Genomic DNA, 57053 nt, shown 5'->3' with positions numbered 1-57053 from the left:
AGCTCCATAGTAGACAGTGCATGGGCCGGAAGCACATGGAATTAAATTCGTGGGGATCCCTCAGACTCTGACCCCAAAATTTTGGGGTCAGAGTACATTTATTTCTATTCAATCTCTGGGGTGGCGTTTGATGTGCTCTCTAGTTGCAAGCTTATTGCCTCAGAAAGCCCGGAATAACGCTTATGCACCCGTTGAACCATGTGGGTAAATGTTGCGTTGTCAGAAATAATTAAGCAGCCGTCTTTAGCACGGGTTAACCCTGTGTACACTAGGCCTCGATGAAATAAATTGGCGGCTTTTTCGCTATCAGGCTTAGGTAAAATAAGCACAACATGATTAAATTCAGAGCCCTGAGATTTATGTATGGTCATGGCATACACGGTTTCAAACTGCGGTACTCTTGATAGCGATATGCTGCGCAACGCTTGTTTTTGCTCTAGCGTATTGTCAGCACTGTCTCCTGCATTTGCCAAAGCTTTCTGACTTGAACCGTTTTGACCTGAAGCTTGGCTATCCTGGTAAAACCACGCATAGAGCTTTCCTTTGCTGTCAGGCCAGATTACACCAACCTCACCGTTTGATAGTCGCTGAGGATGATGATTCTTGACAATCATAATGGGCTGACCTTGATAGAAATGACCTTCCCGCTTTCTGATTTTGTGCTTGATAGCATCGAACACCAAATTATTCAGGCCTTCTACGCCCATTCCGCCTTTGCGGACTGGGGTTAGCCACCTAACCACATTCAGGCGATTAAGCGCTTCTTCGGCACTGCCAGCATCAAAAATAGGCAAAAAGCTTTCTTTGGCCAACTGGTGTAAATCACGGCCGCTCACCTGGTACTCTGGCCATAGGTGAACGCCAGATTGTAGGCGTGATGCAGTCTTTGAAACAAGAGTTGAATCGATATTTGAATTGAGGCCAGCAGTTTCATCATTGTCACTAGCCTTGTCGGTAATAGCGGCAAGTGCACCGCTTGCATCACCCCGCTGTATGGCCGTTGCAACTTTTGCCACCTGCCCCTTGAAGCGCTGAGGTGCTTGCAGAGTTGCTACATAGCTTTTTGCCTGCTCATCAACAGGTAACAGGGGTAAATGCGGGCACAGCGTAGCGATGTGCTGACGCATTAACGATGGCACGCCACCTAAAGAAAACGCGTTGTCATTGCTGTTCAAGCTATTTGTACCATTTGGCACATTCGCATTTTCGTCAAAACTTGCTGCCTCGGTACTAACTAGCTGCTCTAACACATTGCCAAGCTCAACCGCAGGAAGCTGGTCGGCATCACCGATAAAGTAGAGCCGTGCATGGTCTGGCAATGCTCGTACTATACGTGTCATTAGCGCTAAGTCGACCATACTTGCTTCATCGACAATGAGTACATCTGCTGCCAATTGGTTGTGCTGATTGAACTTAGTCGATACACCGTGCTCGCGCAATCCTAGTAATCTATGTAGCGTCACAGCATCGGTAGGCACGTTGTTAAGCACTGTGTCGTCCAACTTGCCGCGAAGCCCGTCTATGCTGTTCATGATAGATTCGGTCATACGCTGTTGCGCTTTACCTGTAGGCGCTGCCAGCACAATTTTTAAGTTTTCATCGCAAGCCTGTAGCGCCAGTAATAAGCGCAATACAGTATAGGTTTTACCTGTTCCTGGCCCACCGTTTATAACGCAAAAGCGCTGCATTAGGCTTTTCGCCACCGCTATTTGCTGCCAATCTTGCCGATCGGTTGTTTCGGTAGGAAAGATTGCTGGCCAAAGTTGCTTTACTTTTTCGCTTGCGTCATCACTTAACGGTGTAAGCGCAGCTCGTTTTACCACATTGCGCGCAACTTCTTGTTCAAACTCATAGTAGCGACGGCTGTACAGCTTGCCGTTGCTGTAGACAAATAGTTGAGCCACCTGCTCGTTAACCAGCGCGCTTTTTATAATTCTAAGTAACGGTGTTAGTTGTGGCACGTCAACACCTGCTTTGGGCGCTTTTTCCTGCTCGGTTTGTTCAACCAGCGTCAGTGAAGCAGCCGCCGCCTTGTTACCACTATACTCATTTGCTTCGACCGCCAAGGCCGCCTCTTGTTCTGCGACTACCTCTTTAAAAAGCGTCGTACCCGCTATGTCTTTAATATAGATACAGCTGTGGCCATTACGCTGCATATACGACAGATATGCCAAGACCCCAGCCCAAATAAACTGTTCTTCTTGTTCCAGTTCATCAATAAAGCCAAATTCTTTTGCGACAAATTTGTCGATAGCTTCGATGCCAAACAAGTTATCAAAAAATGACGGTACAGAGTGTTGATTGCTTTTCATTAATTTCCTTTGCTTTAGCCTCTATGATGTTGACTACTCGTCATCGAAACTAAACTGCTGCTGACCCAAAGACGTTTGTTCCAATGGCTGGTGAGAGCTGCCAGCATTCGAAGAACTATCGCCTTGCTGGGCATCGTCTCTGCTCGCAAATATCCCGTCTAATCGGTTGAGTACAGACGATGGAATATCAGTATAAAATACCCCTTCTCCGCGCTCGTTTTCTGGGTGCATGCCGCGTAAATACAGGTAATACACCCCACCGAAATGCACATCTGGGTCGTAGTTGGGCAGCGTATTCTTTAAATAGCGATGTAGCGCCAAGCAGTAAATTAAGTACTGAAGGTCGTAAAGGTGATGCTGGTTGTTATGAAACAGCGCTGTTGGCGTGTAGCTATCTAGAGTATCGCCAAGCCAGGTTGACTTGTAGTCTGCCACATAAAACTGACCGTCATGCTCAAAAATCAAGTCAATAAACCCGTGCATCATTCCCTGTAATTTTGCAGTAATTAGTTGTGGCGCTGTTTCCACTTCACCACCAATAACGTCAGCCACGTTTTTTCGATGAGTCGCGAGTACTTCACGAAGCTGAGTCCATTGCGTGTCGTTCATTGGAAAATAGAATTCGGCTTCGCGCAGGGTTTGCGCTAAGGGCAAATCACTCATACTTAGCTGCATATTGGGATACAGAGGCGTCTGTAGCGCTTCTTCTAACCATTCATAGAGTAGCGGCGTTCGCTTTTCATCTAACCCGAAGCGGTTAACCAGTTCCTTACCCGTTTCTTCCCAATCGGGCGCACTAAAGTCACTGTGCTCTAGAATATCGTGAAGTAAATTACCTGCGCTCGCACCTTTCTCTAGGGTAAAACGCAGATCATTTTTACTTACCGTACTTTCAACAGCTGCCGAGGAATTGATGTCTGCATCAATTGAGCCCATCTCACCCATGAGGGTGTCGCTTGCATACACTTCCTCATCTCGAATGGTTTGAAGTACGGGCACACTAGGAAGGGTTTGACCCAAGGGCTCTGTTATTGCGCCGGACTCTGCTGCTGTGCCTGTTTCAACGCTTTGGTTAGCACCAACCGTGGTTAAACGGCTCATTGCTGAGAATGAATACAGTCGCCATTCTTCGCTTGCCGTGCCGGTAAATTGCAACGCGGTTAGCTGAGGTAACTCATCTTCTTGTTCAAAGCCATTATACACTTCCTCAAACTCATCACCGTCGATATGGCTGGCATGGGACGCATCTTCATCAGCAACGCGGTTTAACACACTCGACCAATCGTTGTTGCTGCCATCGCCGCCTACACCAAGTGCTCGTGCTAATGCGCTTCTTTCATTGTTAGTCAGCGGTACAACGCCCATGTAACAGCGATGGGCAGCTCGTGTTACCGCCACATAGGCCAGTCGCATGTCTTCCGCTTCACTCTCACTTTGAACGCGAGCTATCGCCTGTGGCGTCTGTCCAAGCTGCATTTGCAAATCTTGTTTTTCTTCGTCGTAATAAGTAAATATTTGCGACGTAGTGTTGCCGTTTTTAGCGGCGTCTCTGTAGCCGGTGGCAAAAGGAACAAACACGATGGGGTACTCTAGCCCTTTCGAGCCGTGCTGAGTAATAAGTCGAATAAGTTGGCTGTCACTTTCAAGGCGCAAAGTAAGCTCTTCATCGCTTTCAGGCTTATGAATTTGCTTATTCAACCAGTCGAGTAGCTGCTCTGGGCGCTGGTGAGTAGTGCTAGCTTTTTCCAGCACTTCGGCTAGGTGTTGATAGTTAGTAAGGGCGCGTTCCACGCTGTCAGCATGAGGTTGATAGCTATCTTGCATTAAATACAGCAGCACACTCATGCACCCTTTTTGCAGCCACATATCGCGCAGCGACAATACCTTGTCGATAGCCGCATCCCACTGCGCGTCATCTTCATGGTACAACAGTTCAATAAGTGATTGGGCACTATAACCCCAAAGCGGTGACGCCAAGCTCGACGCCACTTTACTGGTGTCGTTAGCATGCCAAATACCGTTGAGTAACCGCAGTACATCTTTGGCTTCGGCACTGGCAAATAAGTTACTGCGATCGCTTAAATAAACACATGCCAAGCCTTTTTGCTGCAGTACACTTTTGATAGCGCCAGCTTCGGTCCTGTCTTTCACCAAGATAGCGATATCCTGAGGCTTCACCGGCGCAGTGCCACCATTGGCGGTTTGGAAGTGCGCTTCGTTCAATAAGCGGTAAATCTCCTGCGCAATCCATTGAGCCATTTTGCGGCGCATAATGTGGGCGTTTTCTTTGTCGTCCAAACACATGCTAACGTAGTTCATTGCGCTGCGTTTCGTTACAGCACTTTCCATTACACCGCTCTTCATTACAGCACTTTTCATTACATTGTCTTGTTCGGCAGGATCGATAAGTGGCGTTTTTGCCGCGGCCGCTTTAGGCGTAAATTCGACTGGGTTGTATTTGATGTCAAAGCCAAACACGTCGGTGGGTTTATTTGATGCCACAGGCGCACCATAAAATAACCGATTATAGGCCTTAACCATTCCCTCTACCGAGCGCCAGTTGGTATTCATCACCCAGCGGTAATCTGCCTGCCTACCCGCTTTTAAATAGGTAAAAATATCGCCACCGCGAAAGCGATAAATCGCCTGCTTGGGGTCACCTATCATTAATAACGCACTTTCGTTAGCATTCTCAAGATTAGGATAAACTGCGTCTAAAATCGCGTACTGCTTTGCATCGGTATCTTGAAATTCGTCGATAAGCGCTACGGGAAATTTTTTGCGAAGCTCAGGCACTAGGGTATTGTTCGGCTTCACCACTTCGTCGGCGAGCATGCGAATAAGATCGTCGAAGTCGATAACGCCAAGCTGTTTTTTCTGCTTTTCAACGCGGGATTTGATGAACGAAATAGCTTCAACCACCAGCTTGAATACAGGCACCTTACCAAACGCTTTGTCTTTCTCACTAAATGCTTTTTTAAGCGCCCCTGCAAAATCTTTTATAGGCGTTAAGATCTCTTTTACACCAGATGAATTTCGCGCATATCGGTTACCTTTAACAAAGGCTTCCGCTTCGGGCGGCGGAAGATAATAACTTTGTTCATCCACGCAAGAACGCAACCAAGCTTTAAGTGCAGTCAATTCCTGAGGCCGCTCTTTTTTATGGGCCGGTGTTTTGATGAGCTGTTCTACCAATAGCCCTTCATTATCCTCTACGCTTTGAAGTAGAGACTTCACGTAGGCTAAAGACGTGTGCGGCGCTTCATCTAGCTGCTTTTTACACGCCGCCTCAATATCCTCTTCACTAAGCAATATTGGGGTCAGAGTACTTTTAATGCTGGCGTTAAACTCTCGCAGCAGTTTTTCAGGTGTATGCCAGCCAGACTCTGCCAGTAGCCTAAACTCGTCCTCACTTTTGCTAATTTTTCGAATGAAGTCTTCGGCAGCTTCAAGGTATAAGTCGCTGGTGTCATTGCCCAAATTAAGCGACATAGCAAAGCCGCTGTTAAATGCTAATTGGGTAATAACATGCTGACAAAAGCCGTGAATAGTAAACACCGAGGCTTCATCAAGCTCCAGCTGCGCCGCTTTTAAAAGTGCCAAACTCTCGTCGATATCACAGCTATTAAATAAATACTGATAAACCGGGTCACAGCCACTGTCTATTTCATTGCCGTTATCTTTGGCTTGCTGCCAAATAAGGAGGGCTTCTCTTAGTGTTGCCGCAATACGCCCCTTTATTTCTTCGGTCGCGGCTTTGGTGAAAGTCATCACCAATATTTCTTTGACGGTAAGCTTTTTTTCAAGCAATAGACGCAGATACAAGCGCGTAATATTAAAGGTTTTACCTGTACCAGCGCTGGCCTCAATAAGGTGGCGCCCTTTTAACGGCATAGCGACTACATCGAGTAATTGCGCTTCAGTGCCGCTGTGGTCGTCGGTTTGCGGCTGAGATTGTTCGTCTATAGGGTTATCAGAGGATGTAGGGTTGTAACTCATAGCTTCTCCTCCTGAGACGCATTGTTGACCATGGCGAGCAGCACAAAAGCACTTAAATGCGGTATATCATTCCAACTCACGCCCTGAGGAAACAACCAATTTAAGTAAGGGTTGCTTGCCATATCGGCGCTGAACTGCCCGCTACTTTGCTGCCAGTCGGTTAATGCTCGCTGTAACTCTATCGTGTTAAAAAGTGCAGCGGCTTGATCCACCGCCTGTTTCGCTTTTTCATGTTTTTCATTTGTCGTTTCGCTAGCTACAGCGTTGTCTTTATCAGTGAACGGGCACATCTCGTCAATTGCATGTTGTACTTGGCTAAGTATCGCTTTGTCGGTTTCACTAGTCCCATCCGCACTCTCTAGTAACGCATGCAGAATGTCGGTAATCATCTCAGGCTTTATGCTTTCCACTACAGGCTTAGTGTCTGAATTTCTGGTTCCGGGCATAAAAGTACCGAACAAACTTAAATGAATAGGTGTCGGCGCCGTGTAAACTGCCATATAAAGCTGTTCAATAAACAAAAGTAAACGCACAGCAGTTTCCCGGTCGTAAGCGGGGAAGCGCTGCTTTTTCAAAATGGTTTCGCCCTTTTCCCAGGCACACGAATAGATATCCAGCGGATAGTTGCTGTAGATGGTTTCTTCATCGCTACTTGAAAAAACTAATTGTGAGATGAAGAAACCCAAAGCGCGATGTGCGTCAATCTTGCCTGCACAAAGCTCGACTAGCGCGTCACTGCCTAATAAAGCCGATGAAGTAAAGGTGATGTATTTGCCTTGAAAGTGCGCTTTTTTAGGCTCCGCGTCGTGAGGGCCCATTGCCTGACTTAATGCCAATGCCCCTTCTTTCCACATGTCAACTTCATCTCTGGCAACGGGGTTATTGGGAATATCCCCTCTAAGCGACGCAAAAGTGAGCACTTTTTCGCTATAGGAAAGCGAAGTGACATCATCTTTCTCTGGCGCAACGCGCTCTGCAGACGAAAAGATAGCGTCGAGCACCTGATAACGCAGCAGCGCATTGGTTTCAAACGGCTCGCTGTTCTCGAGTAGCGTAAACGATTGAGACAGATTCACACCAAGGCGTTGTACGGAAAAATACTCCAGCGGATCTTTGAAAGCTCTCGCAATTTGAATACCTGATAAACGAAGCGATTGCGTTGATAGTGCGTCAGATGATGGCGCTAACGTCGCCGTATCCGCATCGTTGGCAGATTCATTATCTGCTTCATCGGTATTTAATTTCGTTTTTTGTAACGCGTCAGCTAACCGTAACCACCCTGTTTCGTAGCTCGGCAAGGTTCCCGTGAACCCCTCTTCACTGAACGGGTGTAGCGGCGCGTTAACGCTGTACTTTGATAAATCCAGTGCGTAGCTGTTTGTTAACATATCCATGAACTCAGCCAATACTAGACTGGGTTGCCGCTCACTGTTATTGGTAACGTCGTTCCCTTGGTAACTTAAATATAAGCTGTCTCTGGTGGAAATAATGGCTTCTAGGAATAAATACCTGTCTTCCAAACGCCGTGAGCGGTCACCAATTTGGCGGCCAGCACCTGCCATTAAATCGAGGCCAAGTGGGCTTGATTTTCTGGGGAATTCACTGTCGTTCAGGCCCAAAATGCACACTTTTTTAAACGGTATGCTTCGCATGGGCAGCATTGAACACACCGTAACCTGACCGGTCATAAAGTGGTTACCAGCATCTGGCGACGAGAATCGATTGAGTAGCAGGTCGCGAACCTGACGAAGGGTGAGTTCGTGTTCATAACCTGCCTCTTCGCACCGTGCAGCAAGATCGGCAGCAACTTTGGCAATAAGATCCCAACTTTGCTGCTGCTCTTTTATCGGCATAAAACACGTATCTCTAAGCGATATTAAGGCTTTAGACCACTGCGCGGCCGTCCTTGGGGCTGTTAATACTTGGGCAAACTCACCCAACAGCGCCACAACGTCAATAAGCTTGCCTAGCGTAAGCGCACTTTGTCCTTCAACGTCGGGAATAGTAAGTAGGTCACTCACAATGACTTCACTATCTGGTGCAAGCATGCCCATAAGTAATCGGCGTATTCCCCACCACCAGCTATAGGTATCGTCTAGATCAACACCTTCTGAAACGGCCGTTTTATGGGCGCTATTAAGACCCCAATGAATATGAGCTTGTTTTAGCCAAACCACCATTTGCTCGATATCATCTTGTGACACTGAGAAACGCTTTTGCACTGAATCTAACTGCAAATAATCCATAATGTCCGACACACCAAAACGGCTATCGGGCAGTTGTAACAGCGCCATAAATGCCGCAATCAACGGCTCTGCATCCATTGGGCTTCTATCTGCAATGGTACACGGAAGCCTAACCTGCCCCCTGCCAGCCAAAGCCTTTGTGCCTACTCTGTGAAATACAGCATCCACAAATGGCGCGTAGTTTTCGATGGCCGGGCACATCACCAGAATATCAGATGGGGTGCGCGTTTTATCTTGAGATAACCAGTGTAACAAGTGGTCGTGTAAAACCTGCACTTCGCGAAGTGCGGAATGGGTACACATGATAGTAACGCTATCGTCTTTTTCTCTTAAATCATGAGCAAGTGGCTTCGGTTGAGCGGCCTGCAAGATATCGTTGTGAATATACTCGAGTAGACCACGAGCATTGTCGCCGCCAGCGTTACCGTTTGTTTCTTCAAAATCCGGTGAATCAAACGCACTAATCTCAAAGGTATCCAGTTCAGTGAGTAAGTTGAATAGCTCTCTGCCCTGTTTACCTAAGTTGCCAAGCAGCGGGTTTGACTGATCTTCTTCCATCCATTTTTTAAGTCCTTCTAACCGCAATAATTTCGCCTGTTCGCTACTGCTTTTCGCTTCACCCCAATAATTAACGCTAGGATTTAAATGAAATATATGAATATCAATGTGCTGCGCGAGGGCGTCAAAAAATGCGATAAGCTGTGGGGCCATAGTATTAATAGCAAACACTATCACACGATCAGGCAACTTGTTCGTTGGCTCGCTTGGTAAATGACCAGCTTCCAACGCATCGAGCGTCATTTGATGCAAACGTGCAGGATGCAACGGCTGCTCTTTGACCAATATGCGCCAAATTTCGCTTTGCCATATCTCCATGTCATCAAATACAGCGCGTTCGTTAGCTTCCCATTTAAACAACCAGTCTGGGCGGTACAACAAGTATTGCTCGTACACGTCGGCCAGAGCGGTAGCAAGCTGAAGGCGCTGTAACCCCTGCTCTTGTTCACTTCCCGCATTTTGCCAATACCGGTTAACTTGTTCGAAGGCTTCTGCGCTCATTAGCGAGCCATCTTGGAGAATATTGTCGATTCGCCATGTCAGTACTTCACGACGATAGGGAGATTGCTTGGGTACTTTGTCCTGTCCAAGTACGGTACGTGCGGTATTCCACATAAAGCGTACTGGTAAAGGGTAATCAATATTCATTGCCACGCCGTGTTCTGTGGCAAGCTGCATGCTGACCCAGTGCTGCATTCCCGGGCTTTCAACCAAGATGGTTTCTGGCGTAAATACGCCCATGGGCTGCTGACGTAAAAGCGTGGTGAGAAGAAAACTTAAGTGTTCTAATTTATTAGAGGGATATAGCGCAAGCAATCGAAAAATCCTTTGTAGAACGTGCTTTTAGATACTGTGCAAAGACTGTACAGGTATCGTCGACCTTATAATTTAGTGTATCGCATTGGGCTCAGTAGTTAAGTTATTTCTCCAAAATTTAGATAAGCAAATGTCTTATGATAATAAAACAAATACTGGGGGCATGGCGAAATCAATACCCGGAGAGTTCTAAGCAAAGTGATAGAGGGATCTGGCGCAGTAAATGAGTACAAAGAAGCGTGTGTGGGCGATTTTCAGACAAAAAAAACCCACACAGACCTCAGGACACGAAAAATCTGTATGGGTAAGGTTTACGGTCTACTCAGTAACAACGTGAATAAGCGTTGCCTGGCACTCATTCACGTTAGCGCTACTGAGCAGCACTGTTAACGATTTATGTTTTGCAGGTTGAATGCCAACTTTTTAAACCTTAAATATCAACAACTTAAACAAAAATAGAAAACATGACCAATAAGTCATAGTTTTACCGTGGTGCAAGTGCACCACAAGCAAGCAGACATTAAAGAAAGCGCTTTACTCTCGCCGTCGTAAATTTAGCAGTTTCTCCCGAAGCGTCATTCAAGTACAATTTCGCCTTTACGAAACGCAACACAATTTCACGGTCAGGAGCAACAATGTTAACCGCGCAACAACTCGCCACTATGCTTTCTCTTCAGGATAAAATGAACGCCAAAGTAAACCCAGACTGGCTGAATGCTGGTTACGGATACTTACGTGCAGCAATGGTAGAGTCAGTTGAAGCAATTGAGCATCACGGCTGGAAATGGTGGAAAGCACAGCAAAAAGACTTGCCACAGCTTCAAATGGAATTGGTGGATATCTGGCACTTTGCACTAAGTGCCTGCATTATTGAATATAAAGGCGATATCGCTGAATCTGCAAAAAGTATTGCTTCTGAACTGGCAAGTGGCAACACCTTAGTGATTTTTGATGGCAAAGACTACGACGCGTCAAATCTGTCGCTTCTTGATAATTTAGAGCTCATGACGGGCCTTTGCGCCGCCAAACGCTTTAGCGTGCCACTATTCATGTTCATCGTAAGCCAGTGTGAAATGTCAGCTGACGAACTGTATCGTCAGTACGTAGGTAAAAATGTACTCAATTTTTTCCGCCAAGATAACGGCTATAAAGAAGGCACTTACGTAAAAGTGTGGGAAGGTCGTGAAGACAACGAGCACCTGGTAGAAGTAATGGATGCCCTAGATTTAACGAAGCCAGAGTTTAGCGACTTAGTGTATGAAGGGTTACGCTCTCGCTACCCTTCTTAAAGCGACCAGTGCGTTTCGTTTAACGCGATTTAGCCTCGCTGTAGTACTTATAGCCCAACACAGTTTCAACGCTTATTGCGTCTCCTTCCGATAACAAAAAGCTCTGTCATAGACAGAGCTTTTTTAATTATTGCCAAAGCAAAGGACTCAACGACGATTTTACGCGTCAACCCAAACTAATTTGTCGCTATAGCTACCTTGGATAATATCAACAAAGCGGTCTTCTAAAACATGACGCTTTACTTTGAGCGTCGGAGTCAGCAAGTCGTTTTCGATGCTCCATTCGTTTTTCATAATGACAACGCGATCCATAACTTGATGGCTTTCCAGTTTTGCGTTGATGGCTTCGAATGTTTTCTTAAGGCTTGCTTCAATGCCCGCTTTGTCTTTTTTCTGCGCTTCTTCACTAAGCACTAGCAAAGCCACAGGTTGAGGCAAATTAGTCCCCGTTACACACACTTGCTCAACAATAGGGTTTTCCATGAATTTTGCTTCAATCGGCGCTGGCGTAACATACTTACCCTTCGCGGTTTTAAAGATGTCTTTTAAACGACCAGTAATTTTAACGTAGCCATCAGCATCAATGACCCCTTTATCGCCAGTGCGCAGATAACCATCCTCAGTAAAGACTTCAGCCGTTTTTTGTGGTTCCAAGTAGTATTCCAGCATATTGCACGGCGACTTAACTTGAATCTCACCTTCTTCTGACGTGCGAATGTCTACGCCGTCGTATGGCTTGCCGATACAGCCGATTTTATCATGACGGAAAGGTACACTGCCGGTGCCATAAGCACTGTTCTCGGTCATTCCCCATCCCTCAGAAATGTAGATACCAATTTTCGCGAACCATTCAATGACTGCTGGTGCAAGTGGCGCCGAACCGCTTGCCCACAAACGTGCGTTATTAATGCCCAAGCCATCGCGAATTTTCTTCGCAACAATTTTGTTCAAAATTGGAATTTTAAGCAGCGTATCCAGTTTCTTCTGCGGCATTTTCGCTAACACGCCCATCTGAAACTTTGTCCATAAACGCGGTACCGAAATAAATAGCGTTGGCTGACAGTGACCTACATCCCGTTGGAAGGTAGTTAAATCTTCTACAAAGTGAATTTTGCCACCACTGTAGTAGCTTGAAAGCTCGACCAGTACACGCTCTGTAATATGCGCAAGTGGTAAGTAGCTCATTGTGCGATCGTTTTGGTTAATACCCAATTGATCTAGCGAGCGACGCGCTGCCCAACAAGCCGTATTGTAACTGTGCACCACCCCTTTAGGCTGACCAGTACTGCCAGACGTATAAATGATTGTCATCAAATCATCCATATCAGGTACAGGCGAGTCTGTTATGGGCGCGATATCCATAAACGCTTTCCATTGCTGCTTAGTAGCAATGTTTGGATAAGGAAAGGCAACCGTTAAATATTCTGAAGGAATAGAGGCAACTTGTTCCGCAGTATTATCTAGTTTTCCAACGAACAATAGCTGTACGTCAGCATGTTTCAATACATACTGGACTGTGTCTGGACCGGCTGTTGAGAAAATAGGTACCGACACGTGACCTGCCATCATAATGCCCAGATCAGCGATAAACCACTCAGCACAGTTTTTTGAAAAGATACCTATACGGCTGCCTTGCGGGAAATCGAATTCACGTAAACGTGCTGCCACTTTTCTGGCTTGTTCGGCGACTTGCTTCCATGTGTAGTCGTGGTATTCACCGTTAATAGGCTGCGTAAGAAATACGTCGTTCCCACGGCTCTGTTCCCAGTGGTACAACATACTTAATGGCGATGTTATTACTTCCGTGGTATTTGCGTTTGCTGTCATGTCTAGCGGCATAAGTCACTCATATGTTGTTATAATGTAGCTCATTTTTACAATGATTTCACAGACTTCTAATAAGCCCTATTTTTTATTGAAAAACAAGCTTTTTAAACAAGCGTTTACATTCTATGCGACGAATAACAAGGCTTTAGAGGCTAAATTTAGTTTTCTTATAGATTTGGCTTTTGAATCTTTATGGTCTTATCTGTTAGAAAAACGCGGTAAATATCGACGTTTTACCACGCTTTAAATAACAGCGGTGCAACTTCCTCGGCGGTACAAGGCTTGGCGTAGAAATAGCCCTGGTGGAAATAACACGCTTTTCCAATCAATTCTTCCGCTTGCGCTTTTGTTTCAACGCCTTCCGCAACACAACTCATATTCAAGTTATTCGCTAACGTAATGGTTGTTGTTACCAGCGCTTCGTTTGCATTACCCGGCGCCATTTCGTTAACGAAGCTCTTGTCGATTTTTAATACCGACAACGGATAACGCTTTAAATAGCTTAAAGACGAGTAACCTGTACCAAAATCGTCAAGGGCTAATACAAAGCCTTCTTTCACAAACCGATTAATCTGTCTTAACGCATTATCACTGTCATCCATCAATACGCCTTCGGTAATCTCGAATCGAAACGCTTCTTTGGGTAGGTTGAACTCATCAAGCAGGGTTAGCACACCAGTTAAGTCGAATTCGGTTTTGAAGTGAAGTGCAGATAGGTTAATAGAAACAAACCCCGTGAAGCCTTGGCTATACCAGGACGACAAATCCTCTGCCGCTCTTCGCATTGCCTGTCGTGTAACTTCTATTATGTACTTCAGTTCTTCAAGTACCGGAATGAACTGATCGGGGAAAAGAGGCTCGTTATCCAGTTTTCCTCGCAGCAGTAACTCAACCCCAATAGTGGTATTGGTTCTGGCATCTATAATTGGCTGGTAGTGATTGAAGAAACAGTCATCTGAATAGGCCCGCTTTACTTTATTTTCAAGCTGTAAACGCGTTTTGGCACGTTCATTCATGTCTCTCGTAAAGTAGGTAAAGCCGCTTAATGCGTCCTTCTTCGCCGTATACATAGCCACATCAGCCTGCTTGATAAGCTCAGCAGGCTCAGAGGCGTCTTCGGGATAAAACGCCACACCAATACTGCACGAAACACGAAGCACTTCCTCTGCTAACGATATAGGCGTTTCTACCGATTCAATGATTTGTGCCACGAATGAGCTCAAGTCGTCACTGACATTAACTTCCTCAACAACAATAACGAATTCATCGCCGCCCAATCGCGCAACGGTGCCCGACTCAGCCACAAGGTTTCGCATTCGGTTGGCTACAATGCGCAGCAGTTTGTCACCGTAATCATGCCCAAGTGAGTCGTTAATGCCTTTAAATCTATCCAAGTCAACAAACATCACCGCCACACGATGCTCATGATGACGGGCAAGCCCAATAGCGTGCTCCAGTCTGTCTAGCAGCAATGTTCTGTTGACCAAGCCTGTTAAGCTGTCGTAGGTCGCGATTTTCAGAAGTTTGCGCTCAGCATTTTTTTGTTCTGTGATGTCGGAAATAACAATCAGGTAATGCTCTGCAGTATTACTTTCCCCACTTACCGCTGTTATATCAATAAGCACGTCGTAGCGCTTGCCATCAGCACCATCGATCACGGCCTCGTCTTTCCAAAAATCCCCTCCCTGCATTTCCGGTAATTTGCCAGACAGGTGTCTATTCAACGTTGGATAACGCAAATAAAGTCGTGCCAACTGCTTGGGTAACGGCTCTTTATTATTAAAGCCGAACACCTGTTCAAAAGCTGGGTTCGCGGCAACTAAACGCTTTTCTTTATCAAAAATTAAAACCCAGTCTCGAGTTTGTCTAAAAGCGTCACTGAATAGCGTTACCTGCTGCTGAGCTTTTTGTAACCTAAACAGTTGGCGTTGACGGGAGAGTAAATATGCTACGAATAAACTCACGATGAGCGCTGCGTAAATAGTATATGCAAGCGGCGAACGCAAAGGCGCATGTGGCATATAAAGCGTAATTTCAGCCGGAAGCACGTTATAGTCGAAACTACCTGGCGTAGGGGCAACAGAAAAAACGTAGTCACCCGGTTCTATATTGGTAAAGGTTATTTTTGCATCGTCAGTCACGCCTTCTGTGACGACGCGATCACCATTCAACAGCTTGTAGTAGTACTTTATTTTTCCTATGCCTGACATCGCTAATGACGAAAAATGGATTGTTAACCCATAATCTTCGTAATCGAGATCGAAATGATGCCCACTTAGGTTTTTAAGCGGCTGATTAAGCACCCTATTGTCTACGGCAACTTCCGTTATAGCAGTTTGCTTACTGAGCAAACTTCTGCCAACTTCCAGGCTTTCCAATTGCGATGCAGAGAAAACCACAGCACCGCTCGTCGAACCGTAGGCCAGTCGACCGTCCTTAAGCTTAAGCGAAGCCCCCTGGTTAAACTCAGAAACACTTAGCTCTCGTCCGTAAATAAAGTTCTTGATTTGGCCGGTAGACGGATTGTAATTGTGTAACCCTTTGTGCGAACTAAACCAGATATTGCCTGCTTCGTCTTTTTGCAGCCCGTAAACAATGTTTGATAATAAAATATTCGATTCGTTTAGGTTGTACAACGGCTCAAATGTGTCTGCGTCTATACCAACCAACCCTACGCCACTGTATGCAAGCCACAGCACACCCATATCGTCGATAACCCACGACGATATAGAGCGATCTCGGCCACGCTGTAGCTCTGAGAATCGATAGACTAATTCATGCTGAAACGTCTCAGGATCGATTAACCACAAACCACCTTCGGTAGCAAAAAATAACCGATCACTGTGGTAATGAGACTGGCCCAAAAAACCCAATGAAAAATTTATGTCAAAAACACGAGGATCCAGCTCTAAAGAAGAAATTTCTTTTTTGTCCACGTCATACTTTAAAAAACCTTCGTTGCCAATAAAGTACAAATCCCCTTTATCTGAAAGCATCATTCCCGCGCCATACGCATCAAATACGGTGTCATCGCCACCTTTTAATACCTCTGGCCGATTAGCCTCCCCTGTTTCCATATCAAACAACCGTATTCCGTTGTACGTATTGAGAAACAATTCGCCACTTTGCGTTGGAACAATTTTGTTTACGGCGCCTTCGCCGATAATCGCTCTTTGACTTTTTGAATACAGATACTTCTCAGACTTTTTTGTCGTGAAATCATAGTGATTAAGCCCGTTTTCTGTACCTATCCATATTTTATTAGGTTCAGTCTCAGCAAACGACCACACCACGTGGCTGGTCAAAACGCTAGGCTCACCTGCTCGTTCATTCTGGATGGCAAAAATATCTGCACTTTTCACACCGAAATACAGTGCACCAGCATAGACTGAACTTAACCAGAGGTTGTCAGATTCATCTTTGGCAATGGCGATAATTTTTTTGTTTGAAATTTCGGTGAAACCGTTATGCGGTTCTAAGATGTGTTCGTATTCCCAACCACCTGCTTTTTTACTCAGCTGATATAGCCCTTTATTAGTGCCCATCCAAAAAGCGTCGTCTTTGTACTGAACCAACGTCCACACGTTTCTGTCAGATAGAACCTGTGTAAAGACATGTTCTTTTTCGCCCTGTACCTGCTTGAGAAAGTCTTGTTTCTGAGCAACAAATACGCCCGAAACCGTTGAAATCCACACCCTGTCCTTATCGTCTAAAAGTAGAAACTTTGCATTGGCGTTATCGAGGTTTTCGGGAATATCACCCAAGTAATCAAGTCGACGTAAAGGCTGCTCTAAATTGTTGATATCTTTGACGTACACACCCGATGTAGTGGCTACCAGTAAGGTGTCTTCAACGGTGATTGCCGCCCGGATGCTTTCGCTGTCACCCAACAGCGGCTCAGGGAGCTTTGCTATTCGCTCAAGGGTTTTAGTTTGCGTGTTAAATTTATGCACTTCTTCTGCCAGTGCAATGATAAGGTGCGTGTCATCTTGCCAATGAAAGGTTTCCGCATGTTGCACAAAACTTTCAAAGTCGTGGTAGTACGTTGGCTCTAATTGCACCACATCTTGAGTGGCCAAATCGAGATAATAAACTCCTCTGCCGTACACGCTAAACCACAACGCTTCAGTACCTTGAAGGGCAAGTCGATAAATGGATGAGTCGATAAGAGAATTGTCTGGACCTGCTATTCGTTTAGTTCTAACTCCATCCCAACGAACCAAACCACCTTCTGTGGCTATCCACACAAAGCCATCTTCGTTTATAACAATGTCGTTGACGATATCTTGCGGAAGGCCATTTTTGGTCGATAAAGACTGAAAGACGGGATTAGACAGTCGCGGTGAGGCCACCGCTTGTAGGCTTACAACTAAAACCAGCAGTAAAAGATAGTTGAAATATCTCATCAAAAATGGGTCGCACGTTTTAAATTTTTATTATAAACCCAAGTGTAACAGAATGTTTTAAACTTGGGCAGCTTCTAAAATGAGGTTTTTAAAAACGTGAAGGACACATCTATCGCATTGATAAATAAAAATTAATTTCCACAAAGCGTACAATATGAACAATTACAAAAAGCGCGCCAGACTAAATACACTTAGGGCTATTTCAATATTTTTATTTTACGCTTGCTGTACAGGAATGCGACCAACTGGAACAACCTGTCTGCGAATGCTTGGCTGTGGCGCTAGCCTGTACAAATCACCGTTCTGCCCTACATAGGTCTTTTTAATACCGCACGCTTTAGCAATATTTGCATGTGCTTGAAGGTGTTGATGCTCCCCGTGAACCGGAATAGCAATGGTAGGTTTTACCCAATGATACATGAGCTTTAATTCTTCTTCACAGGGGTGACCGCTGGCATGAATTGGCAGCGTGCTATCTTCACTGTGAATAACCGTTACTCCCTTTGCCTGCAGCGCTTTACTTAATCGGCCTACACTCTCTTCGTTTCCGGGAATAACTATCGAAGAAAATAGCACAGTATCCCCTTTGTCTAAACTAAGGTGAGGGTGAGTGTCTTTTGCAAAACGCGCCAGCGCGGTATTTTTCTCGCCCTGGCTGCCTGTCGCTACAGCTAAAACTTCATGGGGGGGAAGATAACCTAAATGTTGGGGGTCGGTCACCGGTAAATCGTCTGGCCAAATGCCCTGTTGTTTGGCAATGCCGTACATGTTCATTAACGAACGACCATACAGCGCCATGTAACGCTTAGTTTTCTTGGCGACTTTAGCCAGCGAAATTAGCCGTGCTATATTGCTACCAAAGCAACCTACCACCACTCTCCCCTTCAAGGGCGCGATAGTGCTTAATAGGCCGTCGTAACAATTTCTCTCTGAAATTGAAAAGCCCGGTTTTGTTGCATTGGTAGAGTCTCCAACCATAGCAAGAATATTCTCGTTGCCTAGTCGCTTGTAAAGGCTAACGTCAAACGGTAAACCTGTTATAGGGTTGGCATCAATTTTCCAGTCTGCTGTATGCAATACTGTGCCTACTGGTGTATTGATTTTTAGTGCGAAGGGTTCTGGAAGCGAATGAGTAATGGCAAGCCAGTTAACGCTAAAAGACCCAATTTGCTTAGTATCGCCTGCGTCGACTTCAACAATGGTAATACGGTTAGCCAATTTACTCCTTGCAAGCTTTCGCCTTAACACTTCGGCGGTAAAAGACGTAGTATAAATTGGCTTTTGGAAACGTTCCCAAAGGTAAGGAATTGCGCCTACATGATCTTCATGGGCGTGGGTAATGACAATGCCAGCCAGTGCTTCTTTTTGTTTAGTAATAAATGAAGGGTTTGGAGCCACAACGCGATGCGTAGTGGCTTTGAACGTACTCTGGTTAGACGCTTGGCTGACGTCTTTGTAGGCAGGTGTGAGAGGCTCATCAAAGGAAACACCACAGTCAACCATTAACCATTGACCATCGTGACCATACAAATTGAGGTTCATCCCAATTTCGCCCGTTCCACCTAACGGAAGAAACCACAAATCATCAGCAGATGGGTGCAACAAAACGACTAGTACCTTCTCTCAAAGCATTAAATATTAGTTTGACGTTCAAATCTATGAGCGCAGAGCCATCATTCGTGCAACTCAGCATTAAGTTGGTCTATCACTTCGGCCCACGCAGCGTCTTCAATAATGGCATCTTTCAAAAATGCAGACTGACTTTCATTCCAATAAGGCGCTTCATGAAGATGTTGGCTCTTATTCAGCCCTCGATGTGTTTCAAAAAATTCAGCAATTTCTTCGTCTGAACTTCCTAAACCGAGTTGGCTAAATAGACTATTCATTGTGGGTTGCTCAGTAAACATAACGCCTCCTTGGGTTACTAATTAAAGGCACAATAAGCGCCAGATACGTTGTACCCAACAAGCGTTTTTATGCCCCATTTGCTTACTAGATAATTACCCTTTGCCGTCCCCTTGAGATCACATCTTAAAGGTAGTCAGCAAACTCTTCTGGTGTAATTACCTCTCCTTCTTCAGCAGGTACAGGACATACAATGACCATTAATTCATCTTGTGTCATGCCCGGCACCCACTTGGTCAAAAACTCTTCGGTGCTTAATTCCATCGCTTCACAGTGTGCCCAGTCTTCGGTTGCCCACAACAGTGCTAACTCTGCATCAGGCCAAACCGGAACACCATCTTCTTCATCCGTAGTTAGCATTACGCAGCCGTGCTCATCTTTAAGAATGAAGAGCTTTTCTTCAGCTTTAATTGTTGCAAGGCTTGCTTCTAGTCGTTGAAATGCGTTTTTTTCCAATAAAGGATGTAATTGTGACATAAGTTTCTCTCTTTAATTCTGCGATTCACATACCTTTAAATTAGGCACAGTGGGTAAATTTATTGGCAGCGGTTAACACGCTTTAGACACGCTTTCTATTATCTCTGCTAGACCCACTCGTCTGACTTGCTTCATGCTGTGCACATACACCTTAAACGATACGTTTTCTAACGTTTCAATTCTGGTCACTTTCACACTATCGGGTAACTGGCTCTTAACGTTGGTCGGTAATACGGCAATACCACCTTCGCTCTGTAAATTGTTGAGCGCAAGATTCAACGAATTGGTTCTTAACTTTGCATCGCGAAGTTGAGGGTAAGCAGTAAGCAACCAGTCTCTTGCCTTAGCTCCCCAATCAATAGCCACAAAATCTGATGCATCAATAGTCTCAGACGCTTGTCCAATTCTATATAGCGCCAACTCCTGCTCTAGCAATACATCACTGTTTACTTCTTCAGATTTCAACGGTTCAGTGGAGAAAGATAAGTCTGTCACCCTTTCGTGCAATTGTCGCGACAGTGTATCTAACGTAAGAACTTCAGCCTTTACTGACCAATCGGGAAACGAGTTGTGTAGGTGACTGAGCATCTGAGGCAATAACAGCTCGCTCGCCAGCTGTGTTGCGCCGCAAACAACATATTCAGAGGATTGAACTTGGAGCTCTTGTTTTGCTTCGTTTAGCGTTGCGCATAATTGCCTAGCGTAAGGCAGAAGTTTCTCACCAGATTGAGTGAGCTGTATACTGTTGCGTTGCCTAATAAAAAGCGTGGTATGAAAATACTCTTCAAGTAGCTTTATGCGCGCACTGACTGCAGATTGAGTGAGGTAAAGGTTTTCAGCCGCTTTACCAAAGTGACGAGTTTTTGCCACCTCTATAAAGGTGGTGAGAAAGCGTATATCCATGCTTATTGTACAACCGAATCAAAGTGGGGATAAATTGACACAGATAATACGGTAAGTAAACACAAAAGCACAGAAGCGCACCGCTATAAACGGTACGCTTTATTAAAATTTCACCAACTCGCTAAATTAATACTCTTCTTGGTGCAGGCGACGCTGTTTGTCACGGCGTTGCAGGTCACGCTTCTGCTTTTCCTTTACAGTACTTTGACGTTTGGAACTTGGCTTTTTAGCGTGAAAATCTTCCTCTTCTACCGAGTCCCATTCATCACGCTGGTAACGATAGTCTTTACTCATTGACTTCTCTGGGTTGTTAACACACCTCAATTATTATCTTAAGCGACAAAATAGAAAACGAATTTTAATCATCGTAGCGACAAGAATTTTTGATTATTCTCATCAGTGATTTTCATAGACTTTTAACGTCCAACTCATTTACGCTCGTGTAATAGCGATACCCGTTGCAGGGCCAATAAATAAAAACTTACATTTCAATTTAATTTCAAAAGCTTAGGCGTCTCACACTTGAGGTTATCCCCTCGTACTTTCTGTACACTTTTCTAACGTAACCTAAAATTAACGTGTTAGATTTTATACCGTTAAAAATTTTTTATTGATAAGAAAAAAATCTTTTGTTTTATCTTCGTTTTTAATTATCTTAAAAGTGCGCTGAACAAAACACTACGTTGGGTACAACATGAAAAGTTTAGCTATTCGACAATCTGCAAAACCTTATATTGACCTTCAGAAGTTTCCATACGGTTTTCGTAAATCAGGTGACTTCAGTATTACTGAAGCCGATCTTCTAACCCACTACGGCAAAACACTGCTAGGACTTGAAAGTGGCGAGTTGTCGCCTGAAAGTGATGATGAGAGACATTTCGTCGAATTCGTTACAGGTAAAGTTGAAGCTAGCAATAACCTAGAAAAAGCCTGGGCGAAATACGTCAGATTAGCAAGGGGCAAAAAGCACTTCTACACCCTTCACAGCAGTGCGAGTAACCAGTCAGACTATGATGAAGATTACTCTGATGAAGAATTCGATGTAGCATAACGCTACAGCATTACTAAAAAGCTCGCTCCGGCGAGCTTTTTTGTTATTGAACAAATGATCTCAATCAACTTCAGACAAGAACAAAATGAAGAAACATTAAGGACTGTCTACACTTATTAGTAATACAGAGTGACGTGCAGTGAGTCGTGCATTTCATTCTGAAAAACGAGCCCATGCAAAGGAGGCGCAACGATGATCATTAGTTCAAAACAGCTTACTCACTTTTCTATACATGCCCTTGATGACAAAGTGGGCGGCATCCGCGATATCCTTTTCGACGACGAAACCTTCACTGTTCGCTACTTGGTCGCAGATACCAATACTTGGCTACCGCTTAGCCGTAAAGTGGTGATATCACCTATATCTGTCAAACAGTTAGATGAAGATAGTGAGTCTGTTCATATCAATATGACAGTTGATACATTAAAAAACAGCCCCTCTATTGACGAACATAAGCCTGTGTCACGTGAATACGAAGAAAATCTCTTCAAATACTTTGGTTACGGATACTATTGGATTGGTCCAGGAGCATGGGGAGAGTTCGCACATCCAAATGAACTGGTCGAATTACAACGCGCTGAAGAGTCTGAAACTGAAAACCCGAAAAAAAGTACCAACCACCTAAGAGCAGTGGGCGAAGTTGGTGGATATGAAGTAGCTACAACCACAGATAACGTGGGCCACATTAGTAACTTCGTCATTGATACCGAGAGCTGGAAGATAATCATGCTAGTGGTAGATACTAACAACTGGCTTCCGGGTGGCAAACATCTCGCACTTCTACCTAGCGATATTGAAAGTATCGACTGGGCGGCGCACAGCGTAGTAGTGAATTTAAGTCACGACGAATTGGTTGATAGACCTGAAGTGGAAAGTGAAAAAATTTCTGAAGAAGGCTATGTGCCTATGCTTTGCGAGCAATTGAATAAAACCGGAAATTAATAACCGAAGAATGTCATTGTTGGCGATTTTTAGTTAGGAACTTTACAATGTCCGTTGTTGAAGGCGGACATTGTAGCTTAAGATACGAAAAGAAGATTACTCGCAGAAAAATTCGTACATCAAAGCAATTAAACGCTTGACGCGCTCGTCTGCTAAGCGGTAGTAAATAGTTTGACCTTGCCTTCTTGTGGCCACCATCTTTGATTCTCGCAATAAAGCAAGGTGCTGAGAAATCACTGGCTGCGAGACGCTAACAACTTCGAGAAGTTCGGTTACCGATTTTTCCTCTTTCAGCAACGAACAAAGCACCATAAGGCGTGTTTTATTCGCGAATTGCTTAAGGAAGATCTCGGCTTCCGCAGCGTGTTCCATTATATCATCTGAACCTATTACCATATCCTCGGACATAAGCACTCTCTATCTGTGAAGTATTTCGGCACCAATTTAGCCATTTACTATACTAAAGTATAAGGCATTTTGCCGACCTGCCAATTTATGCGACGAATCGCCGTATTTTACATTGTTTTATTACGCTGACATCAATATATTAGATTTTACTTATTTCAACTAAGTTTAGGCAAAAAGGAAAAATATGCTTATAGACATGAAGACTCGAATAGAAAACATAGACGTGAACTTACGCACTGTATCTGCGGAGCAAGCGGCCAGTGAGTGCCGAAACAATAGCGGTATACTGATTGATGTACGAGAGAGTGCCGAAGTTGCCAATCAGCCCGTACCTTCTGCGCTTCACATACCACGCGGCGTGCTCGAAATGAAGGCACTGGAACAGTTTAAAGATGCTTCAGCGCCACTTTATATTCACTGTGCGTCGGGCGTTCGAGCAAAACTAGCTGCAGAGCAACTTATAAAGATGGGTTATGAGAACGTTTCGGTTGTGACATGCCCTGTACCCACGATAAATCAAGCAAACCAGAAATGACTTCTTAACCACGCGTATGCTATAAGTAGCGTTAATTAAGAGTTTTAAGGCGCTGTATGCTGAAATCTACGTTAGAACAATGGCGAATGTTCAAAGCCGTCGTCGATGCAGGCGGCTTTAATCAAGCTGCTGCTGAAGTTCACAAAAGTCAATCGAGCGTTCACCACGCGGTTCAAAAGCTTGAAAACGCCATTGGAGTGTCATTGTTTGAGAATATTGGACGTAAAGTCCAGCTTTCGCCGCAAGGTGAACTTATGTATCGCCGTGCCTCTTTTTTGCTTAGCGAAGCGCACAAGCTCGAGGCCGTTGCCAATAGCCTTAAATCTGGCACAGAAACAACTTTACGCATAGCGGTGGATATTATTTTCCCGTCTGAATTGCTTTATAACGTGCTAGCGAAAGTTTCTGCTGAGTTCCCGCTCCTTCGTATCGAGATAGAAGAAACTGTACTCAGTGGCGCAAATTCACTTTTGAGCAATGGTAAAGTTGATTTAGGCATCTCTCCTTTCGCGTTTTCTAGTGGCTTTAGCGAAGACTTGTGCGAAATTGAATTTGCAGCTGTCGCTCACGCCGACCATCCATTGCACCAATTGGATAGAACGCTCACACTGGAAGACTTAAAAGCGTATCGTCAAATTGTGGTAAGGGATTCATCCGCGGAACGAAAAGCTGATGTGGGCTGGTTAGGTGCAGAGCAACGCTGGACCGTAAGCCACGTTAGAACGTCATTAGATATTATTGCTCAGGGGTTGGGTTTTGCGTGGCTGCCTATAGCAATAATTAAAGATGAGCTAGAAGACGGTACACTCGTTCCCCTTCCCCTCGATAATAATGCAGCGTTGCGTAAGGCGCTCCTTTATTTGTCTTTCGAAGACGGCGATACGTTGGGACCAGCTGCCCGTGCTTTTATTGGGGAGCTACGATATCAAACAATGAACCTTCCATCGTCAGATTTTATGCTCGACTCGTGTACTGAGTAGTTAGATCATCAACTTAGCGCGACTGCAAGGCGTTCAAACCCAAGTATAAAGCCAAATAGCGATAATGAATCACCAAATAACGCCACAGCACCGTCGTCTGTGGCCATGCCTATTGCCATAATCAAAACAGCAAAAGCGGGAATAAGCCCCATAAAGGGAATAAGCTCGAGTGGAATCATTACAAGTCCGCAACCCGCACAGCATAATGCGATGAATGATCTGAACACAGGCTGGCGCATGAAAAAACACCGAGGAACTAAAAAGCGGTCTACGCGTACTGCATACGGTTTAACCTTTTCGACAATGTAGCGAAGCTGATCGGCGTCACAGTTTAGTTGCTTCACTCTTTGCGGTAACCAAGGATGCCTACGACCGAGTAAAATTTGCAACGCGATGAGTAAAATCGTCCCACCCGCTAAAGATGGGATCCCAGGGATGGCCCCGATCGGTGTGCAAGCGATAAAAGATGGCAGCGCCAACATTGGTCCAAAGCCTCTTTTCTTCATCACATCCCAAAACTCGGCAAACTCGAACGTATCTTGTCTTGCTCGCGGCTGCATTTTCCCCAACAACTCGTACAAGGTCATTGATCTTACAGCTGTTTTTCCCACACCTTCAATTCCTTTGATATCACATTACCTGCGAAAGTCGCGCTAATCAGACGGGCTTCTCGCCTAATTAATATACATTTCTTGCACCTAGTCGATTAACCATAATGAAATTGCAAGCAACTTTAGACAGTTAAATCGTGCGAAAAATATGCCATCGATTGCATGTGACGGTGTGTTAAAGACAGGAATACTTTTTGCAAATGCTCCTGATAAGTAAAATAAAATCACCTAATAAACAAAGACAGATATAGACATTCTGTACTTTAGTGCGATGTGTACCGCTGATCGCAAAGAGTTGATAAATTAGAAGAAGGTAGCGCAACCGACTATCCCTGGCATCTAAGCAAATGTTCAAGGTTTCCGGGTTGCTTGAAGCGTTTAGATATTTTCCGATGCGCTTACGCCTTATCAATTTAAAGCAGCGTATAAATAAACTTTAAATATGCGCTTTAGCATTCCGTTGTTAATAGCGTATGATAAAACTATAACATTGATTCTATTCCATATTTTTCTGAATAGGAAACGAAAGAAGAGAGGGACATCCACGTGCTTACCGTACTTTTAGTTGATGACGACGCCGAGTTCACAGAAGTAGCTTGTACTATCATCGAGTTTCTTGGCCACGAAGTACTTACCGCTGCCACACTCAAAGAAGCCCGCGATTGGTTAGAAAAAGAAACCTTTGACCATGTACTGCTTGATTTCATGCTACCCGATGGAAGCGGCGCGCACTTGTTCAATGAATTAGATGCACTTCCTAAGCGCCCTCGCGTTACGCTGATAACGGGTCACCCTTCTGTGAAAAGCGTGATAAAGGGTCTGTGTGGCCCCACGGTCGACTACCTCGTTAAGCCAATTCAACGGGAGGAAATAGAGGCCGTATTAAGTCAAAAGCCAAAAGAAAAAGCACCTGCACAAGAAAAAATAGAGAGACATTTTGACTTGCTGATTGGTGAATCGCCAATTATGAAAGAGCTCTACAAGCTAATTTCTAGAGTGAGCAAAACTAGCGCAAACGTAATGCTGCTTGGTGAAAGTGGTGTAGGTAAAGAAGTGGTGGCTGCCGCAATTCATCGCGCTTCAGAAAGTGAAGGTCCTTATATTGCAACCAACTGTGGTGCATTCTCGAAAGAACTAATAGGTAGCGAACTTTTCGGTCACGAAAAAGGAGCATTTACCGGCGCTGTAGGACGTAAAGAAGGTGTCTTCGAACAAGCTGAGGGCGGCACGCTCTTTTTGGACGAAATCACAGAAATGCCCATTGATATGCAGCCCAACTTACTCCGCGTTTTAGAAAACAAGGTTGTTATTCGTGTGGGCGGAACGAAGACCATCCCGGTGAGCTGCCGCGTTGTATCTGCCACGAACCGAACAATGGAAGAGATTGCGCAAAGCAAAGTACTGCGCGAAGACATCTACTTCAGACTTGCGGTGTTCCCAATCACCATTCCTCCGCTACGTGAAAGAAAGGAAGATATTCCATTACTAGCAAAAACCTTTATTGCTGAATTCAATAAAGATAATGGCTCGCAATTTAAGTGGGAAGATAATCAACTCGATACGTTACAAGCCTACGACTGGCCCGGTAACGTGCGTGAACTAAGACACTTTGTGCATCGCGCTGCCATTATGAGCGACCCTGAAAAGAGTGAGATTGAATTACCAAAAACCATTGAGTCACCTTTCGCTCAAAAACAGAGCACGACACCGGCACTTCAAGCCGGTAGAACCATTGAAGACGTGGAAAAAGAGCTAATTTATGCCACGTTGGAAAAAGTGAATGGCAATAAGACCACCGCAGCAGAAATGCTGGGAATTAGTACAAAAACGCTTTACAACCGTCTTCATGCATATGGCGACTTAAGTAAAGACGACTAAGTAAGAGGTATTCGGCATGACTAGCGAAGAATTTTCTCGACTAAGTGTTTATGTGCATGATGCACGCAAACCATTAAACAGAATATCAATGCAAGCTGAGCTAGTAAAAATGGCATTAAACGGTGACGTTGCACCTGAAAAGGCATTAGTGGCGTTGGACAAAATAATAAGCAGTGCTAAAGACTGCAGCCATACTCTTGCTGAAATGACATCAGAGTTAAGTGGCAATGTTTCGGATTAAGTAAATGATTACTAAAGTATTGTCTTCACTATACAGTTGGATAATTTTAGTTGTTCTGGTCATTATTGTAATAACTGCTAATTCATTTTACGTAGTTAGTACATTGAATGACCTTTCTGCTCTGGAAGCGCGGCTGTTCACTACGAACCGTGTTATCAATGCAGTTAACCGCCTTCACGTTGCTGTACTTCGCGTGGAGTCTGGTCAGCGCGGCTATATGCTAACTGGCGATGAAGAATATCTTACCGACTACACCGAAACGTTAAGCGTAATCGGCGAATTAATGGATGAGGTAGAAGTAAGCTCCTTCTCTTCAGATATTAACGACCAGTCCATCCGCATCGAAGAACTTTTGTCTTTAACAAAAGCAAAAATCAATGAAGTCATTGAAATAGTTGAGCTGTATAAAGAAGGGAAAGAGCAACAAGCTGTCATTTTAGTGAATAGCGATAAGGGTATAAAACTCTACAAACAGTTTGAAACCTTATTTAGAGAAATCGACGGTTCAGAACGAGATATGCAAGGCACGCATTTGGCCAACTTAATGAGCCTAAGGAGGGACTCCGTTAATACGCTGATCATTTCCTCTGCAACGACTCTGCTACTGATTATTACGGTATTTTTATTGCTCAAAATAAATTCCCGTGAGCATGAGAAGTATCAAGCTGACCTAGAGTCTGTTAACGAAGATCTAGAATCTCGGATAGCAGATAGAACACAAGAGTTAAGTGTTTATTCAGACGAGTTAGCACGAAGTAATAGAGAGTTGGAAGATTTTGCCTTTGTGGCGTCACACGATCTTCAAGAACCATTAAGAAAAATTCGGGCATTTGGTAACCGCTTAGAATCGGGTTACAACGATGTGATAGACGAACGGGGCAAAGATTATCTTGCGCGCATGCTCAATGCAGCAGAGCGGATGTCCATGCTTATTTCAGACCTTCTCGCCTTTTCTCGCGTTTCCACACGAGGTAAAGAGTTTGACGACGTTAATCTAGGCACCGTAGTGGATAGCATCATGGGCGATTTAGAAATCGCTATCGATGAAAAGTCTGCGCAAATAAATGTTAGCGATATGCCCACTATTCGCGGTGACAAATCGCAATTAGAGCAGCTGTTTTTAAACTTAGTGTCTAACGCACTGAAATTTCAGAGCGAGGGCGTGAGACCTGAAGTAACGATATCTGCAAGGGACGCGACGGAAGAAGAAACGAAAGACATTCTGCTTGCTGAAGAATACGACTGGACAAAAATAACCGTATCAGACAACGGTATAGGGTTCGAACAATCGTTTGCTGAAAAAATATTCGCCCCTTTCCAACGCCTTCACGGTAGAAGTGAATACCAAGGTACGGGTATTGGGCTTGCCGTTTGTCGTCGTATTGTAGAACGGCACAACGGTCAAATAACCGCAGTTAGTTCTCCCGGAGAAGGGGCAACGTTCTCAATAATAATACCCAAAAATAGTGAACCGTTTGGTTCTAACAACAATAATGGAGAAACACACAATGACGCGTAAACAAACTCAGCCTATCAATATACTTATGGCGGACGATGACGAAGACGACCGCTTACTTACGGTTGACGCGCTCAATGAAAGCCGCGTTCTAAACAATCTGTTTTGTGTCGAAGATGGCGTTGAATTATTAGAATTTCTTCGTCATGAAGGTAAATATACAGATCCTGCATCGGCACCGCGACCTAGTCTTATTCTACTAGATTTAAACATGCCAAGAAAAGACGGTAGAGAGGCGCTGCAAGAACTGAAAAACGACCCCAAGCTTCGCAGTATCCCGGTGGTAATTCTCACCACCTCTAAAGAAGAGGAAGATATGCTTCGCGGTTATGATCTAGGTTGCGCATCTTACATTACAAAACCAGTGAACTTTGAAGGATTGGTTGAACTAATGCGCGCGCTCGGACGTTACTGGATAGAGTTCGTAGAATTACCACACGAGTAAACAAATAAGGGTTAGTTGAATTTTTGACAACCCAAACATGTTACTCAATAAAGTTTCAAAAATGCCCTATCGGTAAACGAGGTACTAGATGTCAGAGGTAATAAAAATTTTATTGGTAGAGGATGATGAAGATGATTACTTCTTAACCTCTGACTATCTAGCACAGTGCGAGTCACCTACGTTTGAGTTGACGTGGGTGACGAATAGCTTAGACGCAGTGGAAGCATTAAAGACACAAAGTTTCGACCTGTGTTTGTTAGATTACTTACTGGGTGCAGAGAACGCGATTGATGTATTGGGTGTTTTAAAATCTAACCAGTTCAATTTACCCGTGGTGATACTTACCGGACAGTCGGATGCTACCGTCGATGAAATGGTCATGCGAGCAGGTGCCGCAGACTATTTGCAAAAATCTGAAATTGAATCACCGCGGTTTATGCGCACGATTAGATACGCCATGGTTCGCCGTGACATAGAGAACGAGCGAATTGAGCGGAACAAAGTAGAGCAAAAGAACAAGGCCAAAGATAAGTTCCTTGCGCATTTAGGGCATGAGCTGCGCACCCCCCTCACCTCTATTCTTGGCTACACCGAACTGCTTATAGACGATGCGAGAAACAGCCCTTTTCAACAAGAGTTATCTATTATCCACTCTAATGGCAAGCACCTGTTAAGCCTACTCAATGATTTGCTAGACATGTCGCGGATAATGGCAGAGAAACTTGAACTCAACATTAAGGAAGTGAACTTAAGCGCGTTTTTGACGGACATTCACTCATTAATGCGTTTGAATGCCAAAGACAAAGGACTAAGCCTTAACGTTGTTTCAAAAACAAAAATACCAGAGTTTATACACACAGATCCTACCCGCCTGCGTCAGGTATTGTTGAACCTTATTTCGAATGCCGTGAAATTTACCGACAAGGGCAGTATCACGCTTACCATCTCTCTCGACGAGCCGTCAGAAAAAGATTCGAGTCAAACACTGCTGCGATTTTCTGTAGATGATACAGGTATCGGCATGCCGCCTGATAAGCTCAGCAATATTTTTCAGCCTTTCGAACAAATAGAAGATGTAATGCGCGCCAATCATGGCGGAGCAGGACTTGGACTTGCCATTTGCAAAGAGCTTGTCACTAAACTGGGCGGCGACATTGATGTTAAGTCTCGTTTAGGAGAAGGCAGCACATTTACATTTGATATAAACCCTGGCGATGTTTCTGAACAGCCTCGTATAGATCTTGAATTAGGCCAAATTCAACCTGTCGAGTCTAGTAGCATCAATTTAAACGTGACTGGACGCGTATTAATTGTTGATGACTTGCGAGAAATTCGACGTCTAACCGGCCACCTTGTGAGTCAATCTCAAGCTGACATTAGCTACGCTGAAAATGGCGTAAAAGCACTGGAAGCCGTGTTGCAGGCGGATGAACACAACCAGCCCTTCGACCTCGTTTTAATGGATATTCATATGCCAGTGATGAATGGCATAGAAGCCCTACATGCGATTAGACGACATGGGCAGGATATCCCAGTGATAGCCGTCACAGCAGCAAGCCGCAAAGGCTTAAGAGAATCGTTAATTCGCGAAGGGTTTAACGACGTAATTGGAAAACCGATTGACCGGTTTGCACTGGCTAACTTGCTTTCGCAATACCTCCCGCCAGGTAATCACGTAACATTTACCAACGTGGAGGCACAAGTTGCAGACATGCCAATAGACAAGCCGCACGCTCCAGAGGACGAAACCGCTTATCGAGGACTTGCAGATAATGGGCAAGCAGAGAAGAAAATCCAGTCTACTGATTCAAAAGGTAATTCAGATCAGCCTGCCAATAAGCATATACTTGTGATTGAAGACGATGAGGATGCGGCGGAGCTACTACAATTGTTTCTTTCCCACTTAGGTCATACGGTCACTACTCAGTACAGCGGTGCTGAAGCATTACAGGCTGCAGAAAATCAACGTTTCGATCACATTCTTATGGATCTTACCCTTCCCGATTATAACGGTTACGACTTAGCGAGTGAGCTCAAGAAAAAGCTACCAGATGCCATCCTTACTATTGTAAGCGGCCACGAAGCGGACTCCGAAACGATGACAACTATAGGGATCAACAGTGCACTGCTCAAACCTGTCACTAAAGACGATTTAGCTTCGGTAGTGGGCTGAAGAGTTAATTATTTCGCTGCCAACCTGTACCGAATGTCGGAGGTTGAGCAGCGCATCATCAAGAGCAAGAAAATATTACAGACGTAAGACACAACAGTGTGTGAGACTTGCACATAAGCACCTCACGCAACAATAGTAAAATAAAAATAAATCATATAAAACAGTAAGATAATAATTTGGTATATCAGTTGCAGCTACCTATATGAACCTAAAATATTAAGGAGAGTATTATGGCTACACAAGCTTCAGTTAAATCGCAAACAGCTAAACATAACGATACAAACAGCGTGGCTGAGCCGAGTCACCCAGTAACGGATCAACTGAAAGATTCTCTTCATGCGTCAGTCGACAAGTTAGCAGACAGTGCTGGCATTGCGGAGGAAAACATTCGTCGCACTGCTACATCGTCTGCAGAGAACATGTCAGCGAGAAAGCGTCTGGCGCAGCAGAAATGGCAGGCGTCAAACGTACGTAAATATGCCATTGAAAACCCAGTAGCGACAGCGGGTATCGCATTCGCAGCAGGAATGTTAGTGACGTCACTTTTACGTAAGAAGTAACTCGATGACTGTACCTGATTTTCGAAGAGCAAAGTACAATCTGTGCACAGAAAATCCTTTTCGCCTGACGCCGCCCGCGGCGCAGGCGAATCATAATGTTAAAAGCAACGGTGACAATGCTAACGCTGCATCAGCAGCCTCTGAACACTCTACGCAACACAAGTCGACGCAACAGAATTACCCCGACCCATCGTTTTCGGATATCTTCTCGGCATTCTCTGAAGCATTTACCCAGCGAAAAGCGCAGGGTTTAGCGTTTTTAGAGCTCACTAACAGTGAATTGATGCTCATTAAAAAGAGTTTCTTTGTTACAGTCTTTGCATGCTTAGCGGCATTTGCGGTGGGCACTGTATGTTGGCTCATTTTAAACATCGCTATTGGCGCTATACTTCATAGTGTGGGCGTTAGCTATGTGGTAGTTCCACTCCTGTTGTTGGTGTTTAACAGTGTTGCGGCCTTTTGTTTATTTAAACTTGCACAAAATTCATTTAATTACTTGAGCTTTAGCAGACTCATTCAAACGTGGCGACGGGTTTTCGGATAGTGAAAATGCTTACCATTGCGTAAAAAGCCACCGCCAATAGTGAGGAAAAGCGATGAACATTTTTTTAAAATCGAATATGAAAGATATAGCACAGAAAGAGCATGCTTATTTTTCGCAAAAACATCATGCAGATGTTGCACTTACACAAGCAAAGAGGCAATGTAAACTGATGATGGGAAAGCCTGAAACGTTGCTTGGCATCGCAACCCTTGGCGCATACAAGGGTGCGGTAGATGCAAAACCCAAAGCAAAACGCAATCAAGCCCTAATGGCAATAAGTAGGACTGCGTTATTGTCGCTATTTCAATGATCACAGTACTAAGGAATATGTGAGATGAACAACAAAAAAAGTATGAAGAAAAGTCGTTTGATGCTTGCCTGCGTTAGTGCGGCGTTTAGCCTTGCAATAGTAGGTTGTTCATCGACCCCTGTAGCAGCCCCAACCCCCTATAAGTCAGCGAGTACCAAAGCTGCCTATGGCCATTCAAGCGAAAAAATCTCTGAGAACGAATACAAGGTTCTTTTTAAGGCAACAGACAAGACTCCTGCTGATAAAGTACAGCAATATGCTCTTTACAGAGCAGCGGAAATTGCACAAAAACAAGGTTTTACTTATTTGGCCATCGTTAAAACCAACGTGGATAAAAAGCCCGTTATTGCGCGAGAAGTGATGGCGAACAAGGAAGAGCCCGTGGCATTTCAAACAGACAGGCAGTGCACTATGTCAGGCTGCGATGAAGTGGCACAGCCTATGGCCGTCCCAAGCTCAAGCGACGTTGTGAAAACTCAAATTAACGACATCTACTTTACTATTGATGTAATGATGGCGAATGATAAAACGCGTCTAGGTAAAAATGCTTTTACTGTCTTAGAGGTACTATCAGAGCCTCTGGAGCCAAAAAATGGCAACTAGCTGAGCGTTTTGCCGCTCACTAATGCTCTGAAACATCAGTTTTAATAGAAATGCTTTTCAGGCCCTAGTTGCAGTTACTGAAAAGCATCGCTCAAACACATAAGCAAAACCGTAATGTGTTTTAAAGCCAACAACCTGTGCACTAGTCTTCATTACTTTTCTGTTGTGGCTAACAGACCACTGGCTAACTGCATTCTTCACTTTTCTACAAACTTGGGCGGTGTCATATTCGTTTCCTCTTGAAAGAGTCGATGACACTGCTGCTATCACAGCCCTTTTCTCTAATTTAAAGCCTCTAATCTATAGCCTTTAGTCTATAGACTCTAATTTATAGCTGTTATCCATTCTTCTGAAGTGCTTCTTGCATTTTTAATGACCCGTTAATCTTCTATTAATGTTGTACAAAAGTCTCCGTCATCATAGCTAGCTATCATTAAACCCATAAACTGCAGAGCAGATTTATAAACCTCTAGCAACAACGTTGTAGCGGTACTGCTCTAAGCAATTGAATCAGGTAATAGCACATATTTATTTTGCAAATGACTAAGGAGTCAGGCGATGAGAAAGCTAAGCACGTTAATGACAAAAACTACCCTTGTAGCAGCTACAGTAATGTTGGTGACTGGTTGCAGTGCAGTGGCAAAACCGCAGATGGAGCATTCAGCTAGTTCGAATGTTCCGGCGTTAAAAGCTAAAGCACTCGACAACGCATTACTTTATTCCGACGAATGTATTACTGAGCGAGAAGTGGTAACGGCACAAAAGATGTGGGGTGACGGCATAGTGCGAATTGGTGCAGTATTTAGCAATGATGGTGATTACTCTGGCGAAGCCGCAGATTTCATCCAAGCTATGTATGGTTACGATTTAAGCAGCGTACTGTTTAAACCAACGCTTGCAGCTAACGACCAGTTCCGTTCAAGCTTCGATGCTGCGCTTTCATACTTTGTTGGTGGTAATGACGCTTACGAAGAGGACAAAGGCTTTGCTATAAAGCCATACACAAATGTGAAATTCGATAATGTGGGTATTATCAACAACAGCTGTCGCATGGCCGTGGCGATGGGCAACTACTTCTTTACCGATACAAAAGGTGGCGAAACGAAGGTGGAATACACTTTTGCCTATGTCAAAGATAGTGACGGCGACCTGCGTATTGTTGCTCACCAATCTTCGTTACCTTACAACCCAAACGGTAACTAAATAGGCCATTGCCCCTCCATTCTTAGGAAGTGTGAGGGGCGAAACACTCTCCCTTTGCAGGCAAGGCGGCCCTTCCCTTTCGCTTTGCCTCTTTTTTATTTTCAACGAGAAAAACTATGTGCGCAAAACGCATTGTGGCACGTTGAGATGGGATATTTACATAATCATATTGCGTCGCCAGGCGCCAATTCAGACGCCACAACAAACCACAACCTTGCTGTCACGTTCCTCCGAAGCTGGTAAGAATCAAAGAATAACCCCAGCCAAAGGCCCTTAACACACAAAGAGTAAAGTTGGGTGACTAGGGCCTTACTCAATCATGTAAAAAATGCATTCGTACGTGTAATCGTGACGTTAATTGCCTGCAGATACGGCCTGACAACCAGAGAAAAATTAAATTATATCAATATATTTCAATAACTTAAAAAACAGGCACAAAGATAGCATTAGTTAAAGTGAAAGTAACGGAAGCAATACGAGGATTTAGTTATGTTAGGTTGGGCAATCACATTTTTTATCATCGCCATTATTGCAGCAGTTTTTGGTTTTGGAGGCATCGCAGGTGCAGCAACAGGTATCGCACAGTTTCTTTTCTTTGTGTTTATCGCGTTGCTCGTAATCTCACTTATCGCAAATGCGTTACGTGGTAGAGCACCAAGAGCCTAAGAGTTAGAAGTATTTTAATAGGAAAAAGGAGTAAGGATATGTTTTCATTTAAAAACTTATCAAAGGTACTAGTAGCATCAGCATTTGCACTATCACTAGCAGCTTGCGGTGACGGTGAAGCGGAAGACGCAGGCGAAGAGCTAGACGAAATTGTTACCGATGCAGGTAATGCCGTTGAAGACGCTTGTGAAGATGTGAAAGAAGGCGTAGACGCTGAAGATAAAGACTGTTAATCACGTTTTTATCAAAAAAGGGCCAGACAATTGTCTGGCCCTTTTTGTATTTACAGTCGACGTGGTTTGACCTAACTGGTTAGTTAAGACACTTCTTCACCACCTAACTCACGAGCAAGATCGTCTAGTGTAGATAGCGTCGAATCAAATTCACCTACGCCGTAACGGTATTTTACACTCACGTGATGATCCGTACGCCCGAACTTCACTCTTAACCCTTCTGCGTCAATATGCTTCACGGTATTCAAAAAGCGATAGGCAGACATTTCTGTTTCAAATTGAAACTCAACACTGTTTTCCATTTAGGCTTTCCGTTTAAGCAACAATTTCAGGATGAGTATCAATAACTGAAACAACTCGTTGCAGCAAATGGTTATCTTCTTCGCTTATCGAGTCGTATGATAACCAGTCAGCAAGAATGTCGGGAGCTGTTGCCGCTTCGCCTTGTTCCAACTTAGATGTCATCATTTGTAGCTGTACGCTAGAGCGTATAGATGCGTCTGCATCTGGGCTTGGCATACCAGTTGCGACTTCTAATGCTACCGTTAACCATTGTCTATCGTGCTGAGTTGTTTTATTTCCAGTTGACTGACCCAATACGCTTGACCAACGCTTCCCTAACGTTTCCGCTAGAGATTGCTCATCACCACTTCCCTCACCTACACTTAGCTGTAGTAAAGAAATCAGAGCCTGAGCTCGCGCCAATCGGGCTTGAGATTGTGCATTTTTCGCTTGCGCCGCGCGCTTACTTTCAAGTGAATCAATCTTTTTATCTACTTTCGTACGTTGCGCTTTAGGCAAGTCGGTTAACTGAGCGCGAACGTCGCTTATTGATTGACTGAACGTTGCATCATCGCTGTTGATGTCAACAGCTTCCACTTGCTTGAGTAGCGAATCTACTAACGCGTTAAATGCATTATTCTGTACTTTCCGCTCGGCTTTTAAACGTTCAAATACGGTGTCATTGGCAGCCTTAAATTCTGCCCACAACTTACTCTCTTCACGTTTACCTGCATGGCCTACCTGCTTCCATTGGCTTTGCAATTGCTGAGCCTTGTCGGCAGCGCCAGCGACATCTTCTTCCATAGCAAGTTGACAAGCTTGGGTGACTAACGCACGCTTTTGGGCTTGGTTGTCACTTTGCCATTGATTTACTTTAGCCTGAATGGGCGATGATACCGCCTTCCATTCTTGCTTCAGCTGTTCATAAATTTCACGTTCAACCTGACCTGCAGCGTGCCACTGTTTAGACACTCTATCGAAAACTTTCACTAACTCGGCTTCCGGCATGTTAATGTCCATTGCCTTAACCGTAGCGATAATCGACATGCGCTGTTCACGCGCAGCAGCCCGCTGTGCATCTAACTTCGCGTAATGCGCTCTACAAGGCTCGAAGGCCTTTTCAAGTGCATCATCGAATTGCTGCTGTAACAACGCGTCATCACTACTTTCTTCACTCGTTGACGATGACGGTGTTAGTGATAACCATTGCTTACGCAGATACTTAATGGCCTCACTTCTTTGCTTAATATTTTCTGCATCAGCGCTGGCTAACGCTTTTGCTTCTTCTACAAGAGCGGGTTTGCGCGGCGCAGCAAGGTAATCCTGCCATCCTTCTAAGCGCGACACATCACCAGCGGTCTTTTCAAAACGCTTCTCTACATACTTTTTCGCTGAACCAGGAAGCGCAGCATAACTTTCCTGAAGCTTTGCAAATTTTGAAATAGCAACGCGGAATTTACCCTGAGCAATTAAGTTATCGATAACGCTAATGTGCTTTCTAATGTGTTTTACTTGCTCATTTTCTTTGGATTTTTGAGCACGCTCTTTGGCATTTACAGTGCTTGTCGCTGCGTTGAAACGTTTAGACAACGCCTTAGGAATGGCATCGATTTCGCGACTAAGCGCTTTATACGCTTGACGTGCTTCGTCAAACTCCGCTTTAAGAGCCACTACACTACTGCTTTGTAATGCGTCGCCACCATTTACCTGACTCAAATCCTCAGTCGATGCGCTAGCTTCTTCAACGCTCACATCACGGGTATCTTTACCCGACTCGCTATCGCTTGCCGAAACGATCTTAGCGGCAATGTCTTCGAGCGACTGAAGTTTTATCAGTAGCTTTTGGCCGTATTGCTGCTGCATAGAGAAGCGATCAAGCTGGTCGTTTAGTTCGTCGACAGAGCGCTTAATCTGTGTAATTCGCTTATCAGTTGCAGATTCATCATCGAGACGCGCTAGCTGTTCAAGCGTTGCTTCAACACCGCGCACGCTTTCATTAACCGTAGCAACATCAGCAAGCGTCGCTTCACAAAGCCTGTTATTGTACAACCAAGCTACCTGCTCCTTGGCATGAGTAAGCTGCTGTTCGCACAATGCTTTGGTATTGGCACGTTGCGACGCTTGTTGCTTCTCTTCCCATGCTGGGCGGATACGGCTTAAATATCGCTCGAGCTGCTCACCTATACGCGCGCGCTTTTCTTCATAATCAGCGCGTTCTTCTGAAGTGAGTAAGTCAATTTGAGCAAACAGCCCAGTCAATTCGCTCTCAAGCTCATTGCGCTTTTCATCAATGGTTTCTACATCTGACTTGTCGAGTAAAGCCTGATATTTTGAAAGTCCCAAAGTGAGCTGCTTTTTAAGCTCCACTGGGCGCATTGCAGCCTCTTTGATAGCATCGATCCGCGCATTAATTTGCGTAGCAAGCGCATCATCTGACACTTTCTTAGCAAGCTTTTGCAAATCTGATACGTCTGAGTGCGCGTAAATTAATTGAGTCTGCAGTTGGGGACTTGCGCCCTCTAAAAAGACAAACTGGGTGAAAGATGGCTTCGCTACTTTTTCGATTAGCGCGTTAGCTAGCGCATCATCTTGTAAGAGCATAGGCTCTTTCTTCAACATTTGCGGTACTAACTGCACTACCAAATCGGCGTTGGCTGTTTCAGTTAAAAAAGAGAATATCTCTTGGCGGGAGAGTGTGACATCCCCCTCGCCTAACAAAGCGGCGTTTACCTTTTTCTCCGCCGCTTTTTTAACGCGAGACTGCTTGGCAATTTGTGACATTTTAAGCCACAGCACAAAGCTATTAAGCTTTTCGAGTGCTGCTAAACTGACATTTGCATCTTCGTCATTAAATGCCAGTTCGTGAAGAATTGTTTTTTCCTGTGCCTTTTCGGGAGAGAGACTCTCGATTGCCTGCATCCGTTTTTCAGGCTTTGGGCTTTGGTGTGAAGGCGCAAATATACGACTAAATATCATCCTGTTTAAACCGCGCTATTGTATTATTATCATCCTGCTCATCGCGTAACGAGCGTTTAAAGTCGGCTTTACTCTTATGTACGATTTCGCCGCTTTCACCTACTGTCATATGCTCAGAGGACTTTTCTATTTTTGCTTGATACAGCATAACAGCCTGCATGCTGCTTGCTTTTTGCTCTTCGTTTAAAGGCGTGCCATCTGGCCACTTACCTGTTTCAACAGCCTGACGCAGACGCTCGTAAATCTCCGGCGTCATGCTGGCTAAAAGTGCTTCTATATTCATTTAGGAAAAACGCTTTATGTAAACAATACGCGCGCGGTTTACTAAGTACCAAACAAAGCCAACCACTGCGCCCAAAATAGCTAAATTATGTTGCAAATCACCTGGGCGTGTTCCGCCCCAATACATGAAGCCAAAACTCGCAACGAATATCAGCATAGCAAGAAGGGATTGGTTCTGGATACTGGCTAACTTTTTAAATCTTTGTAAGCTTTGTTTGCGCTCTATATCTTCAGAGGTCGCATCACCGATTTTAAAGTCACAGTGAGGACACGTCTTCGCTTTGTCAGACGTTTTTTTGTTACACGAAGGACAGTCAACTAATGCCATATGTTGCTCCTGTTTATTGGGTGCGAAATGGAAATGCGCAACTCGCTATTGAGCGTAGACGCATTTATACGCGGATGGGTATCATACTTAAGTTCATCACAACAATGAAGTCGATTCTGTGGATTAACCTTATCGCCATAAAACAAAAATGCGCAGGGTGTTAACTTTTATACAAAGTTCACCGCTACGCATTTTTACCTGATAGCCAAGTTGCATTTCCCTTCAGTGAAACTCAAGAGGGGGCGATGCTTTAGGCAATACTCACCTTATTTTTTATGTCGAGACCAGTAGTCGTTAACCGTTTCTTTCATCTCTTTGCAAAGCAACATGATGCCGAACAAGTTTGGCAAGGTCATTACCACGATAGCCACAGCTGAAAGTGCCCAAACTAATGTGGTGTCAGAGAATGCAGCCCAAACGAAACCGGCGACGTAGATGACGCGATACGGCATTACGGAGCGAGGACCGAACAAATATGTCATAGCGCGATCACCATAATATGACCAAGCGATGGCGGTTGAGAACGCAAACAGCATAAGCCCAATTGACACAATATATTGACCGAAATCGCCAAAGAAACCGCGAGTAAAGGCAATGGTGGTGAGCGCTGCCGAGTGAACCAGTGACTTACCGCTTACTTCAAGGTTCTCTTTAACCGGCTTTCCGTCGACAATCTTAAGCGTGCCAGTAAACAAGTCTTCACTACCTACTGCATACTTCACGTTTTCTGCTACAGACCTAGCGTTAAGCAGTGTAAAACCATCGCTTACCGCCGTGCCGTTAACAACGGTAATTGAGCCAGTATAAGGCTGTACATTGTTGCCTTCAATTTCATTCAAGTAACCATATAGTTTGTTTACGTCATCCTGATTCGAGTCGTCGTATTGACCTGCAACAAAGTACATGTCTGAACGATCGAAGACGTTTTCGTGTTTTTCTTTCCACACGCCCGACGACAGAATAACCAAACCCGTTACGGTACAAATTAGAATAGTGTCGATAAAGGGTTCAAGCAGTGACACCATACCTTCTGAAGCAGGCTCTTTCGTTTTTGCTGCTGCGTGAGCGATAGGTGCAGAGCCTTGACCCGCTTCGTTTGAAAACAAGCCTCGGTTAACCCCACGGTTAAACGCATAAGCTAACGAAGCTCCCAAGAAACCACCTGCGGCAGCTGAACCAGTAAACGCATCACCGATAACTGCGGCAAACGAAGGCCCTATGTTGTCAAGATTAGCGAAAATAACCGCTAGCGCACCGATGAGGTAGATAACAGCCATAACTGGAACAACACGCGCTGTAAACGCGGCAATGCGTTGGATACCACCAAGAATAACTAAGGCTAGAAGAATACCCAGTACACTACCTACCATCCAAGGCTCGAAGCCAAATGTTGCTTCGATACTTTGCGCGATACCATTACTTTGAGGAAGGTTTCCGGTACCAAATGAGCTGACTACCGTTGCAACAGCAAATGCAACCGCTAACCACTTCATGTTTAGGCGACGGTCCATGTAATACATAGGGCCACCGGCCATGGTGCCGTCTTCTGTCTTTACTCGATATTTGTGCGACAGAGTAACTTCAACGAATTTTGTAGTCATACCTAAAAAGGCGGTTACCCACATCCAAAATAGTGCAGCGGGGCCACCAAGGAAAATAGCGAATGCAACACCTGAGATGTTACCTGTACCTACGGTACCAGACAGTGCGGTTGTAAGTGCGCGAAAGTGCGTGGTGTCGCCTGGATCGCTTTCTTTATCAAACTTACCGGTAACAACCTGCCAGGCATGTCTAAAGAAACGAATTTGCGGAAATTTAAGATAAACCGTAAAGAAAAGACCTACGCCTAACAGTACATAAGGAAACCAGAACGCGCCTCCTAAGAATCCATCGAGCATAGTTAGAAAACCATATAACCCTTCCAACGTTATTCCCCTTTTTTATTATGTTTAATTGTTGTTTTATTTTAATAATTAAAAGGCCTCTTTTTGTCGAGGCCTTTTTTGCGGAAGCTTTCGCTTCCTTATTCTTGTTTTATTGCTCTGATGCTTTTAGCTTTTTAACAACTGCATTCACACCAATAAGTAAATCTTCACCTAATTGACGGCTACGCTGTACCGACCAACCGTAGATATCGTCCGGTACATCTGCATTGTCTTTAAATGGCATTTCCACTGTATATGCCATACATTTGAATTTCTCGCCCACCGCATTTGACGCTACGGTTAAATTAGCCTTGCCTGGCTCATCTTTATCGTAACCAAATTCATCTTGAAACTCTGGCGTAGCGTTCAACAGAGCATCTTTAAACGTATTTTCAAGCATTTTGATGGTGTCATTGTAGCTAGGGTTACCTTCACTTCCTGCGACAAAGTTGTACGGCAATGCCTCATCACCGTGCAAATCAAGATACATGTCTACACCAATTTCGCTCATTGCATTCAGTACGTAAAGTACTTCTGGGCTTTTTTCTTTCGATGGTGTCGCCCACTCACGGTTTAGATTGGTTCCTACAGCGTTGGTACGCAGATGACCGCGTGCGCTGCCGTCTGGGTTCATGTTTGGCACAATGTAGAAAACAGCATTATCAAGCAACTGTCGCGCCAAACCATCTTGCTCGTCGAGCAGACGATAAATAATACCTTCGGCACACCACTCGGCCATGGTTTCGCCAGGGTGTTGACGTGCCGTGATCCAGACTTTTTTCTTTTCTGGTGTTTCTTCACCGATAACCAGCATAGACATATCACGGCCATCAAGGGTAAGGCCTAGGAATTTGTGCTCGCACAGTAGTGACATCTGCGCGTCGTGCACAAGATCAAGGTGACGTTCGTAGCTAAAAGGAATGAAATACGCGAAGTATACACTTGGCTGTTCTAGCGTTAGTGAGAACGTAAGATTGTCACCGTCAAATTCGCTAGGAATTCTAAACCAAGTTTGACGGTCGTAAGACGCTAGAACGTTATATCCCTTCCAACCTTCTGGATACGCTGACTTAGCCAGATTACCAATCGTCATTGTGTGAGTTACAAAAGTTTCGCCCACTAAACGAAAATGGAACCACTGAGCAAATTCAGATTGGTTGTCGTTGGGAATGGTTAGACGGATATCGTCTGGTGATTGTGCGCTAACAACTTCAATGTTACCGCTGTCGAATTGACTGGAAATATGCATAGACTGTCGTTTTCCTCATTATTTGAGCGCTAATTTAGCATAGACGTAAACACAAATTCCACGCGCACAGCGGGTTTTGTACTATAGAAAGTATACAAAATGTTTACACCATCAAAAAACCGACCACTTAGGTCGGTTTTTTATACAGTTAATTAAACTGCGTGTTGCTTAAAGCGGCAACGTAGGGAAACTTAGCCCTGCCATATCACGAACTACACGTAGTACCTGACAGCTGTAACCAAACTCGTTGTCATACCACACGTATAGTGTCAGGCGGTTATCTGCGGCGATGGTCGCCTGAGAGTCAACCACAGACGCAGCGCGAGAGCCGACTAAGTCTGTTGACACAATCTCTTTACTTGCCGTGTAGTCAATTTGGTGTTGAAGCTTTGAGAACAACGCGGTATCGCGCAAGAACTCGTTAACTGCAATACGATCCACTGGTGTTTTAAGATTTAGGTTCAAAATCGCTAGCGACACATTAGGTGTAGGTACGCGGATAGCATTACCGGTAAGTTTACCTGCCAGTTTTGGGTACGCTTTGGCAACGGCTTTCGCAGCGCCCGTTTCGGTAATAACCATATTAAGTGGCGCACTACGTCCACGACGATCACCTTTGTGGTAGTTATCGATAAGGTTTTGGTCGTTGGTGTAAGAGTGAACGGTTTCAACGTGACCGTTTTCAATGCCATACTCTTCGTCTAGCGCTTTAAGTACCGGCGTTATTGCGTTAGTCGTACAGCTTGCAGCAGACACAATTGTATCTTCTGGTGTTACTTCTTCGTCATTTACACCGTGTACGATGTTCTTGATGTCACCTTTACCCGGGGCAGTAAGGATAGCTTTCGCTGCCCCCTTAGCTTTAAGGTGTAGGCCAAGGCCATCGCGGTCACGCCAGATACCCGTGTTGTCTACGATGATAGCGTTATCGATACCATATTGCGTGTAATCCACTTCATCTGGGCTGTTGGCATAAATGACTTGAATGTATGAACCGTTTGCTTTTAGCGCGTTACGCTCGTGGTCAACTGTGATGCTGCCGTTGAACGGCCCATGCACTGAATCGCGGCGCAGTAAGCTTGCGCGTTTTTCTAGGTCGCCATCGCGCCCGCCACGAACCACAATGGCACGTAAGCGAAGCTTATTGTTTTTACCTTGGCGTTCAATAAGCAAGCGAGCAAGTAAACGACCTATACGGCCAAAACCATATAGTACAACGTCCTGAGGTTTCTGATCGTCCTCTTTATCGGCAACGTCGTTTAGTTTTTCGTTAAGGTAGGCCGTAAGGTCGTTGTTGTCGACCGCAGAACCGTAGTGAAAATCAAAAGCCAATTTACCAATATCAATTTGTGCAGGAGCAAGCTTCATGTTGCTCAAGGCTTCTAAGATTGGATAGCTTTCGCGTAGGCGTAGCTTAATACCTTCGTGCAGACGCACTTTACGGTGCGCTTTGATAACATCAATAGCACTAGCGTTCAGTAGCGAGCGTCCATAAACCGAAATTTCAACTGCCTTATTGCGATACAATTTACCAATAAGGGGCAACATCATTTCTGCGTATTCCTGACGCTCTTGCCAGCTGCTTTGTAATTCCTGCTCAAACTGTTGATTCATGCTTCTGCCTTCATCGATATTAATTTAACGGTGTTGTCATTGTTGTATGCGCAGCCAATTTTTTTGTGGCACAAACACGTACAACTAATCCTAATTACGCGTCAGCTTTTTATTATTTTTAGGGTACACTAGGTGAGTTTTCGCCTGACGGTGACGAGCAGTATCTTAAATAAACAAGCAAGGAAGACCAAATTGTTGATAAGTTTCAAAACCTCTATGAAAACTCGTATAACAGAGAGTTTATTTAGTAAGTTTCCAACAAAAGGTTATGTAACGACGGTGTGGCTGGCAGCAGCGACAACACTGACGGGTTGTGGCGATCTTTTTGAACCTACTATCAGTGAAATTTGTGAATCTCACAGCGAGATTTGCTTAGATTTGAGTTTGGATGCCCGTTGTCGCGGCGAGCGAGCTGAGATTATTCGCTTGCGTTACTACAATCAAGATTCAAAAGACGACGCTTACAAGTACCCTCTCCTTCTGAACTTCGAAGAGTATCTAACCTGCGTCGAAGAAGTGCAGCATATCGAACACATTAAACGTAAAGGCAAGGAAGCGACACGGCTAAAAGGCGTTATTACTGCTCAGCGTGAAATTAAACGCCTAAGCCGCGAGACGAAAGACTCCCTTGATCCTTACCTTTCTTACTATCATTGGACACGATATAACGACAAAGAGGCTTTTCATCGCTTTGAGCGCTACGCTGCCAGCAACCGTGTAAGCGATCCAAAGCTACTGGTCGCACTGGCCTCTGTTCAGATTAAAACAGACCAAAAGCGTACTATTGAAACCTTATATCGCGCGCTAAGTTTATATACAGATAGCGACGACATTGATGTCAGTATTTTCTACTCTCTTGCTTCAATGGGAATGGATATGGACAACTATCGCCTTGCCTATGTTTGGTATGGTGTGGCTGAAGCCTTCGATGAGAGACTTAACGACACTCAGCGTGTTCAACTTGGACAACGCTATGCCCTTCCAGTAGGCATTCTAGATAACATTGTTGATGAAATAGTCAGTAATTTGAATAGCGCGACCTTCAACGCAGATTCATTGAAACTGGATAAGCTCTGATTTTTTGAAACTCAATTACACAATTTCATTGGTAAATAATTAAAAAAACCGCCATTTATGGGCGGTTTTTTATGATTGGATCTCTCGACTTCCCACGTGAGGTCAAAATTTAATCAGATGTTTACCTTAATCAAGCGCTCACCTAGGGCTTTTTAACCTTTAATTTGTGTATCATCTTCGCCTTTAAAGGTCATAGATAGCGAATTTACGCAGTAGCGTTGACCCGTTGGCGCAGGACCATCTGGAAATACATGGCCTAAGTGCGAGCCACACTGCTTACAAAAAATCTCAACCCTACGCATACCGTGACTCAAGTCTTCTCTGTAATCTACATTACCGTCATCAAGCTGCTTATAGAAAGAAGGCCATCCACAACCAGCATCAAATTTAGTATCTGAGGGGAAAAGTGGCGCTTCGCAGCACTTACACACGTACAATCCATCTCGCTGCTCGTCTAGCAATACTCCAGTGAAAGGTCGCTCAGTACCCGCTTCGCGGCATACATAATATTCCTCGTCAGTGAGCTCAGTTTTCCAGTCTTTTTTAGCTACTGATGCGTTTGCTTTTTCATCTGTCGACATAACTTACCTCTTAAAACAAAAAAGGTGTATTTGAAAACAAATACACCTTTCGATAGTTTACGCTCAATTATGAGCGCGTGTAACACTATTTAGTTCATACTATTTTTTGATAGCGGTTTGCGGACGTGCAGGATCACTCCACTCGATGTGATACTTTTTACCTGCTGGCTTATCTACACGCTGATAAGTATGTGCGCCAAAATAATCGCGCTGGCCTTGCAGCAAATTAGCAGGTAGCACGGCTGTGCGATACGAATCGTAATAGCTTAGCGCCGACATCATTGCAGGGCAAGGCACGCCAGCCAGTGTCGCCTGTGCAATTGACTCACGCCAGTCAGCTTGATACTGCGTAATTTGTTCCGCAAAGAACGGGTCCAATAGCAAGTTGGCTAAGTCTTCGTTATTCTCGTAAGCCTGAGAAATAGACTGAAGAAATACGGCGCGAATAATACAGCCTGCACGCCATATTTTCGCTATTTCACCAAACTCCAGTGTCCAGCCGTGTTCTTTGCCTGCCATAGCCATTAACTGGAAGCCCTGTGCGTACGCACAGATTTTAGAGCAATAAAGCGCTTGCTCTAGCTTGTTAATGATCGACATTTTCTCATCATCGCTGAACGATGGCGCATCAGGGCCAGCAAGAACCTTGCTCGCAGCTACACGCTCGTCTTTCAAACTAGAAATACTGCGCGCGAATACCGCAGAAGTGATGGTCTGTGCCGGACTACCTACCTGTAATGCGCTTACTGCAGTCCAAAGGCCTGTACCTTTTTGACCTGCTCTATCTAAGATCACATCAACCAACGGCTGCTGTGTTTCTGGATCCATTTGCTCAAGAACTTCAGCACTAATTTCCATCAGGTAGCTATTCAGCTTGCCTTCGTTCCAGCGACGAAACACCTCTGCTATTTCAGCTGGCGCCATATGTAGCGCTTCGCGCATAACATGGTAAGTTTCGCAGATAAGCTGCATGTCGGCGTATTCGATACCGTTGTGCACCATTTTTACATAGTGCCCGGCTCCAACCGGACCGATGTAGGTCGCACATGGTTCGCCTTCTAACACTGGTTGACCTGGCGTATGGCTTTCTAATGGTTTACCTGTTTCTGGGTCAACCTTTGCAGCAATAGCTTTAAGAACAGGCTCAATGCGTGTCCATGCATAAGGGTTGCCTGAAGGCATAAGAGATGGCCCGAAACGAGCGCCTACTTCACCACCTGACACGGCGGTAGAGAAGAAGATAAATTTACCTTTGTACTGCTCTTCACGTGCTACAGAGTCTGTCCACAAACTGTTGCCAGTATCAACCACGATATCGTCAGCGTGAATTCCGGCGTCAATAAGATGATTGCAAACGTGGTCAACAGGATCGCCAGCAGGCACAGAGATAATAATAAGATGCGGGGCTTTTAACTTGCTTAAAAGCTCGGTGTAAGAACTGCAGCCTTCAACACGAGGCTCAGTATTTTCAGCTCTTTCGCTTGCGTCTTTGGCAAGAATAGACTCAACTTTGTTTTGGTCTAAATCGAAACACGCTACACGATAGCCATGGTCCACTAGGTTCATGGTTAGGTTACTACCCATCACCCCTAAACCGATAAAACCAATATCACACGACTTGTCTTCGTGCGAATTACCACCTTTCTTTTGCATAGGAACACCCTCACATTTCAGATGGCTGCGCATGATACCACCTGAAAGAATAAAGAACAGTCTAAGCTAACAATTTAGTGCGCAGTGGTGTAATTGTCACCAGCGGTAAACATTAACGGGTTTTGTAAGCTAGTTTAGCCGAGATTTTGGCACGCATTCAGCACCTGTGTTACGCGCTCTCGCCCATGCTGTATGAAATTCACACAAAGGTAAAGACTCTGTTTCTTATTCAGCTAACGTGCACTGAGTTTAGAGCCGTTTAGCGGTACTCTTAAATTCTTTAAAGGCATCCTTAACCAAGTATAAGGTCGTATTGTAAGCCATTATTCTATCCAGAGAACTGAGAAAAACTGAACAACGTTAGCGATTTGCTGGCCTGTAAAAACACCTTCTGAATGCAAATTGAAGGCTGTTCTTCAAGAGAGCTGTAGCGCGTATCCAAGTGCATGGTCCACCCTCCCCTGGGTATGACAGAAGGTAGGTGAAAACGCACGTCGCTTTCACTTGCATTAACACACAAAAACCAGTGCTCTGGCTTCTGGTCGCCCGTTACACAACCTTTTATTTCCACACCAAACGCTTTGTTATGATGCGCATTCCAGTCTTCAGACGCTTTGTCAGAACCATCGGGCTTATACCAATTTATTTCTTTTACATTTCGTGAGAGCGTAAAAGTATCATCGTGCAGCTTTAGTTCGCTTAACAGTGAAGAGGACTGACGCAAACGGATCACATATTGGCAGAAGCTAAGAAAATCTTGCTTGCGCTTGTTTAATTCCCAATTCATCCAGCTAATAGGATTATCCTGACAATAGGCATTATTATTGCCATTTTGGGTGCGGCTTAATTCATCGCCACCAAGAATATGCGGGGTACCTTGCGAGAAGATCAGCGTTGCAAAGAGATTGCGCTTTTGACGCTCACGCATAGCGAGTATCTGCTCGTCATTCGTTTCCCCTTCAATACCATAATTGGCAGACAGGTTGTGTCCATGGCCATCTCGATTTTCTTCTAAGTTATCGAGATTGTGACGTTCGGCGTAGGTCACCATATCGTGCAGCGTGAACCCATCGTGATATGTCACGTTATTTACCGACGTACTGATATGTCGATGGCCTTTGTGAAATATATCCCGTGAGCCCATTAAACGGGTAGCAAAGTCCGCGGTAACGCCATCGTCTCCACGCCAGAAGGCGCGCACCGTATCGCGGTATTTATCATTCACCTCTAACCACGGGGACGGAAAGTTACCCACTTGGTAGCCGCCAGGCCCAATATCCCAGGGTTCGGCAAGCAATACCCTCTCTTTTAGAACAGGGTCGCTACTAATGGCTCTCAGCAGCCCAGATTTTTTACTATATTCTTGTGGCTCTCTTCCCAAGCATACTGCTAAATCGAAACGAAAGCCGTCAACGCCAATTACGGATACCCAGTGGCGCATGGCATCTAAAATAAGTCCCATCATAAATGGCTGCGCGGTATTTACCGTGTTACCACAGCCTGAATGGTTGGAATAAACCAATTCTCCGTTTTTCGTTTGCTCTAATAAGTACGCTTGGTAAGGGCAAAACCCCTTATAAGAAAGAATAGGACCGCCATTGCCTGCCTCTGCTGTATGGTTAAATACCACATCAACAATAACCTCAAGTCCGGCAGTATGATAAGCATCTACCATAGACTTCAGTTCAGCAAGCGCGTCTGCCACACCGTAGCGTGGTTCAGGTGCAAAGAAGTTAACCGGGTTATATCCCCAATAATTGGTTAAGCCTTTCTCTGTAATAAATGGTTCAGGCATGAATGAACACAACGGCATAAATTGCACCGTGGTTATGCCTAATGCTTTGAGATGCTTGATGACACTCGGATGGGCAGCACCGATAAATTTGCCACGGTGTTCTTTAGGTACATCGGGATGGAGTTTTGTGAGCCCTTTAATATGTGCTTCGTAAACTACTCGCTTGTGTTTCGGTATAACAGGCGCGCTAACATGACTGGGCGCATAGTCATTTTGATCAATTACTATGCACTTGGGGATCATAAACTGAGAGTCGTGTTTGTATTGCCTAGCGTCCCATTTTATTGCGCGACTAATTTTCTTGGCGTAAGGGTCGATTAGCAGTTTGTCGGTGGGTACCGCATGTAACCCTCCCTCACCGCGTTCTACGCGATAACCATAGTATTGTCCTGCGCTAACGCCGCTGTAACGACCGTGCCAAACATCACCAGTTTTCTCAGGCAAAGGATGCTCACTCACCGCCTCTTCTGTGTCACTATTGAAAAAACACAACACGACCGCCTTCGCATCGGGCGCGTATACGGCAAAATTACAACCATCTTGTGTAACTGTTGCGCCAAGTGGATATGCCTTCCCCATTCCACTTTCTACAATTAGTGCGGTGTCTCGAATTTCGTTCACTTCGTTCTCAATTTATCTCTTCACTAGGGCGTGTCGCCCTAGTCGGATTAATCCACATTGGCAACATAAAATACCGTGGCTAGCGGCGGTAACGTGATTTCTGCAGAGTGAGTACGCTCATTCCAAGGTATGGTTTGCGTATTAACAGTAGAAGCAACGTCGTAGCCACTACCCCAATATGCACCATCATCAGTGTTTAGTGCTAGCGTTAGTGTGCATGCATCATCTACGCCTATTCTGAAGTTCTGACGTGGCACAGGCGTAAAATTAGATACCACATATACTTTTTGCTTCGCATCTTTTGACATGCGAACAAATGAAACCACGCTTTGGTCTGCATTATTGTGGTCGAGCCAAGCAAAGCCCCCTGGTTCGTGGTCTTGCTCGTAAAGCGCTGGCGTAGACGTATAGAGGTTGTTGAGCGCCTTATAAAGCGCTTGAATGCCTTTGTGTTTTTCGTAATCGAGCAAGTGCCAGTCTAAACTACTGTCATGGTTCCATTCTCGTGCCTGCGCAAGCTCGTTCCCCATAAAGTTAAGCTTCTTACCGGGGTGACCGTACATAAAGCCCGCATAACAACGCAGGTTAGCAGCTTGCTGCCATTCATCGCCAGGCATTTTATGCAGCATACTGCCTTTGCCGTGTACCACTTCATCGTGCGAGATAGGCAGCACAAAGTTTTCGTCAAACGCGTAAACCATGCTGAAGGTAATATCGCCATGGTGATAGTTGCGATAGGCGGGGTCTTTAGCGATGTAGTGTAATGAGTCGTGCATCCATCCCATGTTCCACTTAAAGCCAAAGCCCAAACCACCATCAAATACTGGGCGAGAAACCTTGGGAAACGACGTTGATTCTTCGGCAATTGTCATGGCGTCTGGGAAGTGCTTGTACACTTCTTCATTCATCCATTTCAGTAAGCTGATGGCTTCGTAGTTTTCGTTGCCACCATCCACATTCGGGATCCACTCTCCGTCATTGCGTGAATAGTCGAGATAAAGCATGGATGCCACTGCATCAACCCTGAGTCCATCAACGTGAAATTTGTCTAGCCAAAACAGTGCGTTTGCAACTAAAAACTGACGAACTGTGTCTTTGCCGAAATCGTAAATGCAAGAATTCCAATCCGGATGCCAACCTTTCCTCGGATCTTCATATTCATAAACACAAGAACCATCAAATCGCGCCAAGCCATGGCCGTCTTCCGGGAAATGTGCAGGTACCCAGTCGATAATTACGCCTATACCTGCTTGGTGAGCCTTATCAACAAAGTATTTAAATTCATCTGGGTTTCCAAATCTACTCGTTGGTGCGAACATTCCCACGGGCTGATAGCCCCACGAACCGTCGAAAGGAAACTCGGAAATAGGCAGCAATTCAACGTGAGTGTAACCCATATCGCTGACGTAGCTTATTAAGTCATCGGCCAGCGCTTTATAAGTAAGATAGCGCGCATCAGTTTCAATACCCGGGCGCTTCCAAGAGCCAAGGTGCACCTCATAAATGCTCATTGGGCTGTTGTATTTATTCCTCTTTCGCTTTTCCACCCATGCACTATCATTCCACTCATAGTTATTGTGGTTGTAAATTTTCGAAGCATGAGAAGGATACTGCTCTGCACTGAAGCCAAGTGGGTCAGCCTTGTGCGGTAGGTCGTGGCCGTGTGCATCTTTAATATGATACTTGTAGCGCTCTCCCTCTGCGAGTTCTGGCACAAACAGTACCCAGTATCCCATGGAGGTCTTTTCCATAGGATGCGTGCGCCCATCCCACTGATTGAAATCGCCAATGAGCGACACCGTACTCGCATTGGGCGCGAAAACGCAGAACCTGACACCTTTTATCGCATCGCCTTTTGAAGAAGCGAGTGTTAAAAGTTGCGCGCCCGCTTGCTCATACAAGTTTGAAGGCTTGCTATCGATGTAGTGTACCGCATGATACGCCTGCTCGGAGAATTGATAAGGATCGATATAGCCCTTATCGTCATTCAAGCCTTCGGCGATAACGCGATAAACCTCACCCTGATATTCATTAGGCAGTGGTGTTTCAAAAAGACCATTTTTGGAGGTAACGTTTACATTTGCTAGCGCTGCATTCTCCCATTCAATCGTTATCTTGCTGACATTAGGACGCCAAACGCGAAGTACCGACTTCTGCTGATTTTTAACTACACCTAAATGGGAAAACGGCTGAGAACATAATACCTGTTCAAACTGCTGCGCTAATTGCATTCGCTACTCCTAGTAAAAACCCGCATGGCAGCGGGTTGAATTGTGAGCTTAAATGCGTTGTATACATTTAAGCTCTATCAAGTACCGTCTTGGTACTTTATCTTACTCGTTTAAGTTACCCAGGCAACCGCCTATTATCATTTCTTTGATAATGGCAATTAACCCTGACTTGCTTGCTTTCTGGCATGAGTAAGTTTAGACGCCAACTCATTTATATCATGTCTATCGAACATCGACTCTATATTCTCTGTGAGTTTTCTTCGCCAGTTTGGATACTCGTCAAAAGTACCAGGAATATTGACCGGCTTATCCATTTCTAACCAGTCTTCCAATTGCAGGCTCAATAATGCGCTCGAGCCACCTGCCATGTGCACCTGCATACCGTTATTCAGTTCGCGATTCATACCCGTATGATTAACATCGCGGCCTACATTGTCGCCAATTGAACCGTGGCCGTGCAACGTATCAAGTATTGCCTGTTTATTTTCATGACGATCCGCATAAAGCGTTTGAAGGATTTCTTCTGTTGGATAAAGCCCTATTTCTTTGCCTAGCTCTAAATCTAAACAGTGCCAGTAACCAATCAGCGTTGGCATATCGTGAGTAGTCAACGTTGACATAGACTGAACAGGGTAATGGCTAGGTGAGAAGAAACCGCCGTCTTCCGCTTGTTCGAAGAAAAATACGCGGTATGAGTACACGCCATTATCAGCAAGCTTGCTGCGAATTTCTTCTGGTACAGTACCCAAGTCTTCACCGATAACCAGGCTCTGATTGCGGTGACTTTCTAACGCTAGAATACCGAGTAAATCGTCTACAGGATAATAAACATAGCCGCCATCTTTTGCGTTATCGCCTTTCACAACCCACCATAAACGCAGCAACGCCATGACGTGATCGATACGCAATGAGCCTGACGACGCCATGTTAGACGCAAACAGGTCAATAATGGGCTGGTAACCCTGTTCATACAGCTTACGAGGATCCATAGGCGGCAGCCCCCAGTTCTGGCCTAGTGGGCCCAAGATATCCGGTGGAGCACCTACACTTGCGCCTGTGCAGTATAGGTCTTTGTTACCCCAAATTTCCGCACTTCCTTCACTAACGCCTACCGCCAAGTCGCGATAAAGACCAATGGTCATGCCTGCATCAGTAGCTTTGTTGCTTGCAAGCTCAAGCTGTTGGGCGGCAATCCACTGTAGGAACAAGTAAAATTTGACGTCTTGTTCGTTTGCACTCTTAAACTTAGCCACGGCTGGGTTGTAATAGTCTTTGTAATCTTGTGGGAATACCGGCCATCCCCAGCTGTCTTTACCTTCAGCTTTTAGGTGCGATTGCAAGGCGTCGTACACCGCTAACATATCTAAGCTTTCACCGCCCGCTTCTACGAAGGCTTTAAACGCTTTATTTTGCTTTGTGCTTTTACGAAGGTATTTGGCATCGTAAACATCAAATACTGCTTTAAGCGCAGCCAGTTTCACATGGGCGACTGCCTCGTAGTCTACATGTTCTACGTTACGAGCATGTTCAAGCGTGGCTTTAAACTCATCACTGCTCACTACCGCTTGTACTGATGCATCGTCATAGCCGTCAATGGCAGTCACATCGATATACAAATAATTAAGCCAGCGACGTGAGCTTGGCCCATAAGGCGAGCACGCGTTGGGATTTGCAGGGTAAAGCGCATGAATAGGATTAAGTCCGATAAAGTCTGCGCCCACACCAGCGGCTTTTTCAATAAGCAGAGCTAAATCAGAAAAATCACCAATCCCCCAGTTCTTTTCACTGCGAACGCAGTAAAGTTGAACGCTTAAGCCCCATATTTTTTTGCCTTCTTTAATTTCGTTTGGCGTGTAGCACGCTTCTGGAGCCACAATTAAGCGAGAACGCGCAAACTCATCGTAATCAGCGCTTAAGGCTACATCGTGATAACCAAGGGGCAAATCTAAAGGCAGTGTTACTACGTATTCATGAAACTCTACATCGTCGATATGCGCCATCGTCGTCATTTCTTGGTCAACTGGCGTAAATTGATGAGTGAGCACGTCACCATTTTCACAGGTGACCGTGAGCGTGTGATCATCGTTCACTAACTCGATAGGCAAACGAACAGCTAGATTAATTTCTTGGGTATTGCGAACCACTTGAACAGGATTTAACGGCGACAACCATACCGACTTTATATCTTGTGTAATTTGTGACTGAATTTTTTCATCACTGCTGGTGTCATAGCCAAGTGTGTTAAGCAGTTTTGCTTTACTTGATTCTGCGATGGTTGCTGGCTTTCCCCATGCGTCGACGTATTGGGTTTCAATTCCCCGCATTTCAACCAGTTGTTGCAGAAGTTGTTGTGTCATGGTGTGTCATTCCTGTTATTCGGTAAAAGACGCAAAGCAAATTAAGCATAGTGCGTCTACAAACAAATTTTTAACATTATTCTAGAAACAAGGGCTTGGCGATATCTGAATACGATTGCAATAGCACTTATTCGTAATTTTGCAACACTTTGGCTTTTTATTTTGCTAATTATGACATTTTGATCCATACTTTACGTAATTTATTTTCATTTTATTTAAATAATCGGGGTACGTTATGACAATTCGCATCGGTATCAATGGTTTTGGCCGTATTGGACGCCTAGTAATGCGCGCAGCAGCAGAGCGCAACGACATCGAAGTTGTTGCAATAAACGACTTACTAGACACGGACTACATTGCTTATCTATTGAAATACGACTCGACTCACGGTTTATTCGACGGTGAAGTTACAGTAGATAACAATAGCCTAGTTGTAAACGGCAAAACTATCCGCATTACATCTGAAAGAGATCCAGCTGCACTTAAGTGGGATGAAGTAGACGTTGACGTGGTTGTTGAATCAACAGGTCTGTTCCTGACTAAAGAAACTGCCGCGAAGCACATCGAAGCTGGCGCGAAGAAAGTTGTTATGTCTGCACCTTCTAAAGATGACACGCCTATGTTCGTTATGGGTGTAAACCAAGAAAGCTACGCTGGCGAAACTATTGTTTCAAACGCGTCTTGCACAACTAACTGTCTTGCTCCTCTTGCCAAAGTGCTTAACGATAAATTTGGTATTGTAGACGGTTTGATGACAACGGTTCACGCAACAACTGCAACACAGAAAACGGTAGACGGTCCTTCAATGAAAGACTGGCGTGGTGGTCGTGGTGCTGGTCAGAACATCATTCCATCATCAACCGGTGCAGCAAAAGCAGTAGGTAAAGTTATCCCTGAGCTTAACGGCAAGTTAACAGGTATGGCTTTCCGTGTACCTACACCAAACGTTTCAGTAGTAGACCTTACTGTAAACCTTGCGAAGCCTGCTAGCTACGATGAAATTTGTGCAGCAATGAAAGAAGCTTCAGAAGGCGAGCTTAAAGGTATCATGGGTTACACAGAAGATGCGGTTGTGTCTAACGACTTCCTTGGCGACGCTCGCACATCGGTATTTGACGCCACAGCAGGTATCGCACTTACTGATACATTCGTTAAACTCGTTTCTTGGTACGACAACGAATGGGGCTACTCAAACAAGGTTCTAGACCTTGTGGCTCATATTTCTAAGTAATTAACGGTATTAAGCGAAAATAGTTAAACTATTCACGCTAAAGTTGAGTTAATCTAAAGGTGTAAACACGGCGTTTGCACCTTTTTTGTTTTTCGTGGTCGTAAACACGCAAAATAACGATATTCCAGCGACATACGCTTTCCCGTCGCTTACCCTTTGTTGTTTTCTTATTAGTCCAAGGAGGGCTTATGCCACCTGTGAGTTCAGTTACCGTTAGTGAGTCTAATGGACTTACCTTTTTAGACGTAGATAATGCGTTTTCCTCTGCGCGTATTAGCCTATTTGGCGGTCATATCTTGTCATATGTGCCTAAAAGCGATGGTAGAGAGCGTCTTTGGGTAAGCCCCCATGCTTACTTGAACGGAGAGCGACCTATTCGCGGTGGTATTCCGGTGTGCTGGCCTTGGTTTAGCGATGATCACGGTCGAGAAAAAGGTGCCCTCCCCGCTCACGGCTTTTTGAGAACACAAGTGTGGAAGCTGATTCATTCAGAAGATACAGAAAGCGGAACAACGATTACGCTTTCGCCAAGCTTTACCCGAGCTGAAGGGTTTGAGAACGATTGTAACGTGACCATGGTAATTACAGTTGGTGAGACGATGGACGTCGCGCTAACTACAGAAAATACGGGTGTTGTACCATTCGAATTTAACTGTGCGCTACATACATATTTCCACGTTGATCACATTCAACATACCCAAATAACTGGAATTGAAGGTCAATATAAAGACAAACTTGACGACTGGGGACTTAAGACGACACCGAGTCCTTACACCATCACAGGCGAAACGGATCGCATTCATGTTGCGCCGATTAAAACAGCAGAAATTGAAGTCGAAGGCAACACGTTTACGGAAGTGGTATCCGACGGCAATGACTCTTTGGTAGTGTGGAACCCGTGGTTAGGCGCAGCGTCTATTTCAGACATGGACCCATTTGGCTATAAGCATATGTTGTGCGTAGAAACATCGCTAACTCAGGGAAAGACACTGTCCCCCGGTGCTAGCCACACACTGAAACAAACTATTGTTCCGAAGTAAATTATTTGAAGTGCAAGCGCAATTTCGCTGACACTTTAGAAGGTAGACAGTCGCAGTTCACGATCAAGAGATAAAAAAAAACCTGCCAATGAGCAGGTTTCAGATTGATGATAAACCCCTCTTTTTTCGGAGGGGTTTATTTTTTCTAGCAGCCGAAGGCTGCGATCGCGATAT

General features: G+C 44.8%; 44 protein-coding genes. 20 read left to right on the top strand and 24 right to left on the bottom strand.

Annotation, left to right across the window (positions count from 1 at the left end):
* Nucleotides 1-104: 104 nt before the first annotated feature.
* The 3 genes from recD to recC are packed head-to-tail and all read right to left on the bottom strand — an operon-like array spanning nt 105 to nt 9931.
* Entirely contained in the window at nt 105-2312 is a 2208-nt protein-coding gene (recD, locus tag NO989_RS15530) for an exodeoxyribonuclease V subunit alpha (protein ID WP_371342839.1), read from the bottom strand.
* A 33-nt stretch (nt 2313-2345) separates the two neighbouring features.
* Nucleotides 2346-6311 (bottom strand): exodeoxyribonuclease V subunit beta, encoded by a 3966-nt coding sequence (gene recB, locus NO989_RS15525; protein WP_338851570.1) that lies wholly within the window; start codon nt 6309-6311, stop codon nt 2346-2348.
* Entirely contained in the window at nt 6308-9931 is a 3624-nt protein-coding gene (gene recC / locus NO989_RS15520; protein ID WP_371342838.1) for an exodeoxyribonuclease V subunit gamma, read from the bottom strand. The genes recB and recC overlap by 4 nt, the downstream gene beginning before the upstream one ends.
* A gap of 635 nt (nt 9932-10566) precedes the next feature.
* Between recC and NO989_RS15515 the strand changes: the two genes are divergently transcribed.
* Nucleotides 10567-11220 carry a dUTP diphosphatase gene (locus tag NO989_RS15515; RefSeq protein WP_131137453.1) on the top strand — a complete coding sequence of 218 codons (654 nt, stop codon included), beginning with the start codon at nt 10567-10569 and terminating at the stop codon, nt 11218-11220.
* A 159-nt stretch (nt 11221-11379) separates the two neighbouring features.
* On the opposite strand, the gene NO989_RS15510 is transcribed toward NO989_RS15515, so the two are convergent.
* From NO989_RS15510 to NO989_RS15480, 7 genes are all read right to left on the bottom strand, one after another.
* Nucleotides 11380-13059 carry an AMP-binding protein gene (locus tag NO989_RS15510; RefSeq protein WP_014949806.1) on the bottom strand — a complete coding sequence of 560 codons (1680 nt, stop codon included), beginning with the start codon at nt 13057-13059 and terminating at the stop codon, nt 11380-11382.
* A gap of 221 nt (nt 13060-13280) precedes the next feature.
* Entirely contained in the window at nt 13281-17453 is a 4173-nt protein-coding gene (locus tag NO989_RS15505; protein WP_371342841.1) for an EAL domain-containing protein, read from the bottom strand.
* A gap of 216 nt (nt 17454-17669) precedes the next feature.
* Nucleotides 17670-19058, bottom strand: coding sequence for a ribonuclease J (locus NO989_RS15500; protein ID WP_371342837.1), 1389 nt, complete (start codon nt 19056-19058; stop codon nt 17670-17672).
* A gap of 68 nt (nt 19059-19126) precedes the next feature.
* Entirely contained in the window at nt 19127-19360 is a 234-nt protein-coding gene (locus tag NO989_RS15495; protein WP_061095288.1) for a DUF2789 domain-containing protein, read from the bottom strand.
* Nucleotides 19361-19484: 124 nt separating this feature from the next.
* Nucleotides 19485-19835 (bottom strand): DUF2750 domain-containing protein, encoded by a 351-nt coding sequence (locus NO989_RS15490; RefSeq protein ID WP_014949811.1) that lies wholly within the window; start codon nt 19833-19835, stop codon nt 19485-19487.
* Between the two features lie 72 nt (nt 19836-19907).
* Nucleotides 19908-20738, bottom strand: a complete 831-nt coding sequence (locus NO989_RS15485) for a LysR family transcriptional regulator (RefSeq protein WP_371342836.1) — start codon at nt 20736-20738, stop codon at nt 19908-19910.
* 126 nt (nt 20739-20864) lie between these two features.
* On the bottom strand, nt 20865-21032 hold the full coding sequence (locus NO989_RS15480; RefSeq protein ID WP_168463489.1) for a hypothetical protein: 168 nt from the start codon (nt 21030-21032) through the stop codon (nt 20865-20867).
* A gap of 400 nt (nt 21033-21432) precedes the next feature.
* Here NO989_RS15480 and maoP point away from each other — a divergent pair, with 400 nt between their 5' ends.
* Both maoP and NO989_RS15470 read left to right on the top strand, forming a co-directional pair.
* A complete protein-coding gene (gene maoP, locus NO989_RS15475; protein WP_371342835.1) occupies nt 21433-21789 on the top strand; it encodes a DUF413 domain-containing protein in 357 nt (118 codons plus the stop codon).
* 192 nt (nt 21790-21981) lie between these two features.
* Nucleotides 21982-22731: a PRC-barrel domain-containing protein gene (locus NO989_RS15470; RefSeq protein ID WP_342340054.1), complete on the top strand. Its 750-nt coding sequence runs from the start codon at nt 21982-21984 to the stop codon at nt 22729-22731.
* A gap of 96 nt (nt 22732-22827) precedes the next feature.
* Here NO989_RS15470 and NO989_RS15465 read toward each other — a convergent pair whose 3' ends face one another.
* Nucleotides 22828-23139, bottom strand: a complete 312-nt coding sequence (locus NO989_RS15465) for a helix-turn-helix transcriptional regulator (protein ID WP_053103822.1) — start codon at nt 23137-23139, stop codon at nt 22828-22830.
* 184 nt (nt 23140-23323) lie between these two features.
* Here NO989_RS15465 and NO989_RS15460 point away from each other — a divergent pair, with 184 nt between their 5' ends.
* Both NO989_RS15460 and NO989_RS15455 read left to right on the top strand, forming a co-directional pair.
* Complete coding sequence (locus NO989_RS15460) at nt 23324-23674, top strand: rhodanese-like domain-containing protein (RefSeq protein WP_061095292.1); 351 nt, start codon at nt 23324-23326, stop codon at nt 23672-23674.
* Between the two features lie 56 nt (nt 23675-23730).
* Complete coding sequence (locus NO989_RS15455; protein WP_371342834.1) at nt 23731-24654, top strand: LysR family transcriptional regulator; 924 nt, start codon at nt 23731-23733, stop codon at nt 24652-24654.
* A gap of 8 nt (nt 24655-24662) precedes the next feature.
* Here NO989_RS15455 and NO989_RS15450 read toward each other — a convergent pair whose 3' ends face one another.
* Entirely contained in the window at nt 24663-25241 is a 579-nt protein-coding gene (locus NO989_RS15450; RefSeq protein ID WP_371342840.1) for an exopolysaccharide biosynthesis protein, read from the bottom strand.
* A 570-nt stretch (nt 25242-25811) separates the two neighbouring features.
* On the opposite strand from NO989_RS15450, the gene NO989_RS15445 reads away from it, so the two are divergent.
* From NO989_RS15445 to NO989_RS15390, 12 genes are all read left to right on the top strand, one after another.
* Nucleotides 25812-27143: a sigma-54 dependent transcriptional regulator gene (locus NO989_RS15445; protein WP_202943081.1), complete on the top strand. Its 1332-nt coding sequence runs from the start codon at nt 25812-25814 to the stop codon at nt 27141-27143.
* 16 nt (nt 27144-27159) lie between these two features.
* Nucleotides 27160-27384 (top strand): hypothetical protein, encoded by a 225-nt coding sequence (locus NO989_RS15440; RefSeq protein ID WP_014979579.1) that lies wholly within the window; start codon nt 27160-27162, stop codon nt 27382-27384.
* Nucleotides 27385-27388: 4 nt separating this feature from the next.
* On the top strand, nt 27389-28903 hold the full coding sequence (locus tag NO989_RS15435) for a sensor histidine kinase (RefSeq protein ID WP_239636559.1): 1515 nt from the start codon (nt 27389-27391) through the stop codon (nt 28901-28903).
* Entirely contained in the window at nt 28893-29345 is a 453-nt protein-coding gene (locus tag NO989_RS15430; RefSeq protein ID WP_049587620.1) for a response regulator, read from the top strand. The genes NO989_RS15435 and NO989_RS15430 overlap by 11 nt, the downstream gene beginning before the upstream one ends.
* Before the next feature lie 88 nt (nt 29346-29433).
* Nucleotides 29434-31518, top strand: a complete 2085-nt coding sequence (locus NO989_RS15425) for a response regulator (RefSeq protein WP_371342833.1) — start codon at nt 29434-29436, stop codon at nt 31516-31518.
* Nucleotides 31519-31748: 230 nt separating this feature from the next.
* Complete coding sequence (locus NO989_RS15420) at nt 31749-32078, top strand: hypothetical protein (RefSeq protein ID WP_049587618.1); 330 nt, start codon at nt 31749-31751, stop codon at nt 32076-32078.
* Between the two features lie 4 nt (nt 32079-32082).
* Complete coding sequence (locus NO989_RS15415; RefSeq protein ID WP_371342832.1) at nt 32083-32622, top strand: hypothetical protein; 540 nt, start codon at nt 32083-32085, stop codon at nt 32620-32622.
* 52 nt (nt 32623-32674) lie between these two features.
* Complete coding sequence (locus NO989_RS15410; protein WP_014949827.1) at nt 32675-32932, top strand: hypothetical protein; 258 nt, start codon at nt 32675-32677, stop codon at nt 32930-32932.
* A 24-nt stretch (nt 32933-32956) separates the two neighbouring features.
* Nucleotides 32957-33535 carry a hypothetical protein gene (locus tag NO989_RS15405; protein ID WP_150141025.1) on the top strand — a complete coding sequence of 193 codons (579 nt, stop codon included), beginning with the start codon at nt 32957-32959 and terminating at the stop codon, nt 33533-33535.
* 558 nt (nt 33536-34093) lie between these two features.
* Entirely contained in the window at nt 34094-34738 is a 645-nt protein-coding gene (locus NO989_RS15400; protein WP_014949830.1) for a hypothetical protein, read from the top strand.
* 489 nt (nt 34739-35227) lie between these two features.
* Complete coding sequence (locus tag NO989_RS15395; protein WP_014949832.1) at nt 35228-35404, top strand: DUF1328 domain-containing protein; 177 nt, start codon at nt 35228-35230, stop codon at nt 35402-35404.
* 38 nt (nt 35405-35442) lie between these two features.
* Entirely contained in the window at nt 35443-35637 is a 195-nt protein-coding gene (locus NO989_RS15390; protein ID WP_014949833.1) for a hypothetical protein, read from the top strand.
* 83 nt (nt 35638-35720) lie between these two features.
* Here NO989_RS15390 and NO989_RS15385 read toward each other — a convergent pair whose 3' ends face one another.
* The 7 genes from NO989_RS15385 to NO989_RS15355 all read right to left on the bottom strand — a co-directional run bounded on the left by NO989_RS15385 (nt 35721) and on the right by NO989_RS15355 (nt 44293).
* Nucleotides 35721-35939 (bottom strand): hypothetical protein, encoded by a 219-nt coding sequence (locus NO989_RS15385; protein ID WP_014949834.1) that lies wholly within the window; start codon nt 35937-35939, stop codon nt 35721-35723.
* 13 nt (nt 35940-35952) lie between these two features.
* Nucleotides 35953-38895: a DUF349 domain-containing protein gene (locus NO989_RS15380; protein WP_371342831.1), complete on the bottom strand. Its 2943-nt coding sequence runs from the start codon at nt 38893-38895 to the stop codon at nt 35953-35955.
* Nucleotides 38885-39178 carry a YeaC family protein gene (locus tag NO989_RS15375; protein ID WP_014949836.1) on the bottom strand — a complete coding sequence of 98 codons (294 nt, stop codon included), beginning with the start codon at nt 39176-39178 and terminating at the stop codon, nt 38885-38887. Before NO989_RS15375 ends, NO989_RS15380 begins: the two co-directional genes overlap by 11 nt.
* The gene (locus NO989_RS15370; RefSeq protein ID WP_014949837.1) at nt 39179-39505 is read right to left on the bottom strand and encodes a zinc ribbon domain-containing protein; all 327 of its coding nucleotides are present in this window, start codon (nt 39503-39505) and stop codon (nt 39179-39181) included.
* A 266-nt stretch (nt 39506-39771) separates the two neighbouring features.
* Nucleotides 39772-41430: an alanine/glycine:cation symporter family protein gene (locus tag NO989_RS15365; protein WP_371342830.1), complete on the bottom strand. Its 1659-nt coding sequence runs from the start codon at nt 41428-41430 to the stop codon at nt 39772-39774.
* Nucleotides 41431-41539: 109 nt separating this feature from the next.
* Nucleotides 41540-42679 carry a M14-type cytosolic carboxypeptidase gene (locus NO989_RS15360; protein ID WP_039225346.1) on the bottom strand — a complete coding sequence of 380 codons (1140 nt, stop codon included), beginning with the start codon at nt 42677-42679 and terminating at the stop codon, nt 41540-41542.
* Between the two features lie 168 nt (nt 42680-42847).
* Nucleotides 42848-44293: a glyceraldehyde-3-phosphate dehydrogenase gene (locus tag NO989_RS15355; protein WP_014979588.1), complete on the bottom strand. Its 1446-nt coding sequence runs from the start codon at nt 44291-44293 to the stop codon at nt 42848-42850.
* A gap of 192 nt (nt 44294-44485) precedes the next feature.
* Here NO989_RS15355 and NO989_RS15350 point away from each other — a divergent pair, with 192 nt between their 5' ends.
* Complete coding sequence (locus NO989_RS15350; RefSeq protein WP_069944506.1) at nt 44486-45370, top strand: DUF2989 domain-containing protein; 885 nt, start codon at nt 44486-44488, stop codon at nt 45368-45370.
* Between the two features lie 152 nt (nt 45371-45522).
* On the opposite strand, the gene msrB is transcribed toward NO989_RS15350, so the two are convergent.
* From msrB to malQ, 5 genes are all read right to left on the bottom strand, one after another.
* Nucleotides 45523-45951, bottom strand: coding sequence for a peptide-methionine (R)-S-oxide reductase MsrB (msrB, locus tag NO989_RS15345; protein WP_014949842.1), 429 nt, complete (start codon nt 45949-45951; stop codon nt 45523-45525).
* Between the two features lie 99 nt (nt 45952-46050).
* Complete coding sequence (gndA, locus tag NO989_RS15340; protein ID WP_014949843.1) at nt 46051-47604, bottom strand: NADP-dependent phosphogluconate dehydrogenase; 1554 nt, start codon at nt 47602-47604, stop codon at nt 46051-46053.
* A 328-nt stretch (nt 47605-47932) separates the two neighbouring features.
* A complete protein-coding gene (gene glgX, locus NO989_RS15335; protein WP_081106095.1) occupies nt 47933-50020 on the bottom strand; it encodes a glycogen debranching protein GlgX in 2088 nt (695 codons plus the stop codon).
* Nucleotides 50021-50067: 47 nt separating this feature from the next.
* The gene (gene glgB / locus NO989_RS15330) at nt 50068-52251 is read right to left on the bottom strand and encodes a 1,4-alpha-glucan branching protein GlgB (RefSeq protein WP_371342829.1); all 2184 of its coding nucleotides are present in this window, start codon (nt 52249-52251) and stop codon (nt 50068-50070) included.
* 158 nt (nt 52252-52409) lie between these two features.
* Nucleotides 52410-54608, bottom strand: coding sequence for a 4-alpha-glucanotransferase (gene malQ / locus NO989_RS15325; protein WP_371342828.1), 2199 nt, complete (start codon nt 54606-54608; stop codon nt 52410-52412).
* Nucleotides 54609-54843: 235 nt separating this feature from the next.
* Between malQ and gap the strand changes: the two genes are divergently transcribed.
* Together gap and NO989_RS15315 are read left to right on the top strand one after the other, a co-directional pair.
* Nucleotides 54844-55839, top strand: coding sequence for a type I glyceraldehyde-3-phosphate dehydrogenase (gene gap, locus NO989_RS15320; RefSeq protein ID WP_014976817.1), 996 nt, complete (start codon nt 54844-54846; stop codon nt 55837-55839).
* A gap of 188 nt (nt 55840-56027) precedes the next feature.
* Nucleotides 56028-56879: a D-hexose-6-phosphate mutarotase gene (locus tag NO989_RS15315; protein ID WP_061486038.1), complete on the top strand. Its 852-nt coding sequence runs from the start codon at nt 56028-56030 to the stop codon at nt 56877-56879.
* The last annotated feature ends 174 nt before the right edge of the window (nt 56880-57053 follow it).

This window comes from Alteromonas sp. DY56-G5, from assembly GCF_041414725.1.
GTDB classification, from domain to species: Bacteria; Pseudomonadota; Gammaproteobacteria; order Enterobacterales; family Alteromonadaceae; genus Alteromonas; species Alteromonas macleodii.
Note: the sequence above shows the minus strand (reverse complement) of the source record. Positions and strands in the feature narration are given on the sequence as shown.

What these genes read in the sequence shown, in the direction of transcription:
- recD (WP_371342839.1), bottom strand. Translation starts at nt 2,312, where the DNA reads ATGAAAAGCAATCAACACTCTGTACCGTCATTTTTTGATAACTTGTTT.
- recB (WP_338851570.1), bottom strand. Translation starts at nt 6,311, where the DNA reads ATGAGTTACAACCCTACATCCTCTGATAACCCTATAGACGAACAATCT.
- NO989_RS15515 (WP_131137453.1), top strand. Translation starts at nt 10,567, where the DNA reads ATGTTAACCGCGCAACAACTCGCCACTATGCTTTCTCTTCAGGATAAA.
- NO989_RS15510 (WP_014949806.1), bottom strand. Translation starts at nt 13,059, where the DNA reads ATGCCGCTAGACATGACAGCAAACGCAAATACCACGGAAGTAATAACA.
- NO989_RS15505 (WP_371342841.1), bottom strand. Translation starts at nt 17,453, where the DNA reads ATGAGATATTTCAACTATCTTTTACTGCTGGTTTTAGTTGTAAGCCTA.
- NO989_RS15495 (WP_061095288.1), bottom strand. Translation starts at nt 19,360, where the DNA reads ATGTTTACTGAGCAACCCACAATGAATAGTCTATTTAGCCAACTCGGT.
- NO989_RS15490 (WP_014949811.1), bottom strand. Translation starts at nt 19,835, where the DNA reads ATGTCACAATTACATCCTTTATTGGAAAAAAACGCATTTCAACGACTA.
- NO989_RS15485 (WP_371342836.1), bottom strand. Translation starts at nt 20,738, where the DNA reads ATGGATATACGCTTTCTCACCACCTTTATAGAGGTGGCAAAAACTCGT.
- NO989_RS15480 (WP_168463489.1), bottom strand. Translation starts at nt 21,032, where the DNA reads ATGAGTAAAGACTATCGTTACCAGCGTGATGAATGGGACTCGGTAGAA.
- maoP (WP_371342835.1), top strand. Translation starts at nt 21,433, where the DNA reads ATGAAAAGTTTAGCTATTCGACAATCTGCAAAACCTTATATTGACCTT.
- NO989_RS15470 (WP_342340054.1), top strand. Translation starts at nt 21,982, where the DNA reads ATGATCATTAGTTCAAAACAGCTTACTCACTTTTCTATACATGCCCTT.
- NO989_RS15465 (WP_053103822.1), bottom strand. Translation starts at nt 23,139, where the DNA reads ATGTCCGAGGATATGGTAATAGGTTCAGATGATATAATGGAACACGCT.
- NO989_RS15460 (WP_061095292.1), top strand. Translation starts at nt 23,324, where the DNA reads ATGCTTATAGACATGAAGACTCGAATAGAAAACATAGACGTGAACTTA.
- NO989_RS15455 (WP_371342834.1), top strand. Translation starts at nt 23,731, where the DNA reads ATGCTGAAATCTACGTTAGAACAATGGCGAATGTTCAAAGCCGTCGTC.
- NO989_RS15450 (WP_371342840.1), bottom strand. Translation starts at nt 25,241, where the DNA reads ATGACCTTGTACGAGTTGTTGGGGAAAATGCAGCCGCGAGCAAGACAA.
- NO989_RS15440 (WP_014979579.1), top strand. Translation starts at nt 27,160, where the DNA reads ATGACTAGCGAAGAATTTTCTCGACTAAGTGTTTATGTGCATGATGCA.
- NO989_RS15435 (WP_239636559.1), top strand. Translation starts at nt 27,389, where the DNA reads ATGATTACTAAAGTATTGTCTTCACTATACAGTTGGATAATTTTAGTT.
- NO989_RS15430 (WP_049587620.1), top strand. Translation starts at nt 28,893, where the DNA reads ATGACGCGTAAACAAACTCAGCCTATCAATATACTTATGGCGGACGAT.
- NO989_RS15425 (WP_371342833.1), top strand. Translation starts at nt 29,434, where the DNA reads ATGTCAGAGGTAATAAAAATTTTATTGGTAGAGGATGATGAAGATGAT.
- NO989_RS15420 (WP_049587618.1), top strand. Translation starts at nt 31,749, where the DNA reads ATGGCTACACAAGCTTCAGTTAAATCGCAAACAGCTAAACATAACGAT.
- NO989_RS15415 (WP_371342832.1), top strand. Translation starts at nt 32,083, where the DNA reads ATGACTGTACCTGATTTTCGAAGAGCAAAGTACAATCTGTGCACAGAA.
- NO989_RS15410 (WP_014949827.1), top strand. Translation starts at nt 32,675, where the DNA reads ATGAACATTTTTTTAAAATCGAATATGAAAGATATAGCACAGAAAGAG.
- NO989_RS15405 (WP_150141025.1), top strand. Translation starts at nt 32,957, where the DNA reads ATGAACAACAAAAAAAGTATGAAGAAAAGTCGTTTGATGCTTGCCTGC.
- NO989_RS15400 (WP_014949830.1), top strand. Translation starts at nt 34,094, where the DNA reads ATGAGAAAGCTAAGCACGTTAATGACAAAAACTACCCTTGTAGCAGCT.
- NO989_RS15395 (WP_014949832.1), top strand. Translation starts at nt 35,228, where the DNA reads ATGTTAGGTTGGGCAATCACATTTTTTATCATCGCCATTATTGCAGCA.
- NO989_RS15390 (WP_014949833.1), top strand. Translation starts at nt 35,443, where the DNA reads ATGTTTTCATTTAAAAACTTATCAAAGGTACTAGTAGCATCAGCATTT.
- NO989_RS15385 (WP_014949834.1), bottom strand. Translation starts at nt 35,939, where the DNA reads ATGGAAAACAGTGTTGAGTTTCAATTTGAAACAGAAATGTCTGCCTAT.
- NO989_RS15380 (WP_371342831.1), bottom strand. Translation starts at nt 38,895, where the DNA reads ATGATATTTAGTCGTATATTTGCGCCTTCACACCAAAGCCCAAAGCCT.
- NO989_RS15375 (WP_014949836.1), bottom strand. Translation starts at nt 39,178, where the DNA reads ATGAATATAGAAGCACTTTTAGCCAGCATGACGCCGGAGATTTACGAG.
- NO989_RS15370 (WP_014949837.1), bottom strand. Translation starts at nt 39,505, where the DNA reads ATGGCATTAGTTGACTGTCCTTCGTGTAACAAAAAAACGTCTGACAAA.
- NO989_RS15360 (WP_039225346.1), bottom strand. Translation starts at nt 42,679, where the DNA reads ATGCATATTTCCAGTCAATTCGACAGCGGTAACATTGAAGTTGTTAGC.
- NO989_RS15355 (WP_014979588.1), bottom strand. Translation starts at nt 44,293, where the DNA reads ATGAATCAACAGTTTGAGCAGGAATTACAAAGCAGCTGGCAAGAGCGT.
- msrB (WP_014949842.1), bottom strand. Translation starts at nt 45,951, where the DNA reads ATGTCGACAGATGAAAAAGCAAACGCATCAGTAGCTAAAAAAGACTGG.
- gndA (WP_014949843.1), bottom strand. Translation starts at nt 47,604, where the DNA reads ATGCAAAAGAAAGGTGGTAATTCGCACGAAGACAAGTCGTGTGATATT.
- glgB (WP_371342829.1), bottom strand. Translation starts at nt 52,251, where the DNA reads ATGCAATTAGCGCAGCAGTTTGAACAGGTATTATGTTCTCAGCCGTTT.
- malQ (WP_371342828.1), bottom strand. Translation starts at nt 54,608, where the DNA reads ATGACACAACAACTTCTGCAACAACTGGTTGAAATGCGGGGAATTGAA.
- gap (WP_014976817.1), top strand. Translation starts at nt 54,844, where the DNA reads ATGACAATTCGCATCGGTATCAATGGTTTTGGCCGTATTGGACGCCTA.
- NO989_RS15315 (WP_061486038.1), top strand. Translation starts at nt 56,028, where the DNA reads ATGCCACCTGTGAGTTCAGTTACCGTTAGTGAGTCTAATGGACTTACC.